General features: G+C 52.1%; 43 protein-coding genes (1 of these 43 running past the window's edge). 30 read left to right on the top strand and 13 right to left on the bottom strand.

Features of this window, described 5'->3' with window-relative positions; genetic code table 11:
* From NSQ73_RS28270 to NSQ73_RS28250, 5 genes are all read right to left on the bottom strand, one after another.
* A protein-coding gene (locus tag NSQ73_RS28270; protein WP_340989498.1) for an AraC family transcriptional regulator crosses the window boundary here: on the bottom strand, positions 1–449 show its 5' portion. The gene continues 436 nt to the left of window position 1, outside the view; 449 of the gene's 885 nt are visible here — the first part of the coding sequence; it begins with the start codon at positions 447–449; its stop codon lies beyond the left edge, outside the window.
* 156 nt (positions 450–605) lie between these two features.
* The gene (locus NSQ73_RS28265; RefSeq protein WP_340989496.1) at positions 606–929 is read right to left on the bottom strand and encodes a hypothetical protein; all 324 of its coding nucleotides are present in this window, start codon (positions 927–929) and stop codon (positions 606–608) included.
* Positions 930–987: 58 nt separating this feature from the next.
* Entirely contained in the window at positions 988–3,132 is a 2,145-nt protein-coding gene (locus NSQ73_RS28260; protein WP_340989494.1) for a putative bifunctional diguanylate cyclase/phosphodiesterase, read from the bottom strand.
* 258 nt (positions 3,133–3,390) lie between these two features.
* Complete coding sequence (locus NSQ73_RS28255) at positions 3,391–4,014, bottom strand: acetate uptake transporter (protein WP_039305570.1); 624 nt, start codon at positions 4,012–4,014, stop codon at positions 3,391–3,393.
* A gap of 120 nt (positions 4,015–4,134) precedes the next feature.
* Positions 4,135–6,501, bottom strand: a complete 2,367-nt coding sequence (locus tag NSQ73_RS28250; RefSeq protein ID WP_340989492.1) for a bifunctional diguanylate cyclase/phosphodiesterase — start codon at positions 6,499–6,501, stop codon at positions 4,135–4,137.
* Positions 6,502–6,673: 172 nt separating this feature from the next.
* Here NSQ73_RS28250 and NSQ73_RS28245 point away from each other — a divergent pair, with 172 nt between their 5' ends.
* From NSQ73_RS28245 to NSQ73_RS28230, 4 genes are all read left to right on the top strand, one after another.
* Positions 6,674–7,594, top strand: a complete 921-nt coding sequence (locus NSQ73_RS28245) for a prenyltransferase (protein ID WP_340989490.1) — start codon at positions 6,674–6,676, stop codon at positions 7,592–7,594.
* Positions 7,595–7,632: 38 nt separating this feature from the next.
* Entirely contained in the window at positions 7,633–8,406 is a 774-nt protein-coding gene (locus NSQ73_RS28240; protein WP_042140312.1) for a DUF6081 family protein, read from the top strand.
* A gap of 33 nt (positions 8,407–8,439) precedes the next feature.
* On the top strand, positions 8,440–9,399 hold the full coding sequence (locus NSQ73_RS28235; protein WP_039305675.1) for a 1,4-dihydroxy-2-naphthoate polyprenyltransferase: 960 nt from the start codon (positions 8,440–8,442) through the stop codon (positions 9,397–9,399).
* A gap of 74 nt (positions 9,400–9,473) precedes the next feature.
* On the top strand, positions 9,474–10,472 hold the full coding sequence (locus tag NSQ73_RS28230) for a Gfo/Idh/MocA family protein (protein WP_340989489.1): 999 nt from the start codon (positions 9,474–9,476) through the stop codon (positions 10,470–10,472).
* A gap of 472 nt (positions 10,473–10,944) precedes the next feature.
* On the opposite strand, the gene NSQ73_RS28225 is transcribed toward NSQ73_RS28230, so the two are convergent.
* The gene (locus tag NSQ73_RS28225) at positions 10,945–12,312 is read right to left on the bottom strand and encodes a dicarboxylate/amino acid:cation symporter (protein ID WP_340989488.1); all 1,368 of its coding nucleotides are present in this window, start codon (positions 12,310–12,312) and stop codon (positions 10,945–10,947) included.
* Positions 12,313–12,751: 439 nt separating this feature from the next.
* On the opposite strand from NSQ73_RS28225, the gene NSQ73_RS28220 reads away from it, so the two are divergent.
* The 5 genes from NSQ73_RS28220 to NSQ73_RS28200 all read left to right on the top strand — a co-directional run bounded on the left by NSQ73_RS28220 (position 12,752) and on the right by NSQ73_RS28200 (position 22,280).
* On the top strand, positions 12,752–13,600 hold the full coding sequence (locus NSQ73_RS28220) for a hypothetical protein (RefSeq protein WP_340948727.1): 849 nt from the start codon (positions 12,752–12,754) through the stop codon (positions 13,598–13,600).
* Between the two features lie 77 nt (positions 13,601–13,677).
* Complete coding sequence (locus tag NSQ73_RS28215; protein WP_340989486.1) at positions 13,678–17,406, top strand: S-layer homology domain-containing protein; 3,729 nt, start codon at positions 13,678–13,680, stop codon at positions 17,404–17,406.
* 225 nt (positions 17,407–17,631) lie between these two features.
* Positions 17,632–18,387: an ABC transporter ATP-binding protein gene (locus tag NSQ73_RS28210; RefSeq protein ID WP_231575454.1), complete on the top strand. Its 756-nt coding sequence runs from the start codon at positions 17,632–17,634 to the stop codon at positions 18,385–18,387.
* Entirely contained in the window at positions 18,380–20,044 is a 1,665-nt protein-coding gene (locus tag NSQ73_RS28205; RefSeq protein WP_340989485.1) for a hypothetical protein, read from the top strand. Before NSQ73_RS28210 ends, NSQ73_RS28205 begins: the two co-directional genes overlap by 8 nt.
* 226 nt (positions 20,045–20,270) lie before the next feature.
* Positions 20,271–22,280, top strand: coding sequence for a putative bifunctional diguanylate cyclase/phosphodiesterase (locus NSQ73_RS28200; protein ID WP_340989484.1), 2,010 nt, complete (start codon positions 20,271–20,273; stop codon positions 22,278–22,280).
* Positions 22,281–22,423: 143 nt separating this feature from the next.
* Here the strand turns inward: NSQ73_RS28200 and NSQ73_RS28195 are convergent, their stop codons facing one another.
* Complete coding sequence (locus tag NSQ73_RS28195) at positions 22,424–24,124, bottom strand: methyl-accepting chemotaxis protein (protein WP_340989482.1); 1,701 nt, start codon at positions 24,122–24,124, stop codon at positions 22,424–22,426.
* 207 nt (positions 24,125–24,331) lie between these two features.
* Between NSQ73_RS28195 and NSQ73_RS28190 the strand changes: the two genes are divergently transcribed.
* Positions 24,332–24,763, top strand: coding sequence for a MarR family winged helix-turn-helix transcriptional regulator (locus NSQ73_RS28190; protein WP_042140305.1), 432 nt, complete (start codon positions 24,332–24,334; stop codon positions 24,761–24,763).
* Between the two features lie 101 nt (positions 24,764–24,864).
* Here the strand turns inward: NSQ73_RS28190 and NSQ73_RS28185 are convergent, their stop codons facing one another.
* Positions 24,865–26,757 carry an LTA synthase family protein gene (locus NSQ73_RS28185; protein WP_340989480.1) on the bottom strand — a complete coding sequence of 631 codons (1,893 nt, stop codon included), beginning with the start codon at positions 26,755–26,757 and terminating at the stop codon, positions 24,865–24,867.
* Positions 26,758–27,009: 252 nt separating this feature from the next.
* Between NSQ73_RS28185 and NSQ73_RS28180 the strand changes: the two genes are divergently transcribed.
* Together NSQ73_RS28180 and NSQ73_RS28175 are read left to right on the top strand one after the other, a co-directional pair.
* Positions 27,010–29,322: an ATP-dependent DNA helicase gene (locus NSQ73_RS28180; protein ID WP_340990702.1), complete on the top strand. Its 2,313-nt coding sequence runs from the start codon at positions 27,010–27,012 to the stop codon at positions 29,320–29,322.
* Between the two features lie 51 nt (positions 29,323–29,373).
* Positions 29,374–30,342, top strand: coding sequence for a Gfo/Idh/MocA family protein (locus NSQ73_RS28175; protein WP_042140302.1), 969 nt, complete (start codon positions 29,374–29,376; stop codon positions 30,340–30,342).
* A gap of 84 nt (positions 30,343–30,426) precedes the next feature.
* Here the strand turns inward: NSQ73_RS28175 and NSQ73_RS28170 are convergent, their stop codons facing one another.
* Positions 30,427–31,110, bottom strand: coding sequence for a CidB/LrgB family autolysis modulator (locus NSQ73_RS28170; RefSeq protein ID WP_083705701.1), 684 nt, complete (start codon positions 31,108–31,110; stop codon positions 30,427–30,429).
* The gene (locus NSQ73_RS28165) at positions 31,107–31,478 is read right to left on the bottom strand and encodes a CidA/LrgA family protein (RefSeq protein ID WP_039305543.1); all 372 of its coding nucleotides are present in this window, start codon (positions 31,476–31,478) and stop codon (positions 31,107–31,109) included. The genes NSQ73_RS28170 and NSQ73_RS28165 overlap by 4 nt, the downstream gene beginning before the upstream one ends.
* Before the next feature lie 111 nt (positions 31,479–31,589).
* On the opposite strand from NSQ73_RS28165, the gene cidR reads away from it, so the two are divergent.
* The 8 genes from cidR (at position 31,590) to NSQ73_RS28125 (ending at position 42,820) form a co-directional block, all read left to right on the top strand.
* Positions 31,590–32,477, top strand: coding sequence for a cidABC operon transcriptional activator CidR (cidR, locus tag NSQ73_RS28160; protein WP_340989478.1), 888 nt, complete (start codon positions 31,590–31,592; stop codon positions 32,475–32,477).
* An 89-nt stretch (positions 32,478–32,566) separates the two neighbouring features.
* Positions 32,567–32,851: a Spo0E family sporulation regulatory protein-aspartic acid phosphatase gene (locus tag NSQ73_RS28155; RefSeq protein ID WP_171720722.1), complete on the top strand. Its 285-nt coding sequence runs from the start codon at positions 32,567–32,569 to the stop codon at positions 32,849–32,851.
* A 141-nt stretch (positions 32,852–32,992) separates the two neighbouring features.
* Complete coding sequence (locus NSQ73_RS28150) at positions 32,993–34,399, top strand: DNA-binding protein (RefSeq protein WP_340989476.1); 1,407 nt, start codon at positions 32,993–32,995, stop codon at positions 34,397–34,399.
* A 346-nt stretch (positions 34,400–34,745) separates the two neighbouring features.
* On the top strand, positions 34,746–35,132 hold the full coding sequence (locus tag NSQ73_RS28145; RefSeq protein ID WP_052422143.1) for a MarR family winged helix-turn-helix transcriptional regulator: 387 nt from the start codon (positions 34,746–34,748) through the stop codon (positions 35,130–35,132).
* On the top strand, positions 35,125–36,885 hold the full coding sequence (locus NSQ73_RS28140; protein ID WP_076247618.1) for an ABC transporter ATP-binding protein: 1,761 nt from the start codon (positions 35,125–35,127) through the stop codon (positions 36,883–36,885). Before NSQ73_RS28145 ends, NSQ73_RS28140 begins: the two co-directional genes overlap by 8 nt.
* Positions 36,882–38,786 carry an ABC transporter ATP-binding protein gene (locus NSQ73_RS28135; protein ID WP_076247616.1) on the top strand — a complete coding sequence of 635 codons (1,905 nt, stop codon included), beginning with the start codon at positions 36,882–36,884 and terminating at the stop codon, positions 38,784–38,786. The genes NSQ73_RS28140 and NSQ73_RS28135 overlap by 4 nt, the downstream gene beginning before the upstream one ends.
* A gap of 457 nt (positions 38,787–39,243) precedes the next feature.
* The gene (locus tag NSQ73_RS28130) at positions 39,244–40,056 is read left to right on the top strand and encodes a hypothetical protein (protein ID WP_340989474.1); all 813 of its coding nucleotides are present in this window, start codon (positions 39,244–39,246) and stop codon (positions 40,054–40,056) included.
* Between the two features lie 538 nt (positions 40,057–40,594).
* Positions 40,595–42,820, top strand: coding sequence for an MMPL family transporter (locus tag NSQ73_RS28125; RefSeq protein ID WP_340989472.1), 2,226 nt, complete (start codon positions 40,595–40,597; stop codon positions 42,818–42,820).
* A gap of 97 nt (positions 42,821–42,917) precedes the next feature.
* Here NSQ73_RS28125 and NSQ73_RS28120 read toward each other — a convergent pair whose 3' ends face one another.
* From NSQ73_RS28120 to NSQ73_RS28110, 3 genes are all read right to left on the bottom strand, one after another.
* Positions 42,918–43,229, bottom strand: coding sequence for an antibiotic biosynthesis monooxygenase (locus tag NSQ73_RS28120; protein ID WP_042240425.1), 312 nt, complete (start codon positions 43,227–43,229; stop codon positions 42,918–42,920).
* Positions 43,230–43,270: 41 nt separating this feature from the next.
* On the bottom strand, positions 43,271–43,990 hold the full coding sequence (locus tag NSQ73_RS28115; RefSeq protein ID WP_039305517.1) for a 3-ketoacyl-ACP reductase: 720 nt from the start codon (positions 43,988–43,990) through the stop codon (positions 43,271–43,273).
* Between the two features lie 163 nt (positions 43,991–44,153).
* Positions 44,154–45,707: an FAD-dependent oxidoreductase gene (locus tag NSQ73_RS28110; RefSeq protein WP_340989471.1), complete on the bottom strand. Its 1,554-nt coding sequence runs from the start codon at positions 45,705–45,707 to the stop codon at positions 44,154–44,156.
* A gap of 156 nt (positions 45,708–45,863) precedes the next feature.
* Here NSQ73_RS28110 and NSQ73_RS28105 point away from each other — a divergent pair, with 156 nt between their 5' ends.
* The 10 genes from NSQ73_RS28105 to NSQ73_RS28060 all read left to right on the top strand — a co-directional run.
* The gene (locus tag NSQ73_RS28105) at positions 45,864–47,231 is read left to right on the top strand and encodes a spore germination protein (RefSeq protein ID WP_340989470.1); all 1,368 of its coding nucleotides are present in this window, start codon (positions 45,864–45,866) and stop codon (positions 47,229–47,231) included.
* Positions 47,231–48,328 carry a GerAB/ArcD/ProY family transporter gene (locus NSQ73_RS28100; RefSeq protein WP_340989468.1) on the top strand — a complete coding sequence of 366 codons (1,098 nt, stop codon included), beginning with the start codon at positions 47,231–47,233 and terminating at the stop codon, positions 48,326–48,328. Before NSQ73_RS28105 ends, NSQ73_RS28100 begins: the two co-directional genes overlap by 1 nt.
* On the top strand, positions 48,325–49,431 hold the full coding sequence (locus tag NSQ73_RS28095) for a Ger(x)C family spore germination protein (protein WP_340989466.1): 1,107 nt from the start codon (positions 48,325–48,327) through the stop codon (positions 49,429–49,431). Before NSQ73_RS28100 ends, NSQ73_RS28095 begins: the two co-directional genes overlap by 4 nt.
* Positions 49,432–49,504: 73 nt before the next feature.
* A complete protein-coding gene (locus NSQ73_RS28090) occupies positions 49,505–49,900 on the top strand; it encodes a Fur family transcriptional regulator (RefSeq protein WP_039305505.1) in 396 nt (131 codons plus the stop codon).
* Positions 49,901–50,103: 203 nt separating this feature from the next.
* Entirely contained in the window at positions 50,104–52,158 is a 2,055-nt protein-coding gene (locus NSQ73_RS28085) for a methyl-accepting chemotaxis protein (RefSeq protein WP_340989464.1), read from the top strand.
* Between the two features lie 91 nt (positions 52,159–52,249).
* Complete coding sequence (locus tag NSQ73_RS28080; RefSeq protein WP_340989462.1) at positions 52,250–53,062, top strand: uroporphyrinogen-III synthase; 813 nt, start codon at positions 52,250–52,252, stop codon at positions 53,060–53,062.
* Positions 53,063–53,263: 201 nt separating this feature from the next.
* On the top strand, positions 53,264–53,896 hold the full coding sequence (locus NSQ73_RS28075; RefSeq protein WP_039305493.1) for a ThuA domain-containing protein: 633 nt from the start codon (positions 53,264–53,266) through the stop codon (positions 53,894–53,896).
* 158 nt (positions 53,897–54,054) lie between these two features.
* Positions 54,055–54,411, top strand: a complete 357-nt coding sequence (locus tag NSQ73_RS28070; protein WP_039305489.1) for a phasin family protein — start codon at positions 54,055–54,057, stop codon at positions 54,409–54,411.
* Entirely contained in the window at positions 54,412–56,082 is a 1,671-nt protein-coding gene (locus NSQ73_RS28065) for an ABC1 kinase family protein (RefSeq protein WP_042140289.1), read from the top strand.
* A gap of 425 nt (positions 56,083–56,507) precedes the next feature.
* The coding region (locus NSQ73_RS28060; protein WP_340989461.1) for a DEAD/DEAH box helicase at positions 56,508–57,671 on the top strand (1,164 nt) is incomplete at its 3' end.

The raw sequence follows: 57,671 nt of genomic DNA, 5'->3' as shown, positions 1-57,671 counted from the left end.
TCGGTAATCCGCCCAGCATGGGCTTCACGGACGATATCGCGCAGCATGCGGACCGGCGGGCTGCCGGAATCCAGGGCCGGGGTTGCCCCGATTCTGGACTTGATATCATTCCAGAGCGGCAGCAGCGGCTCCGGCCGGAAGAGCAGGAAATAGAACTCCCACGGCTCCGTGCCGCCGGGATGATAATACCGGTGGCTGCCGGGAATCTCAGCCATGAAGGCCTGTCCGGGGCCGATGCTGAAGCTCTCCCCGTCAAGCTCATAGATCCCGCTTCCCGAAACGGTGTACTGGAAGAGCAGCAGCGGACCATCACTGCGCTCCAGGCCGTTCCAGTGATAATCCGGGCTCAGCTCAACCGAATGCCCGGCTGCAAAGAGATTCAGCAGCGGCAGCCGGTCCGGCTCACTGAAGCGGAAGCCGTAGATGCCCAATGCTTTTGTACTGCTCACAGCAACTCCTCCTAAAAAATGCCCCCATGCGGGAGCTTCAAATTCAAATATAAGAATCTATATGTTACACGCTATAAATTATCCTTCTATTTCTCGCTGAAACGGATACCGTCCTTCAAAAGGACGGTATCCGTTTCCACTTGAAAGATTAATGTGTTATTCTCTGGAACTGTCCTGCGGCTCTGCTGCGGACTCAGCCAGACGGGCGTTATCATAACGGCGTGCGGACAGCCAGATGCTTCCGGTAAAGAGCACGATCAGTCCAAGAATAATTCCGAAACGCCAGTCTCCTGCTTTGAAGTTCAACTGGAGGACCGTAAGTACCAATGCGACCTGGGTCCAGACGAGTGTGCGTTTGCGGAAAGCTGTAATATCTCCGGCCATCTTCGGCATTCCGCGGATAATGCGGTAGGCAAGTAGGGCCAGGATCAGCGCAAATATAACGGTTCCGGCAATTTCGCCGGTAGTTAATCCATTCATGTTCTCATAATCCTTTCGGGTTAACTTCAGTCTTACCTTTATTATAACGATCCCCCGTTTATGAAGCCAGCTTGCGGATTTCGTCGGCAGGCAGCGGAGGGAAGAACAGGAATCCCTGGATATGCGGGCAATCATGCTTCACCAGGAAGGCGAGCTGCTCCGGCGTCTCTACCCCTTCGGCAATCAGGTCATAGCCGAGCTGCGAGGCGACGAAGACGATGGATTTGATGATGGTCTCGTCAATGGAGCTGACTCCGATGCCGGTGATGAAGGTCCGGTCAATTTTGATTTTGTTCACGGGAAAATGCTTCAGGTAATTCAGTGAGGAATATTTCGTGCCGAAATCGTCAATGGAAACGATGATTCCGTGATCGCGCATCTGCTGCAGCAGCGGATAGTGTTCTTCCAGCAGTGCGGTACTCTCTGTAATCTCGAATTCCAGCATATCGGTATCCAGTCCGTACTGGTCAAGGACAGAGAGCAGATTCTCGATCAGATTGCGGTTGTAGAACCAGCTGTTGGAGATATTAATCGATGTCCGCAGCAGCGGCATTCCCAGGTTCCGCCACTCGCAGAGCTGGCGGCATACCTCGCGCAGCACCCAGTCGGTGAGCTGGATCATCAGTCCGGCTTCTTCCACGGCGGCGATGAAGGTGCCGGGTCCGATCAGACCCTTCTCGGGATGGTTCCAGCGGATCAGCGCCTCCATACCAATCATTTTACCTGTGACGGCATTGATCTGCGGCTGATAATACAGCACGAATTCTTCCCGCTCCAGTGCAGAATGCAAATACTTAGCGATCATCGTCTTCTGCTCCAGCTTCTCGCGCAGCTCCCAGTCGAAGATGAAGAAGTTGGCGTCTTCCTGTGTCTTGGCCTGGTACATGGACATATCCGCGAATTTGAGCAGATCATCTTTATTCTTCGAATGCTCCGGGTACAGGGAAATGCCGATGCTGGTGGACAAGCTGAGATGTGCTCCGGAGATCAGCAGCGTCTGCGAGATTAATAAGCTGATCTGTTCGGCAATCACGGGGATTTGCTCACGCGGCAGGTCAGGGAAGATCATGACGAATTCATCTCCGCCGGTACGCGCGAACAGCTTGAAGGGCAGCTCACCGGATTTCAGCCGGCCGGCCAGTGTCTTAATCACCTGATCCCCTGTAGAGTGCCCAAGTGTATCATTGATTTCCTTAAACCGGTTCAAGTCGAAAAAGAATAAGGTATAAGTCTGAGTCGGGTCAGAGCATTGCAGCAGCCGCTCGAATTCATCCATGAAATAACGCCGGTTCGGAATGTCCGTCAGACTGTCGTAATGCGCGAGCTTCTCGTATAAACGCTTGGAGATGCTCAGATCACGGGTCCGGAGACTGACTACACGCTCCAGCTCACGGTTAAACCGGCTCTGATGCCAGAAAACGTAGAGAATGAAAGCAATTACAAGCAGGAAGGCAATATCGATCCATAGCACGCTGCGGAACACTTGCCATTTCTTATAGGAGGGCAGGGATATCCCCATCAGCCAATGCTGATTATAGGCCTGAACAGGAACGGTAAGCTGCAGGTCATCGGCATGCGATTCATTGCCAAAGAGGAACGTGTGGTCCTCGGCTGTAACATATATATTGCTGTCCTCGAGAGCAAGCTGGTTCACAATGTTATCAATCTTCACTGTAACCGAGACGATGCCCTCGAAAGAGTTGTCTTTGTAAATTGCTTGCCGGATTACCATTCCATAGCCGCCTTGGGCTAATGTACGGGGCCCGTCTACCGTAATGCCGCGGGAGCGTATCGTTTCTTGGATCATGCCGGGGGAGGCCAGGGAGGCATCCAGCAGCAGGCTTTTGCCCAGAATCGCTGTATTGCCTTCAAGAGGGTAGAGGTAGCGGATAAGACCGTCAGGAGCGATCATAATGTTCGTGACATTGCTTGAGTTGGTGTTGTGTGCCGTTACCAGATAGTTATTAATGAGTGCGGGATCAGCATCGAAGCCGACCGTTTGAATAAAGGAACTTACGCCTTTGACAATTGCCACTCTCTCCTCAATATTTGAGGTCAGCATGACTGCCTGTGAGGACAGATCGGCCTTCTCAGCCCTGTATTCCCGGTTCACGGACAAGGAATAATAGTAGAACAGCGAGAGCTGCAGGACGACTAAGAAGCCGACAATAATCGTTAAAGGCTTTTTATTAATGAAAGCCATGGATTGCCTCCGATACCCGAAAGATTAAAGCAGTAGATTTGCTATTCATAAAAAGCGGTTCCTGCACCGCAGAAAAATGTCGAGATATGTCGTAGGTGTTTCTATAGCATGTCATTTTTATCGTCTTTGCGCAAGGAAAAACCTAACAAACAGCCGTGTAAATTCAAAACGGATAAACACCTTCTGCCCCGAAGGCAGCAAGTATTTATCCGTTGCTCTTAAGATTGGAGCCCAAGTAGCTTGAGCCTGAACCTGTAATTATTTCTTGAAGATGCCCAGTGGTGCGCCGATAGGCAGGAAAGTACGTCCGAAATGAGCATTGAGCACAGATGCGCCGCAGCCGTAGAGGGATACAATTCCGATAGCCATTTCCGCAACGGCAGCCAGCTTGTGGAAGAATTCCGCAGCGACTCCGAAGGAATCCATAGCGAGGCCGAGGAACAGGAAGTCGATGAGAATGAAGATGACCAGCAGGACGCGGTTTGCTTCAACGGCGCCGAGCGTCATGAACAGGGTGAACACAAGATATCCTACAAAAACAAATCCGAGCTGCTTGGGATCAACGCCTTCTGCCAGCACCGTACCGAATACCCCGAGCTTGATCAGCCAGCTTGCGCCCATGCCGAACCAGAAGAATGCATAGGCACCAAAAGCGGTCATGCCAAAGGTGTTGTTGTGCTTGGCATCCTGAATGGATGCGAACAGCTGGGCGAAGGCTCCGAGGAAGATAGCCCATGGAATAGCGTAGCTTAGACCTGTTGTAATTTCGAGCTTTTGTGAAGAAGCGACCAAGGTGACGATAGCCAATCCGAACAAGCCGATGGCGCTGGGGTCGGCGGTGACAATTTTGACGGATTGAGTTGTTTGCGGTTGCGCTGACATAACAATTAAAGCCTCCAATTTTCATAATTGTTCGCATAGGATAACAGCACCCGGAGCGGGTGCTGTTATCAGCTTGCCTATCATATCATATACCCGGTAGCTTGCCTATAAAATTACTGCTTATTTTGACTCCGGAAAGTAATTTTTCTGCGCTAAAAAAGAATAAAGTGCCGCGACCTGCAGAGGCCTGCTGATATAGAATCCCTGCAGCTCGTCACTGCCCAGCGCGCGCAGCATGTCGAACTGCTCCTGATGCTCTATGCCTTCGGAGACGACCTGCAGCCCGAGGTTATGGCTAAGCTCAATAATCGCCTTGACGAGCACATCACCCGGCGGGGCCGGAGACATCTCGGAAACGAAGGAACGGTCAATCTTAATGACATCGACAGGGAAGCGGCGCAGATAGCTTAAGGAAGAGAAGCCTGTGCCGAAATCATCAAGCGAGATCCGGAAGCCGTGGGCTCTAAGCTGCTGCAGTGACCGGAAGATGCTGTCCCCGGAGACCAGAACGCTCTCTGTGATCTCCAGCTCCAGACTCGAAGCAGGCAGTTCATATTCATGAAGCAGATCGAGCAGCAATTCAAGGAGGCCGGGCTGCATCAGTTGCAGGGCAGAGATATTGACCGCGGCGGTAACTTCCAGCCCCCGGCTGCGGAATTCACGCATATCAGAGCAGACCTGCCGCAGTACCCAGCCGCCAATGCCGACAATCGAGCCGCTGCTCTCCGCCAGCGGGATGAACTCGGCCGGTGAGATACTTCCGTAGCTCGGACTGGTCCAGCGCAGCAGCGCCTCCACCTTCGATACCTGTAAAGTGCCTGCACCAAGGATGGGCTGATAATGCACCTCGAACTCGTTCGCCACTGCGGCAGAGAGCAACTGCTGGGCCAGGACCTTCTTGCGCCGGATCCCTGCCTCAAGATCCTCTGAATACAGAAAGATGTTATTGCGGCCTGTCTCCTTGACATGGAACATGGCCAGATCTGCCTGTTTGACCAGATAATCGGCATCTTCACCGTTCTGCGGATAAATGCTGATGCCGATACTGGCCGTATTATATAGAAGATGCCCCTTAATATGGTGGGGCATAGAGAGAGCCTCCTGAATCCGTGACAGCTGCGTATGAATGCTCCCGGCATCGGGGACATCGGAGAGCAGAATGGTGAATTCATCCCCGCCAAGCCGGGAGACCACATCGTGTTTGCCGACAACCTGTGAGATCCGGAAGGCCGTCTCCTTCAGGATGGCATCCCCGAAATCATGGCCCAGAGTGTCGTTCACCGTCTTGAAATGATCCAGATCAATAAATACCAGGGCAATCTGCCGGTTGAGTCCTTTGGCCGCGGCGATGGCTTCATTCAGCTTGGCAAAAAAGAGTGAGCGGTTAGGCAGCTGGGTCAACGGGTCCAGCAGGGATTGCTGCCGCAGCTCGTTCTGAACCTGTTCCAGTGAATCGATCATCCGGTTGAATTCAACCTCCACTTCGCCGAATTCATCCCGTCCGGTGCTGGGAATCCGGATAGACAGATCCTTGCTGCTGCCGATAGCACGGATATTTCTTACCAGCGATGACATCCGGTCCAGAATAAACCGGTTGACGAAGAGCATGCTTGCGGCAAGCAGCAGCAGCATGGAGATGAAATAGAGCATGCGGAAGGTGCCTATGGACTTCAGTCCGCTATTGTAGAGCTGCCGGGGCTCCTTCAGGGAGATGATCAGGCCCGGATCACCGAACAGATCATTCACCGCCGTATGAATCGACATCATGCCGTCTGAGACCGGATGGGTCCAGGTCGGCTGGCCTCCGCTCTCCGCAAGCAGCGCAGAGGTGGCGCGGGACACGTGAATAGTGGAGAGGGTGTCCTTCCAGATATGCGAAATCTCTTCCGGGTGTAGCATTCTTCCGGCAACGGCCGTGCCAATCACCGGCTTGTCACTGCTGCTGCCGGCAATGGGCGTGAGTGTGATCAGCATAGGACCCTTATCCAGAATAACAACGCCGCTCCTGCTCTCTTCGGTTCCGGTGAAAGCAGGCAGACGGCTATGGATCAGCTTGAAAAGAGTGAGCTGTTCCTGTGTCAGGGGGGTAACACTTCCTAATGCCAGATCGTAGGAGCCGCCATATATTGGACTGCCGTTCAAATCCAGCAGGGCGATCATATCGAAGCGGTTGATTTCATAGGTGGTCTGGTCAAAGCTGCTGGGGGTGGGGGCAGTACCGCCGGATAAGGCCGGGCCGGTATTTCTTACAGATTCCATGAATCTGTAGGTTTCATCCCACACGGAGTAATTGAGAAGTCCGGTCTTCATGTCCTGCAGTTCTTCATTATAGGAAGCCACAGCTTTGGTCAAGTTGCGCTGCAGCTGCGCCTCGTCCAGCTTCTCGAAACGGTTAAGCAGAATCATGTGAAGAAGCAGGTAGGTAGCGCCTATCCCGAGCACGGCAACCAAGCCAATGAAGATAAATATTTTTTTGCGGAGTTTCATGATGCTCCCCTTTAATATTTAAGACTTAATAGGAAATAAGTACCATCTATAATAGTGTACCACGATTAGGGAATATTTTGCAGCGTAAATCTCCCCAAAGTGTCGAAATTTGATGTATAATAATTTAATGATAATTATTATCAAATAATAATTGAAGGAGATAATCCTTGGCATGATGGAAAAATGGACGATTTTTAAGAAAGCCTCACGGTTTGGAGTTATTCCCGTTATGCTCATACCGGTTGTCCTGGGAACGGTCGGGGCATATGTATGGCAGGGAGTATTCCATCCGTTTTTGTTTGTTATAACCTTTGTCGGAGCAGCTGCGGCGCACTTATTCTCCAATATGGTGAATGATTTATGGGACTTCCGCAACGGAACCGACACGGAGGCGCATAATACACCTGAGGCCATCTCTACGAATTCCGGTTTCCTGTCCGGAGGCATCATGCGGGAGTCGCTGTTTGCGCTCCTGACCTGGGGTCTGCTGGCCGTTGCAGTTATCTGCGGCTTGCTGCTTAGCTTGTACAGCGGCTGGGAGATTCTGTGGTTTGTCGCCGGCGGTGCGCTGATCGCTTATTTCTATGTCGCCCCGCCGCTGCGCTTCGGCTACCGCGGCAAGGGCTACAGTGAGCTTGCGATCTTCCTTGCGTTTGGATTGATGCCTGTTCTGGGCGCCTATTTCGTTCAGACTGGTGAATTCAGCCTGAAGCCTGTCCTGCTGTCTCTGCCGATCGGGCTTCTGACAACGCTGCTGCTGTTCAACCATCACTTCCTGCACTGGAGAGCTGACCAGCAGGCCGGCAAGCGTACGCTTGTTGTAGTATGGGGCGAACGCAGGGCATTGATTTTCTCTCATGTACTGCTCTATACCTCATATGCATCCCTTATTGTTTGTGTACTGCTTGATGTACTGCCGGTGTATGCGCTGCTCGCCTTGCTGACGGCCATTGCACCGGTGCATGTCTACCGTAACCTGCAGCCGCAGAATGCATCCGCCGCTTATCTGCCGCTCATGGGCGCCTCACAGCGGGCCTCTGTGCGCTGCGGGATGATCATGGCGGTAGCACTGCTCATTCAGGGACTGGTCTGAAACCGGAATTTACTACATTACAGAAAGCGGGAGAACCCATGGACAAGAACAAACCAATTAGTGAAGAAGTGCAACCGGCTGAGGTCAAACAAACCGTAATCGGAGATTTTCATACCATTCTGACTGAGGGTAAGGTCTGGAGAACCGGCGGCTTCACGCTGCCTGACGGCTCGTTCTGGGCTTACCGTGAACCGGAAGCTGTAGTGATTGTACGTAATGGATATCTGTATGTGCGGGCTCAGCTGAGCCGCCAGAACGACCATGTGCAGATTCTTGATAATGCCAAGCATATGTATTATTCGGCCCAGCCGGTAGAAGTGCCTGAAGAGGGGGAGATCAGCTTCGAGCTGCAGATCCGTGCCCGTACGCAGGGGACAGCGCCGGGCGATCTGTATGACGGCTATGTTTCGCTGAATTTACTTGATTTCACAACAGGTGCTGCGCTCGATTTCTTTGCCGGTAACGATAAATATGCCAGTGTGTATGGAATTCTGCCGTTTCCGGGTGTAACAGTACCCGAGACCGGGGGAACCAAATACTTCTGCATCTTCACAGAGGATACCGGCTTCAAGGCGCGTGAATTCAATACTTACAAAATTACCTACCACCGGGGCAAAAACGAGGCTGTATTCTTTGTGAACGGTCAAGAGGTGCGCCGCGAGCAGAATGTGCCGGTTAAATTCAACAGCTTCACTATTGCACTGGGCATTATGACCGAGAAGGATCTGACACCGGAGGGCAGCGTATCCGCACACGGGCAGACGGTAATCGCCGAATGGTCACCGGTGACGGTTACAACCTCTGCAAAGTAACAGTGCGCATCTAACAGATAAGGATGAATGGCCGTGAATATAAAAACCTTCTTCAAGTTTGTCGAGCTGCCGACGAAGGTAGCCAGTATGCTGCCGCTGCTGCTGGGGACACTCTATGCCTTATACCGGTTCGAGGACTTCTATATCCTGCGCTTCGCGCTGATGTTTGTATCGCTCCTCAGCTTCGATATGGCAACAACGGCGATCAATAACTATTATGATTTCAAAAAAGCGGCAAAAACCCACGGCTACGGGTATGAAACCCATAATCCCATCGTCCATTACAAGCTGAAGGAAAGTACGGTGGTGGCGACGATCGTCATTCTTCTTGTACTTGCGGCGGGCGGCGGGATCGCTCTGGTCTCCCAGACGGGACTGATTGTATTTCTGCTCGGCGGATTGTCCTTCCTGATCGGCATCCTGTATTCCTTCGGGCCGATTCCGATCTCGCGGATGCCGCTGGGGGAACTGTTCTCCGGCCTGTTCATGGGTTTCGTCATTATCTTCATCTCGGCCTACATTCACTCGGATCAGGCGGTGGTGACCCTCCTGCTTCAGGGCAACTGGATCAGTCTGCACATTAATTTCCTTGAGGTGCTGTATCTGTTCTGGTTCTCGGTGCCGGCCATCCTCGGAATTGCCGGCATCATGCTGGCTAACAACATCTGCGACATTGAGGATGATATGGATAACCGCAGGTATACGCTGCCTGTGTATATCGGACGCAAAAATGCGCTGCTGCTGTTCAAGCTGCTCTACTATGTTTCTTTTGTGGATCTGATCGTGCTGGTCCTGCTTGGCATTCATCCGGTATTGGTGCTTCTCCTCCTGCTGACACTGATTCCGCTGCGCCGCAATATCGCGCGCTTCCAGCAGGAGCAGCATAAAGGTACGACCTTCATTCTGTCCGTCAAGAATTTCATGCTTATGAGCGCGGCAAGAATCATAGTGCTGGGTATAGCTGTTATATGGGTCTCCATATGGCCTGCTTAGAGATATACCCGATTCTATGATATTGTGTTTATAGGGTATACGCGGAAGAACTTATATAAGGAAGGTGTATAACTATGACACAGAAGCTTCGTTGGGGAATTATGGGCTGCGCGCAGATCGCCACAGGATCGGTAATGCCGGCCATCCAGGAGTCAGAGACCGGAGTGATTACGGCGATTGCCAGCCGGGGGCTTGAGAAGAGCAGCGCTGCTGCTGCCGAGTTCGGTATTGGGAAGGCTTATGGCAGCTATGAAGAACTGCTGGCCGATCCGGATGTCGATGCGGTCTATATTCCGCTTCCGAATCATCTGCACTATGAATGGGTGATCCGCGCGGCAGAGGCAGGCAAGCATGTCCTGTGCGAGAAGCCGATTGCCCTGGACAGCCGCGAGGCAGCCGGGATGGTGGAGGCTTGCCGGAAGGCGGGAGTTCACTTGGCGGAGGCTTATATGTACCGCCATCATCCGCGGATCACAGAGCTGCAGGAGATTATAGCGGGTGGTGAGATTGGCGAATTGCGTTCCATCCGCGGCACGTTTACCTATAACGATGCAACGGATACTTCCAATATTCGCTTCAAGTCTGCCTGGGGAGGCGGCTCGCTCTATGATGTCGGGTGCTACCCGCTCACAGCGGCGCGGCTGCTGTTCGGTGCAGAGCCGGAGGCCGTAACTGTGCAGGCGCTCTTCTCACCGGAGCATGATAATGTAGACATGATGGCCTCCGGCCTGGTTGAGTTCCCCGGCGGGCGGAGCCTGATCTTCGATTGCGGCATGTGGGCGTATAACCGCCAGCTGCTGGAGGTGCTTGGCACAGAGGGCCGGATCGAAATCCCGATGCCGTTCAACGCCAGGTTCGACGATGCACAGTTCTTCGTGTATGGCAGCAGCGGAGAGCCCCGGCAGGTGGAAGCCTTCGGAGCCAATCCTTACGTGCAGCAGGCGGATCATTTCGCCACTGCGGTATTCAGCGGCAAGCCCTGGATCGCCGAAGAGGACCCGGTGCTTAATATGAAGCTGATTGAGAGCTGCCTGGAATCTGCCCGGAAACGGGAAAGAATCAGCCTAGTGTAGCCGTCACAGGAGATAATAAGCTCCTATTATGAATAAATATTCTTTCAAAGAGAAACGGATACCGTCCCATGGGCGGTATCCGTTTCTGTATGTCTTTATGCTCTAGTGCAATATCAGCACTAAGGAAGTGAATTCATTCAACTAGGCAGCCATGTATGTATTCAGTTCCAAGTGGAGACTCAGTGATAGTTGTAGAATGTGCAATTAAAAACAGCGAAAAGGCAGGCGTGCATCTAATAACTGTAGTCTGTACAACTAAATCTACCCGAATGGTGAGAATAAAGGTTCACACGGCAGTTTAATTGTACGAAGTACAACTAAACCGATAATCGGTTGTAAATCAGACGATTTAGTTGTACAAAGTACAATTAAGCATACCGCATCATACCGCATAAATCGTAATCGGGTCACTGCACACCAAGTATTTTTTCACTAGTTTAAATCTGACGCTATCCTATATCTGCTTGAGTACTTATATTGTGTTAAGAAGAATTTCATCCTCGTCATCGCCCCGGTTGAAGGCTTCGCGGTCGAATTCACCTTCAGAGTTGGCGACCAGCAGGGCAGTAACGGCAGTTCCGGTAGCATTGACAGCGGTACGGCCCATATCAATAAGCGCTTCTACCCCTGCAACAATGGCTATCCCCTCCAGCGGCAGGCCGAGTGCCGTTAATACGACGGTTGTTGAGATTACAGCCGGTCCGGGTACTCCTGCTACCCCGATGGAGGAGATGATACTGACCAGCACCAGTGTGACATAATCGGTTCCGGTAAGCTGAATTCCATAGACCTGAGCCGTAAACACAGCCACAATAGCAGGCCATACGCCCCCGCATCCATTGAAGTTGACAGAGGCGCCGAGCGGAGCAACGAAGCTGGCAATCCGCGGTGAGACATGCAGACGTTTCGTAATAACTTCAAGATTCACCGGAAGTGTAGCATAGCTGCTTCTGGTGGTGAATGCAACGGTTAGCGTCGGGTAGACCTTGCGGAAGAAGCGGATAGGATTTACTTTGACCACGAGCAGCACGAGTCCGCCAAAGACCAGCACAAAGTGCAGAATCAATGCGACATAAGAGGTTACAATGACACTGCCCAGCTCCTGAAGGGTCTCCCATCCATATCGTGCCGTAATTCCGGCAATCAGCGCGAACACGCCGTAAGGCGTTAACCGGATTACAAATTTGACTACCTGGTGCAGCACCAGGGTCAGGGATTCGATAAGATCGCGTACAGGCTTAACGGCCTCCGGCTTTTTGGAGCCGATTTTGATAATGGCCACCGCCAGGAAGATGGCGAAAATAAGCAGCGGCACAACCTTACCGGTAGCTGCTTCATTTACAGGATTAGAAGGCACAAGATCAAGGATAACCTGTGAGAATGTAGGGATTTCACGGGCGGTGAAGCCCTCCGGCACAGCCTGCTGGATGCCCTTTCCGGGATTGAACAGCAGGGCTACGGATAATCCGATGACCGAAGCAATCCCGGTTGTTCCGAGGAACCAGGCGAAGGTCTTGATTCCGATCTTGCGCAGGTATTCAAGGTTGGTTAACGAGGATATGCTATTGAGCACCAGAATGAATACGAGCGGCACAACGAGCATGCGGATCAGACTGACATAAATACTGCCGAAGGTAGTAATGGCATTGGTTTCGAATTCGAAATATTGAAAAAAGATTCCGGCCAGCAGCCCGATTCCGAGCCCGACCAGGACCCGGGTGCCGAAGCCGACCCGTTTGCGTGCCAGGAAATACAGGATGCCAAACACAAAAATAGAAACCACGAAGCCATACCAGTTTGTCTCAATGGCTGATAATAGATTGTTGTCGATGTTGTTCATTCCCGTTATAGACCCCCTAAGCCTAGTTTTTTGATGTGAATAATGAGATCAAATGTATAGACAAATTTTATGATTGTCAATGTATAAATATGTTAATTTTATTTAATCCGATAAAACAAATAGGATAAATAAAATTTTAATTGACAAGGGATGTCAGTATGAATAATATGGAACTTATCCGCAAGTCATTCAGGAATCGACTGGACTGCCAGAGATTCAACAAAAGCGCATAACCATGCGTTTTGTTGAGTCTCTTTTTTGATTCTAAAGGGGGGGATAGGATACTGCTGCTGTAAGAGAGCAATTCGTAAGGAGAATCGACTGGACCGCCAGAGATTCAATGAGCACGCGAGCAGTGTGTCTTGTTGAGTCTTTTTGTGATGAGTAATTGAGTTCCCCAAAAACTGCCTAGGGCGAAGTGAAAGGAAGGGTTACCTCTATGAAAAAGCTTACTATATCCGTAATTACTGCAGCCGTAGTGTTCTCAGTACTGACATATGCGGCAGTATCCGCCAAGCAGGATAACAAGGCTGAAGCAGCCGCAAAACCCCTAGTTGTGGAAGCGGCAGCTGCTGCAGGCACAATCACAAATGTTGTGGAAACCCCGGCGCCAGCTGATACTGCTGCAGCCCCTGCAGCAGAGACTGTTAAGCCTGAAGCGGCAGCTGCTGCAACAACAGCCACGGCTGAGACGGCAGCCGCGCCGGTTGTTGCAGCCACGGCAGCAGCCTCTGCCGCACCGGCTTCAGTGAATTCCGCACCCGAGGCTGGCAAGACGGCTTCGGCAGCATCCGCCGGGACGGCAGAGGTTGCCGAAGCCGAAGTCAAGGCCAAGGCGACTGCTGTTCCTGCGGCTAAAGAGACACAGCCGCAGGCTACAGCCAAGACGGCAGCCGCTGCTGTAGCTGCCCAAGCCCAAACGGCTGCGGCTCCCAAAGCCACAGCCGCTCCGCAGGCAACTGCCGCTCCGCAGACGGCATCCGCGCCGAAGACTGAGACTGTGCAACCATCTGCCGCACCAGTTAAAACGGCCGCCCCGGCTCCGGCCGCTCCAGCGCCGGCACAGGCCACCGAACAGCCCGCTCCGAAGAAGGTGACGTTCTCTACAACCGAGGTGGTCAAAGCGAGTGCAAGCGCCCCGGCCTCAGCCCCGGCTGCCAGCACATCCTCATCGCAAGCCTCCGGCAATTCCGCATCTCAAGCTGCTGATACCTCAGCCCCGGCGCCTGCTGTGAGCAATCCTGCTCCTGCCCCTGCCCCGGCTGCTGTAGAGGAAGTTTGCCCTTAAGATTTTCGCGTCTTACTAACTGACGGGCAGGCTGGTATTGCAAAGTACAGAAAAAAGATAAAGTTGAGGTGCAACTAATGAAAACACAGCAAAAACTTAATAAAATCCTCGCACCGCTGCTGGCGTCTGCTCTCCTTGTCTTGCCGGGTATCCCCGGCAAGGCGGCTGCAGAGCCAATCCTGCCAGCGGGCGGCGCTGGAGCAGTCAGCACATATAATTATTTTTATGAGAATTATCCAAAGCTGAATGACCGTAACCATGTATATAAGACGGCTACATATGAAGATATCGCCAATCTGTTTGAGAGTGAGGGTACCTATGCCGTACTGGTTGGCGGTACTTGGAGCGGGAACACACAGGCGGACATCGGATTTATCAATGAGGTTGCCAAGGAAACAGGCATTAATGTGCCGGTGATCTATAATTTTGATACCAGGCTGGACGGGGCCACTCTTGATATTGCAGACAGCAATAATCCGTATGCCTATAAATATGTGGATCTGGTCAATAAGTATTTGAAGAATCTTTCGCTGTATGACAAGGCAGACCCGCAGCACAATGTCAGTTATGTGAATGCGGCCGGCGAGACGGTTACTGCCAACAAGATTGATTCCCCATTCCTGTTCTTGTACAACAAGGATCATAAGGATGCGCAGGGCAACAGCGCGCCTGTTGTTTCTTACCTGAAGGACGGAAAGTCCTGGGAGCAATTCCTGACAGACGGCCAGCTTGACTCAGCCAAGGTTAATGATTATAAGGCCTCTGTGCGTCAGGTGTTTGAAGCAGCCTCCGCCTATAGTGTGATTAATGAGTCCGAGTATATTAAAACAGCGTTCAACCGCAACTATGCCGGAGAGAACAACGGGAATATTATTTTTACTCCGGAGGATAAGGACCTTGTGCTGGAGCATGTAACCTATCATCAGCTGCAGCAGATTTTGGCCAGTGACGGGAACTATGCACTGCTGTTCGGGGGCTCATGGTGCCCGAATACCCAGGCCATCATCAAATATATTAATGAACAGGCGATAGCCCATAACATAAGCAAGATCTATTTCTTTGATACGAAGCTTGATGCGGGTCTGACGGTAGCGGAGTCCGGCAATAACACCGGAACAAGCGGGCGGGCCAACCCTCATAATAACAATGAGCTGCAGATCAGAACGAGCAATCATCCGTATGCCAATCTGTATGTTGATCTGGTTAATACCTACCTTACCAATATCAAGACAGAGAACAATCAGGCAGCTAAGCCCTCTGTGATCAGCTATGTGAATGATCTGAACGAAACGGTCACCGGCGACAGACTTCAGGTGCCGTATCTCTTTACTTACAACAAAGATAACAAGGATGCTGCCGGAGAAAGCGCCCCTATTCTTGGGCATGTGGAGCTGATGTACTCCTGGACGAATATCCAGCCGGAGTATGTAAGCAGCGGATATTCCGACGGTGCCAGATATACTAATGCAATCCAGGCTTTAAACACGCTGTATTCCAGATTAGAGGCTGTGCCTGCAGGGCTGTATGGAAGTGCAGACGGCACCATCAGAGGAGCCAATGACCAGCTGGAATTCAAGTACAAGACTGTACAGGATTCGGTCTATGAATATCAGCCGGCCGCAGGTGATACCATTTCTGGCCTGGTTCCGGGGACTTACCTGGTACGGTATAAAGCGACTACGGGTTCGCAGGGACCTATCATTAAACCTGCAGGAACCACTGTTATACCTTATGCTGCGGGAGAAGCAATAGAGGTTGTTGTACCGCTGCCCGGAGAGCAGGCAGCCCCGGCAGGGTTGAAGGGACTCCCGCCGACCTCCGCAGCGAATACGGATGGGCAGATCAGCGGTGCAAGAGGGGCGCTGAGTACTGAGGAGCTGCAATTGCTGGAGTACAAGCTGACAACGGTGACGGAATATACGTATGCCAAGGATGTACCTCCTGTCTATCTTACACCTGGTAGCTATCAGGTAAGATATATTGCCCAGGAAGAGATTCCGGCAAGCCCTGAGGCGAATATTACGATTCCTGCCTTCACGGAGAGACAGGCGGCACCTGCCGGACTTACGGGAGTGAAGCCGACAACCTGGGAGAACAAGGACGGGAAGATCACAGGCACTACCGGTCAATTACAGATCAAGCTGTCCACGGTTACTGCGTATGTCTATGCGGGAGAGGGAGAAACCACGGACTTAATCCCGGGAGTGTACGATCTGAGATATCCGGCAAAAGAAGGCTACACCGCCAGTCCGGTAGCAAAAGTGGTGGTTCCGGGCAATATTCAGGAACAGGCAGCCCCAACCGGCCTTAAAGGTGTTGCCCCAACCTCATCCGAGAATAAGAACGGAGCTATTACGGGCACCACCACGGCGCTTGAATATAAGTTGTCCACAGCCTCTGCGTACACACCGGCCCCGGACAAGGAAATTACGGGCTTGTCCGCCGGAACCTATAATGTCAGAGCAGCGGCTAAGCTCGGCTACAAGGCAAGCCCGGATACCAGTGTTGTCGTACCGGCATATGCACCGGCAACCGGTTCGAATAGTGGAGGAGGGGGCAATGGCGGTGGAGCTCCGGTTGTGCCGGTAGCCAGTGCCAGTCCGGCCCCATCCCTAACTGCTACGACATCCGGGGATACCGTAACTGTAGTGGCGGCCGCCACTGCTACAACGGATACAGCTACAGGCGTAACAACGGCTTCTATTTCTGCCGAAGCCGTTGCAGACCTTGTGAACAGTGCCAAGGCTGCAGAAGCCGCAGGCAAGAAGGCTGTCCTGGAAATCAGCGTTGCCGCAGATGCCAATACCAAGACAGCGGAGCTCAGCATTCCACGAAGTGCATTTAATGAAGCAGCCTCTGCCACGAATGCCGGTCTTAAGATTAATATTCTGAACGTCGGGCAGATTACGTTCGATTCTACTGCTGTAGCCGGCATCAGTGCTGCTGCGGATAGCGGGGCAATCCTCATTAGAATTGCCAAGGTGTCTTTAACTGAGGAAGGCAAATCAGTACTTGGAGACAGACCGGTATATGATCTGACTGTACGGGCAGGAGATAGCGAGGTGTCTGTCTTCGGCGGCGGGAAGGTGCACATCAGTCTTCCTTATACACCGCTGGCGGGTGAACAGGCACATTCTATTATCGTATATAACATCAACAAGGAAGGCGGCCTGGATGTTGTTCAGGGCAAGTATAAGGCAGCTACCGCAGCAGTCGAATTTGTGACCACTCATTTCTCGCAATATATCATTGCCTACAATAAGGTTGCATTTGCTGACATTGCTGATACTGCCTGGTACAACAATGCTGTAAGCTTCCTGGCAGCCAGAGGCATCACTTCCGGCACGGACAATAGCAGCTACAGTCCGAACGCCTTAGTAACCAGAGGACAATTCATTGTCCTGCTGCTCAAAGCCTACGGAATAGCACCGGACAGCAGCGGAGCAAACTTTACAGATGCAGGAACAGCCTATTATTCCGGCTATCTGGCTGCTGCCAAGAGTCTGGGAATTGCTACGGGCTCCGGGGATAACCAGTTCAAGCCGGATAACCAGATTACACGGCAGGAGCTGTTCACCCTGCTGTACCGTGCGCTGAATGTTCTGGGTCAGCTGCCGGACTCCACGACAGATCTGGCGCTCTCCACCTACAGCGATGCGCCGCAGGTTGCCGGCTACGCACAAGAAGCTCTGCAGGCTCTTGTGCAGCGCGGTGTAGTAGAAGGTGACAACGGTAGAATTCATCCTTTGGAATTCTCCACACGGGCCGAGGCGGCACAGGTGATCTACAACCTGCTTGCCCGGTAAATGATAGGATAACATTTTCTCTAAGGGCGGCCAGCGGGCCGCTCTTTTTGACGTTTACCCCTACACTGCACTTGTTGCGATAACTCATAGGTAACTGGTGTTAAAATTTGCTAAAATAGGGATAACAGCTAAAACGTAATATGAAGATGATGGATGTGCATGCCGAAGGGAGAGAGGGTAGTGGGTAATACAGAAGAACCGGTCATTTCAATTGAAGGACTATGGATGAATTACAGTGACAGAATGGTGCTGCGGGGAATTGACCTGGAGGTATACCGGGGACAGATTATCGGATACATCGGACCCAATGGCGCCGGCAAAAGTACCACGGTCAAGATCATGCTGGGGCTCGTGGAGGGCTATAGCGGGTCGGTGCGTATTTTTGGCAGAGATATCTCAGACGGGGACACGGCCTACAAAAGAAGAATCGGCTATGTGCCGGAGGTGGCAGAGCTGTATGACAGCCTGTCAGCCCGGGAATATCTTACGTTTATCGGAGAGCTGTATGGCATGAAGAAGGCGGATGCTGAGCTCAAGGCAGAGAAGCTGATGGGACTGCTGAACCTGAATAAGGCCTACGATATGCGGATTGCCTCCTACTCCAAAGGGATGAAGCAGAAGGTGCTGCTGATTGCCAGCATGCTGCATGACCCGGATATTCTGTTCCTGGACGAGCCGCTCAGCGGTCTGGATGCCAACAGTGTAATGGTGGTGAAGGAGATTTTTGCAACACTTGCGGCCAGGGGCAAAACAATCTTTTATTCCTCGCATATTATGGACGTGGTGGAGAAGATCAGCAGCCGGATTATTCTGCTGGACGGGGGCGATATCGTTGCGGACGGAACCTTCGCACAGCTGCGGGAGCAGAGCCGGGAGGGCTCGCTTGAGGAGATTTTCAATCAGCTGACCGGATTTGACAAGTACAGGGATATCGCCAGTGAGTTCGTTGCTGTGATTGGAGAGGGTGCGCCGCATGCGTGATTTCTTTGTACTGAAGCTGCTGGACCGGGTGCAATGGATATTTAAGGCGCTCGGAGCCGATTATGCCGTACTGCGCCGCATTCTTCAGGTTAAGCTCACGATGGACGGCCGGCGGACACCAACGATATTCTCGGGAACGCAGGAACCCAGGCTGAATATGGAAGGCTCTCCGTTCCGGGTGCAGTGGCTGTATCTGCTGCTCGGGCTGATGCTGATCGCGCTGGTTGCACCTGCAGACAATTATATTCTGACCATGAGCCTGATGTTCAGCATAGTGATGTTCATGATCACAACGACGCTGATATCGGATTTCTCGACAGTTATGCTGGATTTGCGGGACAAAAACATCCTCTTCTCCAAGCCGGTGGACCGCCGGACGCTAAACATGGCCAAAAGCATACATATTCTGATCTATCTGCTCACGTTGACCCTGACCTTCACCGGCCCCTCGCTTCTGTTCTCGTTATTCCGGCACGGAGCGCTGTTCTTCTTCCTGTATGCTGCGGAGATCATCCTGATGGACGGCTTCATTCTGGTGTTTACTGCGCTGGTCTATCTGCTGATTTTAAGGTTTTTTGACGGTGAAAAGCTTAAGGACATCATCAATTATGTACAGATTATTCTGTCCGTTGGCGTAACTGTCGGTGCTCAGCTCGTATCGCGCCTGTTCAATATCACAGAGTTCGGCCTGAATTTCACTCCTGCCTGGTGGCACTTCGCGCTGCCTCCCGTCTGGTTCGGGGCTCCGTTTGAGCTGCTGGTTGGGGGAGCGGAAGGCAGGCATCTAACTATCCTGGCCGTACTCGCTCTCGCAGCTCCTGTCGTGTTGTTTGCAGCCTATATCCGGCTGATGCCGCTGTTTGAACGCAGTCTCCAGAAGCTGGCTGAACAAGGAGCTTCAGGGCAGGGCACCGGGCGGATAGCCCGCAGGCTGTCAGAGATAACATGCCGCAACAAGGTAGAGGCGATGTTCTTCCGTTTCACCTGGTCGATGATGAAGCATGAGCGCGAATTCAAGCTTAGGGTATATCCAACTGTAGGCTTGTCCCTCGTGCTGCCCTTTATCTTTATCTTCAATCAGGTGTGGAGCGGGGACCTGGCAGCCATCAGAGGCTCCAGATCGTTTCTGTTTATCTATTACAGTGCTCTCCTGATGATGACGGCGGTACAAATGCTCCGCTACTCCACCAGCTACAAAGGCGCATGGATATATAAAGTAATCCCCTTGCCGGGAACAGCTATGGTATACCGCGGGATGCTGAAGGCAGTGGTGCTTAAGCTGCTGGTGCCTTTGTTTACTCTGGAGGCAGCCGTGTTCATAGGCTTGTTCGGGTCCAGGATTATTGCTGATATGGCCGCTGTATTGCTTGCGTTGCTACTGTATTCGGTGCTGTGCTTTCTTCTGTTCCCCAGGGCGCTGCCGTTCTCGGAGAAGTATGAGGCAGCGCGGCGGAAGGAATTCACCGGCAGTGCTTTTGTGCAGTTGTTTGTTCTGGCGGGACTGGCCGGGATACATTATGTGTTCACCTTAATTCCCGCGGGAATATACATCTATCTGGTAATTCTGGCAGCTGCAAATGCCTGGATATGGCACCGGGCCTTCCTGCCGGAGGATTCAGGCAGCAGCCCGCTTCCAACCCTCCGTGCGGGGGGCTGACGCCAAATATGGACATTTTTTGCCGACATTAAAAAAAGGGTCTAAGTTCCAGTATTTACTTAGACAGTCTGCCAAATACAAGGTAAAATACAGCTAAAGTTATATTTCAGGGATCGCCTATAATCTCTATGCACTCTTCCATTCATCTACTATTCGTATATTGATTTTTAACTTGAGATTAACACTGCAAATGACGATGATAATAAAACCGGTGAAGAGGTCAACTATGGATCAAATGGGAATCCACTATAATATTTGGATTGTTTTACTATCTTTTGCGCTTGCTGCAACTGCGGCATACTCTGCGCTTAATCTGATTTCGCAGGTTTCCCATTCCACTGGCCGGGTCAGGCGTCTTTGGCTGCTCTCTGGTGCCTGCGTACTGGGAAGCGGAATTTGGGCCATGCATTTTGTAGGCATTATGGCCAGCCATCTCCCTTTCAAGGTCAGCTACCATCCGGGTACAGCCGTTCTGTCCCTGCTCGTCAGTATGTTGTCCTGTTATGCGGCACTCCAGATAGCGACGGCTTCCCGCCAGAGAATGTGGCGGTTTCTTATTGGGGGTGTAATACTGGGCGGCGGCATCTCACTTATGCATTATATCGGAATGTCCTCCATAGAGATGGAGGCAAAGGTTCATTACGAAATTAAGGACCAGGCCTTGTCCGTTCTGATTGCTCTGCTGGCCTCCTACATCGGAGTATTTATGTTTCGCAAATTCAAGGATTATAGAGGCTATAGCCGCTGGAGGCTGTATTCAGCGCTGTTCATCGCCCTTGCGGTTACCGGAATGCATTATACCAGTCTGACAACAAGCCATCTGCAGTATGACAACTGGCTGGGCACGAAACCTGTACTCATGGAGGCAGATGTCATTCTGCTGACCGGCATTTCGCTGGTTACCCTGTTTATGCTGGCACTCTCCGGCGGAGCTGTTTTTCTGGACAGGCATGTGCTGGAGCGTATGGCTTACCATGATCCGCTTACTGAACTGCCGAACCGCCATGGACTGGAGCGTTATTTCAAGGATGATTTCTTCGGAGGGATCTCGGGAGCCGTGTTCTTCGTCGACCTGGACCGCTTCAAATCCATTAATGATACGCTCGGACATGATATCGGCGACCTGCTGCTGCGGGAAGTATCCGAACGGCTGACCCGCTGTGTGGGCGGGAAGGGCAAGGTCTTCCGGCTGGGCGGCGATGAATTCCTGATTGCCCTGCCCGATTGTACGATTGGAGCAGCGGAGGAAGAAGCGCAGCATATTCTGCAGGAGCTTAAGAAGTCTTATAGCATCGAAGGCAATGAGCTGTATGTAACGGCCAGTGTAGGGATCAGCATGACTCCCGCCCATGGAACGGACCGTTCGGCGCTAATGAAGGCTGCAGATACAGCGCTGTATACCTCCAAGGACTCGGGCAAGAACAAGTTCAGTGTGTTCGATCTGGAAATGAACCGTCATCAGGTACGGCGGATGTCGCTGGAGAAGGATCTGCGCAAGGCGCTGGCCCGCTCGGAGTTCATGGTTGTCTACCAGCCCAAGTGGGATTCATTCATGAATGTTACCGTAGGTCTTGAAGCGCTGCTGCGCTGGAGACATCCGGAGCACGGAATTATCTCTCCGGCTGAATTCATTCCGATTGCCGAGGAGACAGGTCTGATTGTGCCGATTACCTACTGGATGCTGCATGATGTATGCGGACAGAACATGCTCTGGCATAAGGCGAAGGTGGCAAATGTAGCGGTTTCGATCAACATGTCGGCCCGGATGTTTGAGAACGGCAGTCTGTACGATGTGGTGGAAGAAGCGCTGTCGCGTGCTGGCCTGGAGCCGCATTTCCTTGAGCTTGAGATTACAGAGTCCATTGCGATGAACAACATGGAAGAAACGGTTGCCCAGCTCTCCAAGCTGCGGAATCTCGGAGTAAGAGTCTCGCTGGATGATTTCGGGACAGGCTTCTCTTCGCTGGGGAATCTGGATGAGATCCCGGTCAATACACTGAAGATTGATCAGGTATTCATCCGTAAGAGCAAGATGCACTCCAAGAAAGCTATTATCAGTAATATCATTGCCATAGCCAGCAATCTCAACATGGAGGTTGTTGCCGAAGGCGTGGAGACTACAGAGCAGATTGAACTGCTGCAATCCCTGGGCTGCAGAGTGATGCAGGGCTTCTACTACGGCCGGCCGATGCCGGTCAATGAACTGGGCCAATGGTTCATAGAGAATACGGCATAATGCATGCAGATTCATTCGAAATAAAAGGCTGTCCCGGCCGTGGATCATTCCACGTTCGGGACAGCCTTTTTTTGAAAGAGAAGAATTTATATGCCCGGGGTCACCGGATAGTACCTGAGTAATCCTTGAAGCCAGGCCCCGCTTTATGAGGCTATTTTAAAGTTCTCGACCAATACCTGCAGCTTCTCGGCGAGGGAAGAGAGGAATGCCGCGGAAGATTCTACTTCCTCCATGGCGGCAAGCTGTTCCTGGGAGGAGGCCGATAAGGTCTCTGCACCTTCAGCAGTCTGATTAGAGACATCTACAATCTTCTGAATTGCAGTTACAAGGCCATCGGAGATCAGCGCAAGCTCACGGACGGTTGCCGAGATCTGCTGGCTCTGCGAAGACATATCGGAGACGGAGGCCTCGATCTCTGAGAAGGAATGTCCGGCAGCGATGATCATCTCTTTGCCTTGATGCATCTCTTCTGTGGAACGTTTCATGGTCTCTCCGGCTTTGTCCATCTGACTCACAATCAGACTAACCAGTTCACCGATCTGGCCGGCAGACCTCGCCGAACGTTCAGCCAGCTTGCGGACAGAGCCTGCCACAACGGCGAATCCCCGGCCCTCTTCCCCGGCACGCGCCGCTTCAATGGCTGCATTCAGGGATAACAGATTCGTTTCTTCGGCAATACTGGCAATCGTACCGACAATATTCTCGATCTCCTTGGAATGGCTGCTAAGCGTTTGAATAATGCCGGAAAGGTCGGAGATGCTTCCGCTCACAATCCCCATCTGGGATGTGGTCAAATCCATAGACTCCCGGCCTGTCCGGGCTTTCTGGGCGTTAACGGCGGCATTGTTCATCGCGCTATCCGCATTGTCGGCGATTTCGGTAATGAAATGCGACATTTCCTGTACGGCTTTGTAGCTGCCTTCGAGGTTCTGTAATTGCGTATGTGCACCGTCTGCCAATTCGAGGGTAACATTGACGCTGTGTTCCCCGGCGCGGTTGGTCTCCTGCGCACTGGCGGAGAGCTCCTGGGAGGAGGAGGCGACCAGCATCGAGGTATCATTAACCTGTGTAATCAGATTGCGCAGATTCAGGGTCATGTCATTGAAATCGCTCGACAGCTTCCCGATCTCATCTCTGCTCTTGAAGAGTAGAGGTTCCCGGCTAAGATCACCTTTGGCTACAGTGTTTACGGAAGCGGACAGTTTGGTGAGCGGGTTCACCATACGGCGAATCATCAGATATGCGGCAAGTATGGCCACAATCAGAATCGAGCTCCCGATAATGAAGGGCTGAGTAATAATTTCCATTGTCCGTGTCTGAATCAGCGGGCCGTCAAAGTTAATAGCCATCAAAGCAATGATTGGTTTGGTAGGGTCATGGTCCTGATAAATGGGGCCGTAGCCGGTTTTAAGCGAGGTTCCTTCATATGTATATACTTTGGAGTATGCGGAATGCTTCATGGTGGTAATCATTTCTTTATCTTCATCGGAGAAATAGAAGGGGTCTCCTGCTTTATAACCTCGTTCTTTGAACCGGGCGTCAGCAGCTAGCACTTTGCCGTCGAGCGAGAGGATGAACGCTTCTTTAAAAATAGGTTTATGTTCATTAATCCAGCCTATGCGGTCTTCAATGGCGCTTAACTTGCTCGTATCGCCTGCAGCCAGAGCAGCTATATCGGCGGGATCAATAAGGCCGGTAGTTATATTGGCACAGCCTACCAGTTCAATTCCTGCGGCTTCATCGATTTGCTTGTAAGCAGCATTATAACCGAAGAAGCCAATGGATGATCCGACCAGAAGCAGTACAATCAGCATCATCCAAGTTAATTTTGTTGCCAATTTCATAAAAATGATCACCAGCCCTGACTCTAAGTATATTAAGTGAGTTCTTATCACTGCTACGATTATAGCGCATCGCTGCTGCCAAGGCATTAGCCAGAATAAAGTATTTTTGTGTCGGAGAATGATGATTTGTGTAAACGAAAAACATTGAATCTATAGCCAAGATAATGGTACGCTTGGAATAAGACAAACGGACTGGGAGCTGAAGGGATGACGCAAGATATCAATCCGTTGATCGAACGTGTGGGCATATCCATGTGGAAGGTGCAGCGCAAAATAATGTCGCAGATGTCTCTGCATAAGGAAATAGGATTAACGGTTCCGCAGTTCGGACTGTTGCATATGATTGCTCAGGAGAAACAGGCACGGGTTATTCATCTGGCCGATAAAATGGAGGTGAAATCCAGTGCGGTCACGGTAATGCTGGACCGTCTGGAGCTGCTGGAGCTGATTGCGCGCGTTCCCGATGAGAACGACCGCCGGGCGGTAATCGTGACGATAACGGGTAAGGGGCAAGGAGTTCTGGAAGAAGCGCAACACCGGTCGATGCTGCTGCTGGAGGAGCACTTATCCATACTTGAGCCAGAAGAGCTCGAGAATTTCGCACACTATTATTTGCTGCTTGAGAAGCAGGAACGATAATCCTTGAACAGTGATAGCTGCCATGAAGTATATAAAATAAGCCAGCCCCCAAAGTTTCGGGAGGCTGGCTTATTTCTGTATGTTCTACGATAGGCTCAGAACTATTCTTTATCCGGTTCTTTGTCCGGCAGCTGTGTAACATAGCTGTCCGACAACTGGCGCAGCCGTAAGGCACGGGTATATTCATCCTCGGTGCCGGCCGGAGTATGACCGCCGCTCGCAAGCGGATATTGTGTATTATCCTCAAAGCTGTTGCCGGGAATCAGCAGGCCGGAGCTGGCGATAAACGAACCGGTAGGCAGGTAATACCGCTGAGGCAGCAGATTGTAAGACTGGCTGAGCAAATCCTGGCCGAAATGAATGTTGTTATCCATCGATACGCCCAGCAGGCTGGCAGCAGTAGGCATAATATCCACTTCTCCGCCCACCTGCTCAAGTGTTTGCGGCGCCAATCCCTTGCCGTGAACGAGCAGCGGAATATTCAGCATATTCGCATAGGCATAATCATAACCGTAGATTTCCTTCATTAATTCCTTGTCGTCGTGATCAAGCGAGTAGATAGGCAGTCCCATATGGTCTCCGTAGACCATAATCAGGCTGTTATCCCATATTCCGTCCGCCTTCAGTTCATCCACGAATTGTCCGAAGGCATAGTCGGCATAGTTCTGCGACCGGATATAATCTCCGACGAAAGTACCTTCATAACGTTCAGGCAGCTTCATTTTATACTTTTCTGCAGGGATGGTGAACGGATGGTGGGCAGACATTGAGATCACCTGTGCGTAGAACGGCTGTCCCTCATCGCTCATTTCTTTCAGCTTCTCTGAAGTTTTGCGGTAGAGCACTTCATCGGAAGCGCCGAAGAAGAAGGTATCTTCGTCCCCGAAGAATTTGTGATCGTAATAATGATCCCAGCCCAGTGAGCTGTACAGCTCGCCGCGGTTCCAGAATTCCACATCATTGGTATGGAAGGTGGCTGACTGGTACCCGCTGGCCTGCAGCAGACGCGGCAGACTTGGCACTTCCTTATCCACATAAGACATTGTAGCTGCGCCTTGCGGTGGAATGTAGAAGGACGAATTAACTACGAATTCTGCGTCTGAAGTGTTGCCCTGACCGACCATCTGATAGAAGTTGTTGAAATACAGGCTGTCCTCCATCAGGCGGTTCAGGTTAGGTGTGATTTCCTGGCCGTCCACCTTCAGACCGAGCAGGAAGTTCTGGAAGGATTCCAGCTGAATAATAATCAGATTCTTGCCCTTGGCAGCCCCGGCATACGGGGATACCGCAGAAGGATCGATTCCCTTAAGCTGATTAATGGTATCCTGCGTAATCTCGCTGGCATTTACAAGCTCTGGTTTATCTTGAGCAAAGATAGTATATGCTTCATAATTAAGGATACCCATTTCCTGGGCCTTCTTAATTTCATTCATGCTTGCTTTGTTGGGAAGAATATTGAACAGGCAGAGTCCGAGTGAAACTGCGAACAGGACGACATGCAGCATTCTTCCATTGTGGCGGTTAATTTTATCCTTCTTGTAGTTGCGTCCGTTCTTGTTAATGAAGAAGTAGAAGCCAAGGACGATAATGTCGGTGAAGATCAGCAGATAATAAGGGTCCATGAGTGAGAATACGCTGTTGCGCACCGCAGTGACCTGGTTCACCTGCTCTGCCGCATGGTAAGTGACAATAACCCCGTAATATTTGAAGTACATAATAGCGGCAAAAAAGATGGCGGTAACCAGCAGATTAACCGTCATGTAATATCCGAGTTTCCGTTTGGAGGCAAAACGCTCAATCAGGAAGAAAAGTGCCCAGACAAAAGGGATTTCAGTCAGTACCGATTTCCAGAACTGCAGGTCTTCAAAAATGACACCCCAGGCTAAAAGGCTTTTAAGGACGAAAATAATTGAGAAGAACACAAATGGCTTGAGCAACCATCGTTTGATCGTTACGGATGACACAGCTTCGCCTTCTTTCTTAAGAATAAACATGTTTCCCGGCTGGAAGGAAACAGCGGCACGAGGACAAAAGAATACCATTATCAATAAAGCCTATTATGCAGCGCCAGGCAAGGAATGTCAAAAATCAGAAACCGCCGCATACCCTTTGGGGAAAGCGTAAAATCAATCCTGAATGAATCCAAGGGCCGGTAACGCCCTCAGGCAGGTTTATATCCGTGATAAAGGACGAAAATGACGTCTGAGCCAAAAGAACAATCCGGGAATTAATGGAGGTGATGCATGATGAGCTATGCAGAAATCGCTTTATCCGTGAGGGCACTGGTCGAGTATGCCTTCAGCAGCGGCAGTCTGGAGCCGGGATTCCGCAGCGGTGCGGCTATGGTGGAGGGTACGCGCAGCCATCAGCTGATTCAGAAGCAATATAAGGAAGCGGACCGCAAAGAGGTGTATTTAAAAACGGAGATTCCGCATGGGGATCTGCTGTTCATCATAGACGGGCGCTGCGACGGCCTGCTTGCAGCCGGGGACGGCAGCCTGACTGTGGAGGAGATCAAATCCATTGCCGGAACGCCGGATTCTGCCTTGGAAGGACGTGAGGTACACTGGGCGCAGGCTTTCATGTATGCCTATATCCTCACGCAGGATCTGGATCTCCCGGCAATACAGGTTAAGTTAACCTATGTGCAGCGGGGAAGTGAGGAGCAGTATAGCCTTTACCGGGAAATGACCCGCGAAGAGCTGACAGCCTTTGCTGAAGAGACGGTAGCCAAGTATGCGCCGTATGCTGAAATGATGGTCCGCTACAGGGCGAAGAGGGGAGAGAGCATCCAAAGCTTGTCGTTTCCGTTCTCGGGTTACCGGCCCGGCCAGCGTCATTTCGCTGCTGCAGTCTACACTTCGATTGCAGAGGGGGCCAATCTCTTCGCGCAGGCACCCACAGGCATCGGCAAAACGATGTCCACCCTGTTCCCGGCGGTCAAGGCACTTGGTGAGGACAAGGTGTCCGGCATCTTCTATCTGACCGCCAAGACGGTTACACGGATTGCGGCACAGGAGGCGGTGATGATGCTGAACAGCCGGGGGCTGCATCTGCATGTGATTACGCTTACGGCCAAGGAGAAGGCATGTTTCCGTGAGGAAGGAAGCTGCGGTGCGGATTCCTGTCCTTTTGCAGAAGGCTACTATGACCGGATCAATGCCGCCATGCTCGATATGCTGGAGCACGAAACGCTGATGACGCGCGAGACCATTGCTGCTTATGCCCGAAAGCATGAGGTCTGCCCGTTCGAATTCTCCCTGGATGCCGCCTACGCCAGCGACATTGTCATCTGCGATTATAATTATATCTATGACCCCCGGATCAGCCTGAAGCGGATGTCCGAGGAGCGGAAGAAAAAAACGGTGCTGCTCGTGGATGAAGCGCATAATCTGGTGGACCGGGGGCGGGAGATGTACTCCGCCTCGCTTACCAAGGCGCCGTTCCTGGGACTTCAGCGGCAATACAAAACAGTGAATCCGCGGCTAAGCAGCACCGCGAAAGCCGTAAATGCCTTCTTCATTGCGCTGCGGAAGAGCTGCGGGGACAAGGGGGCGGGAGAATGGACGGAGTATCCCGGGGAGCTGCCGGAGCTGCTTGAGCTTTTCGCTTCCGAAGCCGAGCTGGAGCTGCTGCATGCTTCCCCGCTGATTACTCCGCAGGCGGAGGAGGGGGAAGCCGGCAGCCTGCTGGATACGTACTATGCGGTGCAGGGAATGCTGCGTACGTTCAAGACCTATGATGAGCGTTACATTACCTATGCGGAAGTGCGCAGCGGTGATGTGTACCTGAAGCTGTTCAATCTCGATCCGTCGCATTTGCTGCAGCAGATGGCTAAGAGCTTCCGCAGTCAGATCCTGTTCTCAGCCACACTCTCGCCCCTCTCCTATTACAGGGATATGATCGGCGCAGATGAGGAGGACTACAGCCTGAGCCTGTCCTCGCCTTTTCATAAAGAGCAGTGGCAGGTATCTGTGCTTCCGGTATCCACCCGCTACCATGACCGGGACGCCTCCTTACAGCCGCTTAGCGATGCACTGAAAGGGATGGTCTCAAGGAAAGGCAATTACCTGGTCTTCTTCCCCTCTTATCTCTATTTGAAGAATGTATATGAAGTGTTCACTGAGAAATACCCGGAAGTCGCTACCCTGCTGCAGGGCAGCGGGATGAGCGAGACCGAGCGGGAGAACTTCCTTGCGGCGTTCCGCCCGGACAATCCGGATACTCTGCTCGGCTTTGCCGTGCTGGGCGGCATTTTCTCCGAAGGGGTGGATTTGCCGGGCGATCGTCTGAATGGTGTGATGGTGGTCGGGGTCGGCCTGCCGCAGGTGGGGCTGGAGCGCAATCTGCTGCGGAGCTACTTTCAGGCACAGGGGAAGAACGGGTTCGATTACGCTTATGTCTACCCGGGCATGTGCAAGGTGCAGCAGGCAGGGGGCCGGCTGATCCGCAGCGAGAACGACAGCGGCATTATTGTGCTGGCGGATGACCGCTTTCTCCAGAATTCTTACCGGCAGCTGCTCCCCGAGGAGTGGCGGGACTACTTTGTCATGGCATAAGCGGGTATAATCGAATGAAAAGGCATTCATCAGACAACAGGAGGTAAGGACATGACGCTAAATATCGGAATAGTCGGAACAGGGTGGTTCTCCAAGGTGCATGCGGATTTGCTGGCAGGGATGGAGGATGTATCACTGAAGGCAGTCTGCGGCAGCAGCAAGTCAAAGGGTGAGGACATGGCCCGTCCTTACGGAGCCGAGGGCTATGGGGATATCATCGAGATGCTGGATGCGCACAAGCTGGATGCCGTCTATATCTGCGTGCCTCCACAGTCACACGGGGCGATTGAACGGTCGCTGATCCGAAGAGATATCCCTTTCTTTGTCGAGAAGCCGCTGGGCTCAAGCACGGCCATTCCGGCCAGCCTGCTGCAGGATATTAAGGAGCATCAGCTGCTGACTTCTGTCGGCTATCATTTCCGGTATCAGGAGAACATCCAGCGGCTGAAGCAATCGCTAAGTTCGGACAAGGTAGGGATGATCGTCGGAGAATGGATGGGCGGGATGCCGGGCGTGGCCTGGTGGCGCAACCAGGAGCAGTCCGGCGGACAATTCACGGAGCAGACTACGCATATCGTCGACCTGCTGCGTTATCTGGCCGGTGAGGTAACAGAAGTCTATGGGATGTTCGGCAACCGGATTATGCACGAGAAGCATGAAGGGGTGACTGTGTCCGATGTGGGTACAGTGTCCCTGAAGCTGGAGAGCGGCATCATTGCCAGCATCTCCAACACCTGTGTGCTGCCAGGGGAAGTGGGTAAAGCGGGCATCAGCTTCTATAATGATAACGGAATGCTCGACTGGAACCCGGAACGTCTGCTGGAAGTCCGCAGCGGGGACAGCAAGGAATTCAAGAACACTGGTAACCCCTACGCGGTGGAGAGCGAAGCATTCCTGCATGCTGTGCGGACCGGAGACCGTTCCCGCATTCTCAGCGATTATGAGGACGGATATAAGACCTTGAAGGTGACCTGCGCAGCTTATGACTCCGCACAGAGCGGAGTGCCGGTGAAGCTGTAGGCTTGTACGGTTACTATGTAGAAAAAAGACCGGCAGCATGGCTTTCGCCGTGTGCTGCCGGTCTATGGCCCAAGCCGGGACGGCCTAGTGGAGGAAAACCGCGATTAGTGCCGGCGCAAGCCCGATAGAGAACAGCGCCGTCAGAATCATCGCGATACTGGAGATGGTGCCGGTCAGCGAACTCAGCTCGAAGGCTTTGGACGTGCCTGTACCATGCGCTGCGGTTCCCAGCGATACCCCGCGCGCAATTTCATTGTCAATGCGGAAAAGGCGGAGCACAGACGGTCCCATCATCGTTCCCAGTACACCGGTCAGAATGACGAAGACCGCTGTAATGCTGGGAACGCCGCCGATGCTTTGCGAGATGCTCATGGCGATCGGTGTGGTCACCGAGCGAGGCACCAGACTGGTTGCCAGATCACCGCTAAGATGCAGCCATTTGGCCAGCAGCATGGATGAGATCACGGCAATAACCGTTCCTGACAGCACGCCTGCCGCAATTTCGGCGGCGTGCTTTTTGAGTACCCTGAAGTTTTTATGGAGTGGGATCGCAAAGGCGATAGTCGCCGGCTGAAGCAGGTCCGATAGCCATTTGCCTCCCGCATTGTAAGATTCATAGGAGCTGCCCGTCATCAGCAGGAAGGCGATGATCAGCAGCGGTGTAATAATCAGCGGAGAAGTGTACATTTTGCCGCTGGAGGCATAGATACGTTTGGCCAGAAGGTAGACAGCGATGGTGAGTCCAAGAAATAATAATCCGGTTATCATGAGCTTCTACGCTCCTTTATTCTATAAATAGCACCCGTGAGTACCCCGGAGCCGGCCATTACAGCAAACGTACCCACGAGTACAACCGCCAGCACCTGCAGACCGTCTGCCTCGAGCAGCTTCGAGTATTTCATAACACCTATAGCGGAAGGGATGAAGAACAGCAGCAGCTCGGCAAGCAGCCACGAGGCGCCAACCTCTACCCAGTTCAGCCGGATCACACCGGACTCCAGCAGCAGAAATAAGAGAATCATCCCGATAATGCTTCCGGGAAGCGGAATATGCAGAAATGAGGTTAATGTATTCACCAGCAGGGAGAAGACGGTAAGTCCGGCTACCTGCAGTAAGCCTAAGGCGATCTTTTTCATAGCGATTACTTCCTTTCGTCTTACTGAAAGTTTACAACCTTTTCTTTCATAGGTACAATGAATAGATTGAATATCTCACATTCCTTTCATCTATACATGGAGGTTATCGTTATGGACATCAGACAGCTGGAGTATTTCGTGCAGGCGGCCAGGCTGAACAGCTTCTCCAGGGCGGCGGAATCGCTGTATATTACCCAACCCACGATCAGCAAGATGATCCGCAATCTGGAGATTGAACTGGGGGCGGATCTATTTTACCGGGAGGGCAAAAGCATCCGTCTGACCGATGCCGGCGAGCTTCTGCTGGTTAAGGCGCAGAATATTGTAGAGTCCTTCACGAGCCTCTCCTCGGAGCTGGACAGTCTGCGCAATCTGAAGCAGGGGCATATCCGCATTGGGCTGCCTCCTATGGTAGGAGCCAGTTTCTTCCCTGCTGTCATCGGGGAATTTCACCGCCGTTACCCGGAGGTGACGATAAGGCTGCATGAAGACGGCGCCAAAAAGGTAGAGGATGATGTGGAGTCCGGCCTGCTTGATATCGGGGCGATTGTCCTGCCTGTCAACAGAGCCAAGTTTCACTGCTTCACCTTTGTGGAAGAGAAGCTGCAATTGCTGGTTCCCGCAGGGCACCGTCTGGACGGGGCGCAGAATGTGCCGCTGAAAGAGCTGGCAGAAGAGGAATTCGTGCTGTTCCGGGAGGACTTCGCCCTGCATGACCGGATTATTTCGGAATGTGTCAAAGCAGGCTTTCAGCCCAAAGTGGTTTATGAGAGCTCGCAGTGGGATCTGATCAGCCGGATGGTAGCTGCCGGAATGGGCATTGCTCTGCTGCCGGAGACCATATGCAAGGATATGGACCGTTCACGGATCGCGGTCATCCCCCTGACCGAGCCTGTGATACCCTGGCAGCTGGGAATGATCTGGCGCCGAGACCGTTATCTGTCCTTCGCGGCGCGGGAGTGGATTGCCTTTGCGATGAAAGTGCTCGGGGAGCTGTAAACGACATTTTTTTCTTTTTTTTCAAAATATGTTTTTTGGCATCATGAATTATGATAAGGGAGAAGTTGATAGAGAGAAGGTGAGTAACCGTGAACCTTTACCAGAATTCCCCCGATAACCAGAACAGGGATTATAGAGAAGATGAGCTGTTTCTTACTATAGAAAACTTAAGAAGTGAATTGCTTGAGGTGGCCCAGGAGCGGAGTCTGAGTGATCATGCGGTTCTGGAGCTCAGCCAGCGGCTGGACGGATATATTGTACTTGCCCAGAATCTGATGATGGAGAGCCTGCGCAGCCGCAAGAACGGGGCAGCAGGGTACACCAAGAACACCAAAAACCAGCGGATCAGAAATAAAGCAGCCTTGCAGCAGTAGTCTAAATTATACAATAACTCCAGTAAGCGTCTGGATGTTGAGGTCTCACTATGTGGGGCCATTTTGTTGTGCTTTCAATAGTCATCACCTATAATGGCAATAAATAGAAGGGTTACAAGTGAATCCTTGAGGAGGTGCCGGGTGGAGGCGAAACTGACAACGCTACGAACAGAAATTGAGAAAAATTTGTCCCGCTCGGGCCATAATCTTGCCTCGTTTGCCAAAATATCCGGACTCAACCGGGGAAGCCTCAGTGCGATCCTTCATGGCAATCCGCCCAAGCCGATTTCACTGGGACAACTGGATGCGATGACGCGGGCATTCGGATTCCCGGAGGGCTGGCTGTATCCGCTATATGTGGAAGAGTGCTTTAGTGAAGACAGAATTTCCCGCCGCCGTGTGGAGCCTTTTTTGGTCCGCTGTGCCGAAATTGGCAAGCGGCAGTGTATTGATGAAGTGTTGGGCAGAATTCTGGAATACCCCAGGCCGCTGGATATCATCTATACGGTTGCGGAGAGGCTGTTCTGCAGCGGCAAGACACAGGAGTCGGTCGTGTTCTACAGGCTTATTGTAGACAATGAGCCGGATAGCTACTCAGAACGGCTGGCCATCAGCCAGTACCGTATTTTCAAATCCCTGCAGTCTACTCCTGATATGGATATGGAACAGAAGCTGCGTGCTGTAATCCGCTTTGAGCCGTTCCGCGGTCTGCTTCCCGAGGACATGCAGCTCGACGGGCTGCTTAAGCTGGCGAAGGTATGCTTTGCTCTGCACCGCTGGAAGGATGTAGAGAAATTTGCCGATGAGCTGAGGGCATTAGCCCATGGGATCTACCGCGAGGAGCTGCGCAGAAGCAAGGGGAAACGGGTAGAGGCTTTCCAGGCGGAACGCCCGCTGGTAGTCTACTATGGCCATGGCTATCTATTGAAGGCTTCGGCGCTTACCAAGCGTGGGGAATATGAGCAGGCCAAGAAATACACCGCCGGTTATGCGGATCTGGGATGGTTTGAGCTGCTGGATGATGAAGGGCGCAGTGCCGTGGATAGCTTCCGGCTGTTTGCTGTAGCGAATAGCTTTACCCTTGAGATATTAATGGGCAATACTTCGGTGCTGCCGGCATATATAGCTTTTTTGGCAGAGCATCCCGGTGAAATTCTATCCGGCATGGTCATTATTCTGGAGTCGGCCAACCGTTTCAGATTCTCAGCAGACGCTGTGCTGTCACGCTTTTCCAGGGAGATGCTGCGTTTTGAACAATTCCAGGACCCGATTAATGTAGACCGTGTGTACCGTCTTTATTACCAGATAGCTATGTATCATATCTCCCGTAAACAGTATTCCAGAGGAATTGACTATATTATTCAATCTCTGCGGTTATCCGTCAGGCTGAATAGTGGGAAGGATTTCATTAATTGTGTGACCCTCTTCGAACTGAACAGGGAATTCTCCTCTGACACCCAGCAGAATGCCTACAGGGAGCTGTTAAGGGAGGTGAGGCAGCATGAGGAAATCACGGATCATGAGAGCCCGCGTTTTGGCGTTATTTAGCTTAATCATTACCTTATCTAAGGATTACTCCCCGGCCATCCGTGTCGAGGGAGCATTTGTGCGTGATTATGTGAAAAAAAGAACAATGTTCCTTCATACTGCGTTCTTCAATCTGTAATAATTGATAGCGTATTCAGGAATTGACAAAGGTTTGCCCGGAAAATATAATTAGGTAGCCTAATTAATATAGTATTTAATTATTTGTATACCTAACTAAAAAAGAGGTGGGAACATTGGGATAAATAGAGAAGATGAAAATTCAGTCGGACACAAGCTTTTCTCCGCACTCCGGAAGCTGCGCAAAGGCCACCTGCATCATTCCGTGGAGGGTCATAAGCCAAGTGAGATGACTTTATTGATATGTATTGCACGGGCGTCCCATTCATCTGATGTAGGACTCAAGGTTTCTGAAATCAGCCGCTTTCTGGGGCTGACTCCGCCTACGGTCACACAGCTGATCAACAGTCTGGAGGCTAAGCAGATGGTGGAACGGCAAGCTGACGCCTCCGACCGGAGAGTGGTACGCATCAAGTTGACGGAACAGGGGAAAATTATTACCCGCAAGGCCAAGAAGCACATGGACACCACGCTTAACAAAATGGTGGAGTATCTGGGTGAGGAAGAGTCTGACCAGCTGGCAGAGCTGCTGCTTAAAGTACATGCCTTCATGAAAGACAATCCTCCGCCTAATCTAGACCGGTTACAAATGAACGGAGATGAGAAACTTGATTAAATTACTAAAGCATTTGAGACCCTTCCGATTGGCAATAGCCGCAGTACTGATTCTCGTATTCCTGCAGTCCATGGGGGATTTGTATCTCCCGACCCTGATGAGTGACATTATTGATAAGGGGATTGTAGATGGCGATCAGCCTTATATCTGGAGAATCGGCGGCTTCATGCTGCTGGTAGCGGCCGGCGGTGCAGTCTGCTCCATTATTGCCAGCTATCTGTCAGCTAAGGTTGCAGCCGGCTTCGGTAAGAACACCCGGTCACGGATGTTCAACCATGTCGAGAACTTCACGCTGCATGAATTCGACAAGCTGGGTACGGCATCATTAATTACACGTACCACCAACGATATTACACAAGTCCAGACCGTATTAACTATGATGCTTCGCATGATGATTGGTGCTCCGATGATGATGATCGGCGGGATCATTATGGCGGTGTCCGAGGATGCCAAGCTCTCGCTGATCTTTGTAGTGGTCATTCCGCTGCTGGTTGGAGCGATCTTCTTCATTGGAATGAAGGGGCTTCCGCTGTTTAAAGCCATCCAGATCAAGCTGGATAAATTAAACCTTGTGCTGCGTGAGCATCTGACCGGTATCCGCGTAATCCGCTCGTTCAACCGGATTGAGCATGAGAATAAGCGGTTTAGTCTGGCCAATGCAGATCTGACGGATACTGCAATCAAAGTGAATAAGGTTATGGCCGGACTGATGCCGCTGATGATGATCGTGATGAACTTCTCCATGATCGCTATCCTCTATTATGGTGGAATCCGGATTGGCGACGGCGATCTCCAGGTAGGTTCACTAATGGCCTTCATTCAATATGCAATGCAGATTATGTTCTCCCTCATCATGGTTTCGATGATGTTTGTCCTGATTCCAAGAGCCTCTGCCTCTGCACTGCGTATCAATGAAGTCCTCGATATGCAGCCTGAAATTACGGATCCGACAACCGCAGACCTGAAGACTACGGCTACAGCTACCCATGCGGACGGCCGTGACGGAATGCGCGGTTTTGTGGAGTTCGACAATGTATCCTTCTCTTACCCGGGGGCTGAACAGCCTGCGCTGTCCGGAATTACCTTCAGTGCACGCCCCGGCGAGATTACAGCTATTATCGGCGGAACCGGGTCAGGTAAATCAACGCTGCTAAGCATGATTCCAAGATTCTATGATGCTATTGAAGGTGCGATCCGCGTCGATGGAGTGGATGTACGCCAGATGACGCAGGAGGATCTGCGGAGCAAGATCGGTTATATCCCGCAAAAAGCCGTGCTGTTCACCGGTACCATTAACGAGAATATCCGTTACGGGAAGGAAGACGCTACGGAGGATGAAATCCTTCATGCCGCCAAGGTGGCCCAGGCCTATGATTTCGTAACGGCCATGAAGGACGGCTTCAATTCGGAAATCTCCCAGGGCGGAGGTAATGTCTCCGGCGGCCAGAAGCAGCGTTTGTCCATTGCCCGTGCACTGGTACGGAAACCGGAAGTGTATCTGTTTGATGACAGCTTCTCGGCGCTTGACTTCAAGACCGATGCTAAGCTGCGTGCTGCCCTGAAGGGGGAGACTACAGAATCTACAGTCCTTATTGTCGCACAGCGTGTCAGTACAGTTATGGATGCAGACCGGATTATCGTACTGGATGACGGTGAAATTGTCGGAATGGGCACACACCGTGAGCTGCTGGATAACAATGAGGTGTACCGCGAGATCGTATCCTCGCAGTTGTCAGAGGAGGAAATAGCATGAGTGAGCAGAATAGAGACATGAAACCGCCCCGGCGTTCAGGTGGCGGCTTCGGACCAGGCGGAGGACCCGGCGGTCCGGGCATGAGGATGCCGGCTGAGAAAGCCAAGGACTTCAAGGGAACGCTGCGGCGCCTGACCCGGTATTTGCGCCCGCGCCAGGTTCAGCTGATTATTGTGTTTGTGATGGCGATTGCCAGTACCATATTCAGCATTTTCAGCCCTAAAGTAATGGGTAGAGCTACCACCAAATTGTTTGAAGGCGCCTATGGCAAGCTGATGGGTGTACCTGGAGCGGAGATTGATTTTGGCTATATTAATGATATTCTGATTCTCCTGGCCGGACTGTATCTGTTAAGCTCACTGTTCAGTTATATACAGCAGTATGTAATGGCCGGTGTGGCGCAGAAGGTCGTATATGATATGCGTGAGCAGATCAACAGCAAGCTTGAACGGCTGCCGCTGAAGTATTTCGATTCCCGGACGCACGGGGAAATATTAAGCCGGGCGACCAATGATGTAGACAATATCAGTACTACCCTGCAGCAGAGCTTGACCCAGCTTATTACGTCCATTGTGACGATTATTGGTGTCATCGTAATGATGCTGACCATCAGCCCGTGGCTGACGTTGATTACCATAGTAACGCTGCCGCTGAGCTTCGTGGTCATTATGCTGATCACCAAACGCTCACAGACCTATTTCATCGGCCAGCAGAAGTCGCTGGGACAGCTGAACGGCCATGTTGAGGAAATGTATACCGGACACCGTATTATCAAAGCGTTCGGACGCGAGAAGAACTCTTTGAAGGACTTCAACAAAATTAATGATGACCTGTACAATTCCGGCTGGAGATCCCAGTTCATCTCCGGGATTATTATGCCGCTGATGATGTTTATCGGGAACCTTGGTTATGTGCTCGTCTGTGTGGTCGGCGGGATCTTCGTAACCAAAAAAGCGATTGATGTCGGGGATATCCAGGCCTTCATCCAGTATTCGCGCCAATTCACTATGCCGATTACGCAGACAGCCAATATCGCCAACATCATCCAGTCCACCATCGCTTCGGCGGAACGTGTATTTGAACTGCTGGATGAAGAAGAGGAAGTTCCTGAGGTGGGGACTTCACTTGCGAAGCGTCCAGCGGATGCAGAAGAGGGCTCCGTGGAATTCCGCCACGTGAAGTTCGGCTATAAAGAGGATGCTATCCTCATTGAAGACATGAATATCGAGGTCAGCCCGGGACAGACTATTGCAATTGTAGGTCCGACCGGAGCCGGCAAAACGACCCTGATCAACCTGCTGATGCGCTTCTATGAGATCAGCGGCGGGGAGATTGTGATCGATGGTGTCAACATCACCAATATGAAGCGCAGCGAGCTGCGCAGCAAATTCGGTATGGTGCTCCAGGATACCTGGCTGTTCAACGGCACCATCCGTGACAATATCGCTTACGGCCGGGAAGGTGCTACGGAGGCTGATGTGGTCCGGGCAGCCAAGGCTGCACATGCCGACCACTTCATCCGTACGCTGCCGCTGGGCTATAACACGATCCTGAACGAGGAAGCCTCGAACATCTCCCAAGGGCAAAAGCAGCTGCTTACTATTGCCCGGGCAATCCTGGCCGATCCTTCAATCTTGATTCTGGATGAAGCCACCAGCAGCGTCGATACCCGCACGGAGGTGCAGATCCAGAAGGCTATGAATACGCTGATGAACGGCAGAACCAGCTTCGTTATCGCTCACCGCCTGTCCACCATCCGTGATGCGGATCTGATTCTGGTTATGAATCAGGGCAGCGTGATTGAGAAGGGCACCCATCTGGAGCTGCTCGAAGCAGGCGGCTTCTACGCCGACCTCTACAACAGCCAGTTCTCCGGGGATGATCTGCCGGACGTAGGGTGAATCACCTTCCAAAATAAGTAATAGGCTCATAAAGCCCTAATGTCACAGCAACTCTGCTGAGGATATAGGGGCTTTATTTTTTTGGTTAATCTCGCTAATCGCTTAAGGGCTTTGCAGGACTGTCCTGTTATGTGGGGACACTATGGACGTGGGTCTATTAAGCGTTACTAGTACCCCTTAATCTTTGGATTGTTTTTCTATATGAACCGTTATTGCTCTCTTGTTTCTAGGTGAAGATGGACTACCGTATTAAAAGTCAGCGTTGACATCGTTCTCAAAAATAAGAATCTTTTCTCGCTATCTCTTCGTGGTGAGAGGTGTTATAAATATTAAAATTTATTATTTTTTTAAAAAAATTTCAAATAATTGTAATAATAAAGCGGGAGATTAAAGTGAAAAAATGGTAATATATACAGCAGTAGGCCGGCTACTGAAAATTACCAATGGAGGTTTATTTATGAAAAAAGCTTCTGCCTTCTTTTTATCTTTTGCTTTGATGCTTCTTTTCTCGTTTCCTGTTTTCGCATCTGATAACGTTGTTGCAGAGCCAGAGTATATAGCCCCTTTAGAGAATACAAATACGCTTTCCGAATCTGAGCTTAATGATTATCTTGGGCAAATGGGGTTTACGACTGAAGAAACCAGTTTTATATCCTTAGCTTTAAAAAAGCAGATTGTCAGTGATGGCGGCATAAAAATTAAGGCTGAAAAATTGAATCCTGTAAAAACCATTATAGATGAAGAGGGGAAAGTAGTTTCTTCTAATCAATTTTCCACAAGGTCTGTCCAAGAAGGCAATTTTTCTTTATATGGATTTGCAACAAAAAACAGTTCACCTAATAGCTCCGAAAATAGCTATAATATATATGCACAGTATAATTGGGCAAAAGCACCTACTTTCTGTTTTACAGACACGCTTGGAATGGCTTGGCAGAGCCAGGCCACACCTTACGGAGCACCTTATAGCGTTCATAATTGGAGATCAGATCCACAATTATTCCAATATACAAATAAAACTCAAAAACAAGAAAATGATGGGGATGCAGTAGAGATCAATATTATTTCGACTGGAGATCAATCACAAGATGGATATTTAAAGCAGGAAATAAGGGTAGCAAAATCATACGCCGGACAAACGGGTTCTGTAGCACTCGGTTATGCTCATAAACTAATTCCCGGAGCAGCATTGGCTATTTTAAATTTTTTTAGTGTAGACTTTTCGGGAGCAGCAATAGAAGATTTTACTGATCGTTTTAATTTCACTTATTAAAAAATAATATGTACTGGAGCAGCAATGAATTGTGATTTGCCCCCGTACATAAGACATGGGGAGAGTAAATGGTCTACATTTACATGATAATTACAATTTCTGTTTTTTATTTATTGGTTGGTGTGTCTTCCCTATTTGGAGTACGCTTAGTTAGCGGTGATGATTCTTTATATCTTTTTTTGCTGGCCATCATAGGAATACTTTTATATATCGCTGATAAGCAGAAAAAAAAGTAGCAGATCAGTACTGGAGTTTTCTGGATTAATGGAACCGGAGAGCTCAAGAAATCTTAAACATTCATCAGCTTTAGCGTTTAACAGGGAAACTGTAGAAGCGTAGAGGTAGGGAATCCAATATACGAGGGTCCGCATATCGCTTATGGCGATTTGCGGGCCTGTTTGTTTTGCCGGGGAACAGAATAGAACCCCTTTCAGCTTTGTTAACATAAAAAAGGTTTGATTTAAATTTTTAGGGTATATATGATAAGGATAGTAAAAATGACCCGCGGCTCATTTTAGGCTTGCGGATGGGAGAGAGGATGAAAGGAATGTCAGGCTACGGTAAATGGGTAGCAGGAGGCAAAACAAAATGGATTACCCTTCTGGTGTGGATTGCAGTTGTAGGGGCTTTGACTATGATCTGGCCTTCGGTGAACTCGCAGGTTGTCAATAACGCGCCCAACCTGCCGGAGGATTCGCAATCTGTCCGCGCAGCAGCCCTTGCAGAGGCAGAATTCCCTGCCGGAAGCGGTGTACCGGCCTTGCTGGTATGGCATCGTGAAGGCGGATTATCAGAGGATGATCTCTTACATATAACTGCTGTATACTCCAAGCTTGAACAGCAGCCGCTCGCGCATCAGAACTTCGTTCCGCCGCTTGGTCAGCTGCCGCCGCAGGCGCTGCAGGCTTCACTGTCGGAGGACAGAAGCACACTCGTCACACCGGTGCTGTTTGACAAGAAGGCAGACAGTGACCAGCTCGGGGAATCGCTGACTGAGATGAAGAAGCTGGTGAGTACTGAAACAGGCACAGACCCTTCTGTAGTGAAGCAAGACAGCGGCGACTTAAGCTTGCGGGTTACCGGCCCTGTCGGGATATCGGTAGATGCCACAGGCCTGTTCAAGAATGCCGACGTTTCACTGCTGATTGCAACGGTAATTCTGGTGCTGGTCTTCCTGCTCCTGATCTACCGATCGCCGATTCTGGCATTGATACCGCTCATTGGCGTGGGCTTTGCTTATGGCGTGACCAGTCCGCTGCTCGGCAAGATGGCAGAGGAAGGCTGGATTACGGTGGATTCGCAGGCCGTATCTATTATGACGGTGCTGCTCTTCGGGGCGGGGACAGACTACTGTCTGTTTATGATTTCCCGGTTCCGCCAGATGCTGAAGGTTGAGGAGAATAAGGGGCGTGCACTGCTGAGTGCAATCACCCATTCCTCCGGAGCGATCGCCATGAGCGGATTCACAGTTGTCCTTGCGCTCTTCGCGCTGCTGCTGGCCAAATACGGGGCGTATCACCGCTTTGCGGTTCCGTTCAGTGTCTCCATTCTGATTATGGGGATTGCCAGTCTGACGCTGGTTCCGGCACTATTGGCTATCTTCGGGCGAACCTCGTTCTTCCCGTTTGTTCCGCGCACTCCGCAAATGGAGATTGAGCGGGCCAAGGCCAAGGGGAAGCCGGTACCGGAGCCGAAGCGTTCGTCCAAAAAAGGAATCGGGCATCTTGTCATTTCCCGGCCATGGGCGATCGTAGGAGTAACCGTGGTGGTATTGGGCATTCTGGCTTCGTTCTCCAGCGGAATTAAATTCACCTATGATATCCTATCCTCCTTCCCGAAAGATATGGAATCGCGTGAAGGGTTCGATCTGATCGGCAAGCAGTTCTCTCCCGGAGAGCTGGCACCGGCCAAGCTGATGGTGAATACAGAGGGCCTGAGCGGCGGAGAAGATCTGAAGGTCATCCTGAGCGGCCTGTCCTATGTGGACGTGGTGTCTGATCCGCAGCAGGGGGCCGTCAATAAGAACATCACTGCATATGATATTGAATTCAAGGCCAATCCGTATTCCATCGAGGCAATGAATCACATTCCAGCGCTCCAGGCTACGGTAGAGCAGGCACTGACGGAGTCGGGAATTGAGAACGCGCAGGATAAGGTATGGATTAGCGGACAGACCGCTACCCAGCATGATACCAAGGAGCTCGGGGAACGGGATACTGATCTGATTATACCGGTGGTTATCGGGATGATTACAGTGCTGCTGCTGATCTATCTCCGGTCTGTAGTGGCGACCATTTATCTGGTAGCTACAGTAATTCTCTCCTTCTTCTCGGCACTTGGTCTGGGCTGGATAATTATTCATTATCTGCTCGGTGCAGATGCAATTCAAGGCGCAATTCCGCTCTATTCCTTCGTCTTCCTGGTAGCGCTGGGCGAGGATTATAACATCTTCATGATCTCGAATATCTGGAAAAAGAGTAAAGTTATGCCGCTGAAGCAGGCCATCGCCGAAGGTGTAAACGAAACCGGATCGGTAATCACCTCCGCCGGACTCATTCTGGCAGGTACGTTCGCTGTACTGGCAAGTCTGCCGATTCAGGTGCTGGTGCAATTCGGCATCATCACCGCGATTGGCGTGCTGCTCGATACTTTCGTGGTCCGGCCGTTCCTGGTTCCGGCCATTACCGTGCTTCTGGGCCGCCGGGCCTTCTGGCCGGGCAAGCATCAGGACGTGAGCGAGTCTCCAGCAGCGGGCCGCGAATAACCGGGTTGTGAACTACAGACGCAATAACAGGGATGCCCCGTCAAGCCTTAAAGGCTGCGGGGCATCCCTGTTGTGTATATGCGTATAACGGCTACATTCAGTTACCGGGAGTTCGGCTGAGTAGCAGCTCATACTTGTCGAGTGAGGCGCCGACAATGGCTTCATTCCGGCCGGCCCCGCGGTGCGAATCGCGGAAGGCGGGGCTGGACGTCCAGCCGCTCAGCGCTTCCTCGCTCTCCCAGACAGTACAGATCTTCAGTTCCTCCACGCCTTCTTTGGGCGCGCCCTGCCAGACCTCCATGCGGATAAATCCGGGCATGCTCTGCACCCCATTGTCTGCCCCGAAACGCGAGGCCAGTGCTTCGCCATGTCCTTCTTTGATCTTAATCGTGTTGGTTACTACCAGCATGCCAAGTCCTCCTCATAGGGTATGGGTGTAATCTGCCATTGTTATTGCGGATTGGTCGTCCAGATGCCAGCAGTCTTCAGGAAGACGCGGTCTGGAAGCTTCAAGGCAGCGAGCGTCAGCTCAGCCACATCCTCGGGCTGCATCATCCGGTCTTCATCGCCGATCTTCAGGCCGGCACCGGTGGCCAGACCTGTATTGACGGTGCTGGGGGTCAGTGCCACGACACGGATATTATGCTTGCGGACCTCCATAGCCAGCGCTTCCGTCATACCCATCAGAGCGAATTTGGAAGCACAATAGGCTGAGCCTGTAGCGAAGCCGCGTTCTCCTGCCGTAGAAGAGATATTGATGATGTTGCCGCTGGAACGTTCAATCATAGCAGGCAGTGCCGCGCGGGTTACATAATAGGTGCCGAACAGATTGATCTGCATATGGCGCTCCCAGTCAGCAGGGTCCATCTCCAGGAAGGTGCCAAACTGGGCAATCCCGGCATTATTGATAAGCGCATCGAACGGCCCCAGGTCATTCTGCAGGGCGACAACCGCCCGCTCCGCTTCTTCACGCACCGCGATATCAGCTACAGCAATGCTGACCTTGATGTCATATACCTCAGTCAATGCCGATTTCAGTGCCTCCAGATCTGCTGAAGTTCTGGAGATAAGCCCCAGGTTGGCGCCTTCTTTAGCGAGTGCCATCGCGAGTGCTTTGCCGATCCCTTTACCTGCACCTGTAATTACAATACTGGTTCCTCTTAAATCCATAACCTGTCGTCACGCTCCTTAAGATAGAAAATTCTATATATTGGATGAACATAAGGCTATTATACCTGAGCGGACAGAGACAATCACGCCGGGACAGGCGGAGAGGGACAAGACAGTCCATTCTAATTGAATGTCTCTGTACACTGCTGTATATGAAGCAGGCTCACTGCTTGGCTGTGAGGTTCTTAAGCGGCACTGTTGCCGGTCCTTCGAGCACATCGCCCTCATAAGAAAAGCGGGAGCCGTGGCACGGGCAATCCCAGGAGCGTTCCCCGTCATTCCATTCGCATTCACAGCCCATATGTGTGCAGGTTCTGTCCACGAGATGCAGCCTGTTCTCAGGGTCGCGGTAGCCGCCAACCCGTTTGCCGTCATGGAAAACAACGGCCCCTTCGTCCGGCGCAAGCTCGTCTGTTTTTTTATGGATAATCTCCACTTTTCCGGCTACAAGCTCTTTGGCGACCGAGAAGTTCTGTACAATGAAATTTTTGATGCCCGGATTAGCCTTGAAGCGTGCCGGATCATACAGCTCCTTATAAGGGTTGCTGCTGCCTGCAATTCCGTCCGCAATCAGGCGTGCAGCCAGCGTCCCGCTGGTCATTCCCCACTTGCCGAAGCCTGTGGCAATATAGATTTCTTCATCTTCCGCCCGCTTGCCGATGTAGGGAACCCGGTCCAGGGTGATCAGATCCTGCGCCGACCAGCGGAAGGGAATGCTGCGGATGCCGAGCAGTTCTCCCGCAAACTTCTCCAGATTCTCATAGTGGCCGAAGGTGCAGATGCCCTGTCCGGTCTTATGGTTATTACCGCCGACGATAACCAGCTTCTGCCCGCCCCATTCCACCGCGCGCAGCGAGCGGGTAGGTTCACTGGCACTCAGGTACATGCCGCCCTCATAATCAGCTTCCGGCTCAATAGCCAGGCAATAGGACCGCTCCGCGTGCAGCCGTGAGAAATAGAGGGAGCCTCCATCATAGAATGGGAAATGGGAGGCGGACACAGCATGGCGGCATTTAATTTTGAACTTCTCCCCTTCGGTATAGAGGGTGAGATGCCCGTCCGTATCGACCTTTTCACCAATCATCGTATGCTCGTATACCGTGCCGCCCTTGTCCAGCACGACCTGCAGCAGCCCTTTCAGGTACTCCAGCGGATGAAAACGGGCTTGTCCGGGCAGCTTGATCGCACCGCCGGCTCTAAGTGGCAGCGAAACCTGATCCAGCCATTCTCCGGGCAGTCCAAGCTTGCTGTAGGCCTCGAATTCAGCAGCCAGCTGCTTGAGCGTCTTCTCATCTCCCATATCGGCATACAGATACGCAGGTTCCCGCGTCAACCCGCAGGACAGCCCCAGTTCTTCCGCCGTAGCTATCATCCACTCCAGCGCTTCACTGTTTGACTGGAAATAGAGCCGGGCCTGTTCTTCCCCAAAGTGCTTCAGCAGATCGCTGTAGATCATTCCGTGCTGGGCGGAGATTTTGGCGCTGGTGAAGCCGGTGGTACCGCCGAGGATCTCTCCGGCTTCGAGCAGAGTGACCTTATACCCGGCCTTGGACAGCAAATAAGCTGTCGTAATACCCGTAATGCCTGCTCCGACAATGGCTACGTCTGTGACATGATCTTCCGCAAGCTCCGGAAAAGAGGGCAGCTCCGTGCTGCCCCTCCATAGGGATTCCGGAAATTGCGGAAGACCTTGCGAGCGGTGATCCTGTGAATTCATGAGTTGATCCCTCCATTAGTCAGTATTCATTTCATTTATTACCACACTTCCGGCAAAAGAAACGCCGTAGCCCGGCAGAAGGTGCATGAAAAGAGGGCGACAGTGCCAAAATAAGGGGAAGTCCCCGGTGATTCGGGCCTGGAGGGAGAATGATCCATGTCAGGACAAGTGCATAAGCAGGGAGTGACCCTGGAATGGATCAGGGGACAGCTGAGCGGTTTCGGTGACCTGGAGGACAAGATCATGGCCGTTCCCTCTGGAGAGGTCAGCCTGCTGTATATCAAGAGTGTTACGGATGGACAGACCATCAGAAGGAATGTCGTTGCACCGTTCTACGAGATGGGCGATCCGGCAGCTTACTATAGCTACATTGCGGATTACCCCGGAAGTGAGGAAGTTACAGAGGGGACGCGTGCGCTGGACCTTCTGCTTAGCGGTTATGCCTGTATAGGCCAGGCCGGCCGGCTCTGCTTCTTCGATGCGCTCAAGGCTGAGGTTAGCGGTGTTAAAGAAACGATAACCGAGAGTATCAGCCAAGGCCCGTCAGATGCGCTGGGCGAGAGTCTGGCGGTTAATCTGAACCTGATCCGGCGGCGTTATCAGTCCTCGTCACTGAAGATGGAGTTCACTATCATCGGCAACGTGTCCAAGACTAAGGTGGCTATACTCTATGACGAGAGCAGAGTGAACCACGATGTTCTGGCCGAATTAAAAGAGAAGCTGGACTCTCTTAAGCTGGATGTTCTGCAGGCTGCCGGTGAGCTGGAGAAATATATCAGCAGCGACAAGCTGCGCATTTTCCCCAAAACAATTGTTACGGAGCGCCCGGACCGGGTGGTGTTCAATTTGGCTGAAGGCAAGGTTGCTGTAATGCTGGATACTACCGGATACGCGATTGTGCTCCCGTCTATTTTCAATGACTTCTTCACAGCTATGGATGATAAAATTCATCTTCCCTTTGTTGGACGTTTCTTAAAGCTGCTGCGCATTCTCGGTGTGGCCATGACGCTGTGGCTGCCTGCCCTGTACATTGCCTTCACCTCCTATAATCCGGAGATTGTGCGCGTGCAGATTGCCCTGCTGATCGGGGGAAGCCGTGCTACAGTGCCTTATCCTTCTTTTGTCGAGGTCATTCTGATGATGATTATGATGGAATTTCTGACCGAAGCGAGCTTGCGGCTGCCCCGGGCTATTGGTCCGACGGCCACTACGGTTGGCGGTCTGATACTGGGCCAAGCCGCTACTGCGGCGGGACTGATCGGCAACATTATGATTATTCTGGTTTCCGTTGTGGCGATATCCAATTTCCTGATTCCGCTGAATATGATGAGCTTCTCTATCCGTGTGCTGAAATATTTCTTCGTCATAGCTGCGGCAGTGCTCGGTCTCGTCGGTGTTGTCATCTGCCTGGTGGGCTTCATCATGTATTTATGCAGCCAGCGCAGCTTCGGCCAGCCGTATTTCAAGATGTTTTTCCTCGATACGCTGGGAACGGCCCTGAGGAAGAAAAGCGGTGGGGAGTGATGGCTAAGAGCCGCTATTTCTATTGTCTTTTTCTCATGAATTCCCTGATCAACATCATTAATTTCGCCCCCCGGGAGCTGATCGATGCCCGCTTTGACGGGGCGCAGTCCTCCATTCTGGTTGCGGTGGCTACGGGCACCCTGTTTATCTACCTGTTCACCAAAGTCATCAATAAATTCCCCGGACAGGGACTGCCGGAAATCTTCGGGTCGGCCTTGCCTAAGCTGCTGGCTGCTCCGCTGATTTTTGTGTATGCGGTTCTCTGGTATATGGCCGGGGCGCTGATTCTGTTGTCCTTTGTGGACATTACGCTGCGTTTTATCAGCCCGGATACAGGGCCGTATGCAATATTACTCGGCTTCCTGGCTGTTGTCTGCCTGTGTTCCCGGATAGACTCGCTGTCATTGCTCTACGGGCTGGAGGTTACGCTGGGGATTACCCTGCCTTTAATTCTGTATACAACAGTCAAGGCGATTATTAACCCGGATTTCAGCTGGGATGCCGTGCTGCAGGTAATGACTCACTCTCTGCATGCCCCGGATATGAACAGTATTGCGGCCGCAACGTTTACCTTCAGCGGTTATATCAATCTGGCGGTGTTCAACCGGGTATTTCATGGACTGAGGCTCAAGCATATATGGATTCTGAGTCTGGAAGGTTTTCTGGTGCTTGCCATATGCTTTTTTGTGCCGATCGGATATCACGGGACCGTTGGCATCGAACGGCATGTGTATACATGGTTTACAACGGCAGACAGCATCCGCATCGAGGCTTTCCTGATCGAACGCATGCTGTATATCTTCTATTTCGCCTACATTACGTTATCCCTGGTCAGCGCCATTATCCAGTGGCATGTCGGCAAAGAGCTGCTGCTCAGCCTGCTGCCCTCCACGGCTAAGAAGCCTAAGAAAAAACTGCGTCAGGAGATCGTCATCCTGGTCCTGTTTGCTGCCGGAGCCTTCGCCCTTATGCGTATGGATCAATACGACCTTAATATGCTTGGAGTATTCCTGCTGCATATCCGCTGGTACGGGGAGCTGCTGCTGATTCTCCTGCTGTTCTGGTGCTACTGGATTGTAAGGAGGCGGAGGGCATGAGAACCAAAAAGAGGGCAGTCTGCCTCCTGCTGTTACTGATGTGCATGACAGTGACAGGCTGCAATTTCAAAGATATCGACCGGAGAATATTTGTGGTCGCCATCGGGATCGATTCCGGCAAGGTGGAAGGAACATTCAAGGTTAGTCTGAAGCTGGCCATTCCTCAAGGGGATGTGACCAAGATCGATGAGAAGATGCAGATCCTCACCGAAGAATCGGAGAGTATCTCCGAGGCACTGCGCAGGATGAAGTCCAAAGTGGAGAAGGAACTGGACTATGTTCACTGCAAGACGATAATTCTGGGTGAGCAAATCGCCGCCAAAGATATCCGGCATGTGATAGACTGGGCGATGCGGCGCAGGGATATCCAGTCTATTCTTAATTTTGCCATCGGAAGACCAGGGGCGCTGGAAGTTCTGCAGGTGAAGCCGCCGTCCGAGCGAATCCCGTCTAACTCGCTGATTCTGGCGATGAGCGGACAGGGGACGGAGTCGCCTTTTATCTCCAGTGTGTTCTCCTATCAGCTGATGCGGAGTATTTATGAGAACGGTATCGATCCTATTCTGCCTATTATTGAAGCGCAGGGGGAAGAACAGTTCCTGATCAATAAGGTTGCCCTGCTGGATAAGAGTAAACTCAAGCTTGTTCTCACACCTGACGAGACCAGACTGTTCAATCTGCTGTCCCGGTCCAATCTGCGGACGAACTTTCCGGCTCACTTAGGCGGCGGGATGTATCAGTACTATACAGAGAGCAGTTCCTCCGGCTACCGGATTGTGACGCAGCAGGAGGATAACCCGTACATCCGGTACAACATTAAGATCCGGGCAATTCTGGAGGAAAATAGTACAGAGGATATGGTAACTCATCACATGCTGAAGGAGATCGGGGAGTCAGGTGCAGCGGAACTCAGCAAGGCAGTTACAGCATTGCTGATCAAAATCCGGGACAGCGGGATGGACCCTATGGGCTGGGGGCTGCATTACGGGGCCCGGCACTGGAATAATGACACAGAAATGGCGGTGTGGGAGAGTCTGTATCCCCGGCTGGAATTTCAGGTTAAGGCAGATGTGGATGTGAAATACTCGGGAATGATCAAATAGAGTCCCGCCCGGATTGACGCTTCCGGCACTAGGACTTATACTTGATCTAAAAACAAATTAGAGGATGATAAAGATGAGAACGCTGAACTTAACCTCTCAACGTCAGGCCGTGTATGATATCGTCCGTAATTCCCATGACCATCCTACTGCTGCGGAAGTAATGAACCGGCTCGTAGAGCAGGGGCATAACCTGGCCTATGGGACTGTCTATAATTCACTGCGGTATCTTTCGGATAAACAAATGATCCGTGAACTGAAGCTCGGAGAGGCGGCCAGCAGATATGATGCCCGTCTGGACGACCATCAGCATATTATCTGTGAAATCTGCGGCGCAGTGGATGAAGTGATGAGTCAGGTTCCGCAGGCGTGGATCGATACGGTAGCGGAGGATACGGGTTATTCCATCACCCATACACATGTTGTATTTGGAGGCGTATGTCCAGCCTGCCGGAATAAGAATTCGCACTAGAAAAAAGAATAAATATAACAAAAGACCGTTTTCATAAAAACGGTTTTTTGCTGTGTATATATGAAAATTATTAAGCAACATAGGAGAATTATAATGAATTCCCGGAGAAAAGAGGATTTCCAGGGGCGATATTTAATTATATATTGAGGCTGCAGATTTATCGTGCTTAAGACCCATAAAGAAAGAGAGAGTGAGCCCTTCATATGAATAAAAAGGCGCGTCTGACCATCCGCACGAAGCTAATTCTTACATATTTGCTTGTTTTGCTTGTACCCAGCATCATTATAGGCTGGCAGACCTATCAATCGGCCAGCAGTAAAGTCGGGGAGCAGCTCACCCAAAATGCCACGGAAAGTGTAGTGGCGGTGAACGAAATTATCGATGCAAACATTCAATCCAAAATTGATGATATTAACTACTTCGCTGCGCAGCTCACGGCGGATTCTATTAACAATGAAGCGGCGGGGGCGGGGGCGCCTGCACTGGAGGCCAGACTTAAGGAGTATGCCAAGCTGCATTCCGATGTGCTTGATATTTATGCCGGAACCAGTAAAGGCAAGGGTATCCGTGCGGCCGATATCCAGCTGCCGGACGGCTATGACCCGCGCAAGGAGAACGCTTATATCAATGCGCTTAAGCATGGCAGCGGGATTGTGATCTCACCGGTATTCCAGACCGTGAATAATGAGTCGGCTATTGCCATTTCAGCAGTGCTGGAAGGCGGGAACGGGGTAGTGGGTCTGGATCTGAACCTGTCTTCGCTGGCTGATCTGACAGATATCAAGGTAGGCGAAGAAGGTTATATTCTGATTATCGACAGCAGCAAGAAATTCCTGGTTCACCCGACCGAAGCTATTGGCGAGGAGTCCTCACTTGATTTCGTGAAGCAAATGTTCGAAAGTGAGAGCGGCAGCTTCGATTATGACTATAAGGATTCATCCAAGAAGATGACCTTCATGGTGAATGAGCTGACCGGCTGGAGAATCGGGGGAACCATCAGTAAGAATGAGATTACCCGTGCGACGAGTGATATCCGGGAGACGGTATTCATTGTAATCTCTGTTTCTGTATTGCTGGCGCTGGTGCTTATCTACTTCAATGTCTCGTCGATCCTGAAGCCGCTGATGCGGCTGCGCAGAGCGACAGAGCTAATCGCCGGGGGCGACCTGTCACAGGATATCGGGGACTTCCGCAGAGATGAGATTGGCCTGCTGGCTGAGAATTTCCGCCTGATGGTCGGCAATCTGCGGCAGATGATTATCGGTGTACAGGAGATGACCGACAATGTCTCCTCATCCGCCGAGGAACTGACAGCGGGGGCTGAGCAGACTACCAAAGCGATAGAGCATGTTACGATAGCGATCCAGGAGGTAGCGGCCGGAACAGAGCGTCAGGTTAACAGTGTCAATAAAGGAATGATAAGTACGGCTGCCACTACAAGCGAGGTAGAGCATATTTCAGGATTCATGGAGCAGGTATCGGCGATGATGGACAAGACCTCGCTCTCTGCTTCAGAGGGGAATGAATCTGTAATCAGCGTAGTCGATAAGATCAACGGGATTCATGAAACGGTAGAGGAGCTGGGCGGGGTCATTGATAAGCTTAACGAGCGGACCGGACAGATCCAGGGGATTGTCGGTGTAATTACCGGGATCTCGCGGCAGACCAACCTGCTGGCGCTGAATGCTTCCATTGAAGCAGCCAGGGCAGGCGAGCAGGGCCGCGGCTTCGCGGTTGTCGCCTCAGAGGTGCGCAAGCTGGCTGAAGAATCAGAGAAGTCGGCAAGAATGATCTCCGAACAGATTACTTCAATTAATGCAGAGATGATCCAGGCTACAGCTACCATGGAGTATGCGAAGAACCGGGTATCCGAAGGCATTATGGCGGTCGATACGACCGGACGCTCCTTCTCACGGATCCGCAGGGCGGTTAAAGGGGCGGCGGAGAAGATTGAAGCGATGAATGGGGCAGTGCATACGCTGACGGCAGAAGCGGATAGTATGGAGAAGGCCATCGGAGAGATCCGCGGGATCACCCAGGAGGCGGCAGGCAATACCGAAACCATCTCAGCTGCTGCCCAGCAGCAGCTGGCATCGGTGGAAGAGATCGCTTCTTCCTCGGCAGATCTGAGCCATCTTGCCGATGAACTGCAGCGGCTGGTCGGCAAATTCAAATTATATCCGGGAAATCAGGCTCCGGGTGCAGCGGATACCGTCCGGCAGAGTAGCGGTAGTTCCGGAGACCAGCGGAATTCCTGAAGCAGAAAGTGCGCTGCGGTCTTCCCTTTTACCTCCTTTTGCAAGTATACTGATAAGCAATAATATGGGGTGACGAAGGAGAGAAGCATTCATGGCAGAGCAATTGAAGGGCATTACCATTGCCCTGGCGGGTCCGCGCAAGGCGGAAGAAATGGCCAAGCTGATACAGAATATGGGTGGGACTGCGCTGCACCGTCCCGCCCAGGGGACGTCATTTCTCGATGATGCTGCACTGCGTGACGGGCTGACGGCCTGGACAGACCAGCCGCCGGACCTGGCAGTTCTGACGACCGGAATGGGAATCGACGCATTGTTCGAGATGGCCGCGAAGCTGGAGCTTGCGGACCGCTTCCTGGAAGTTCTCTCCGCTTCACCTATTGCTGCGCGCGGCTATAAGACAGTCAATGCCTTGAAGAAGCGGGGGCTGGAGCCCGTGGTGCGCGACGATGACGGCAGCACCAAAGGGCTGATCCGCGGTTTGCAGGATTGGGATTTGCAGGGCAAGCGGGTCAGACTGCAACTGCACGGAGAGTCTGCCCCGCATCTGGTCCAGTGGCTGGAGCAGGCGGGAGCAGAGGTCAGCTGGGTGCAGCCGTACCGGTACACGCAGCCGGAGCCGGGAGCGCTGGCCCTGCTGCTGGCGGATATTACAGAAGGCCGGGTGAACGCGGTAGCCTTCACAAGTGCTCCGCAATTCCGTTTCCTGGCGCAGTATGCGCGGGAGCAGGGCAGGCTGGAAGAACTCGTTCAGGCTTTGGAGGATAAGGTGCTGGCTGTATCTGTCGGCCGGCTTACCTCTGAAGCCCTCAAGGAAGAGGGCGTGAAGCGGATCATTATGCCGGAGCATGAACGGATGGGCAGCATGTTCGTAGAGCTGGGCCGTTATATCGCGGCTTCCCGGTAACCGGTAGCACCAGGCCGGGCTGCACAGGCACCCAGAGCAGGAATTCCCGTCCGGTACAGGACGGGAATTCTTTTTGGACAACCCGGATTAGCGTATTCTTACTATAAAAGCAGCCCGTTTTATGGACATCGGGAGCTGTTTTCCTTAGAATAATAGGCAACGTTCAACTACAAAGATAAAGAAATAAGGAGGAGGAGACCCATGGATAAGAGAAAATGCCTGTTACTTGGCGATTATACCCACCCACGGTTTCACCCGCTGCAAGGCGTAGACAAGCAGGTCAGCGAGATTCTGAATGATCTTCTGACCGTACAGTGCTCGGAGAATAAAAAGCTGCTGTTAAGCGAACATTTGGCAGGATATGATCTCTGCATTGCATATAACGAATTATGGAACGAAACCGTATCTCCCCAGCAGACGGCGGGTTTGCTGAGTTATGTAAGCGGCGGCGGCGGCCTGATTGTCCTGCATACCGGTGTTTCGCTGGCGAAGCGGTATGAGCTGGCACATCTGATCGGCGGCAGATTCACCGGACATCCTCCCTATGCACCGCTGAATTTCAAGGTGCGGGAACATGATATCACCGAAGGCATTGAGGATTTCCAGCTCGATGAAGAGCCGTACCGTTTCGAGTTCGACCCCTTCACCGATAAGAAGATTCTGCTTGAATATGAAGCGGACGGGGAAATGCTGCCTGCGGCCTGGTGCCACAGCTACGGTCAGGGACGGGTTGTCTACCTTATGCCCGGCCATCATGAGCCTTCGTTCCGTCATCCGGCAGTCCGCCAGCTGATTCTGCGCGCAGCCACCTGGGCGGCACGGATTCCGAGATAACCCCGGACTTTTGTGAAAGACAGTATATATTTTGGGGTCCCCGCAAAGTACCTGAGTAATCATCGAAGATTTGGCCCCACTTTGTGGGGTTATTTTGTGAATTGGCCCGCTAAGGGGTATACTCTAACCATAACTGGAATCTTTGGGAGGGAAGTACCATGAGTGATTTGTTCAAGAAAGCAATCTCTTTAGGAGTGGGCCTCACCATTGTCAGCAAGGAAAAGGTTGAAAAGGTCGTAGATGAACTCGTCAAGCGGGGCGAGCTTGCGCCATCGGAATCCAAGGCACTGGTTGACCGGCTGGTGGAGCGCGGTGAAGAAGAACGCGGTACCTTCAAAGCAGCTGTACATGAGCAGGTTCAGAAGGTGCTGAAGGAGCTCAAGGTGCCTGTTCAAGGAGACATTGCCGGACTGGAATCGCGCATTGCTGTGCTTGAACGCCGCGTGGCCGAGCTGGAGGGCAATACGGCTCCCCGCACCCAGGAGGATGTCGTGCCGGAAACGCATACGGAATAAATGGCAGTCCGCATAAGACATGCCGGCCGTTACCGGGCAATAGCCATGGCGCTGATGCGTCATGGCTTCGGCTATATGGTGGAGGAACTGGGCCTCTATCATCTCCTGTCCCTTCCGCGCCGGATTATTACGCAGGAGGTTCACGAAAGCGTAACACTCGGGGAGCGGATCCGCCGGGTGCTGGAGGATCTGGGGCCAACGTTTGTCAAATTGGGCCAGCTCGCCAGTACACGTTCCGATCTGCTGCCGGATTCAATTATACAGGAGCTTATTAAGCTGCAGGACAATGTGCCGCCGTTCTCGGCCGAGACGGCCCGCAATATTATCGAGCAGGAACTCGATCAGCATATGGATGCGGTCTTTGAGTACTTCGAGAACAATCCGCTTGCTGCGGCTTCCATCGGTCAGGTGCACCGGGCGGTGCTGCACGGCGGCCAGAGTGTAGCGGTCAAGATTCAGCGTCCCGGCGTCATGCGGACCATGAGCCGGGATCTTGAAATTCTGCTGGATCTAAGCGTCCTGGCTGAGCGGAAGATGGACTGGGCCAAGCAATACGGATTAACCCGGATGGTCGAGGAGTTCTCCCGCGCCCTGATGGCCGAGCTTGATTATGCCCAGGAAGGGCGCAATGCCGAACGTATAGCCGGGCATCTGACTGCCCAGGATAATGTATATATACCGGCCATCTATTGGGATTTCAGCTCGACACGGGTGCTGACGATGGAATACGTGGACGGAATTACGCTGAACCGCAGGGATGAGCTGCTGAACAAGGGCGTCAAGCTCAAGACTATTGCCCAGCAGCTTGTAGAGATGATGCTGAACCAGATTTTCATCCATGGCTTCTTTCATGCCGATCCGCATCCGGGCAATGTCATGGTGCTGGAGGACGGCAAGCTGGCTCTGATTGATTTCGGGATGGTCGGTCGGCTGAGCGAGGAAATGAAGGACGGGCTGTCCGCACTCGTGATCGCACTGATGCGCAAGAACACCGATTCGATGGTACGGGCCATTCTGCGGCTGGGTGTGATTCCGGAGGATGCCGACCGGATGGCGCTGCATGATGATATGGACCGGCTGCGGGAGCAGTATTATGATATCCCGTTCAAGCAGGTCAGCATCGGCAAGGCGCTGAATGATCTGTTCGGCATTGCCCGCAAGCACCGGCTGGTTATTCCGCCGGATCTCGCGATGCTGGGCAAGACGATGCTGACGCTGGAGGGCATGGTCGCCAGCCTCGACCCGGCCTTCAGCATAGTGCAGATGGCCGAGCCGTTCGGCAGGCAGCTGGTGAAGCAGCGCTTCAGCGGAAGCCGGCTGCAGCGCAAGCTGCTCGGCGGAGTAGCCGATCTTGCCGAGAGTCTGGTGGAGCTTCCTGCCCAGGCCCGGCAGCTCTCCGCGCTGCTCAGCAAGGGGAAGCTCAAGGTGGAGATTGGGGTACCTGAGCTCCAGAATCTGGAGCACAAGTTCAGCCGGGTCGGCAACCGGCTCTCCTTCAGTATCGTACTGCTGGCCTTCAGCATTATTATGGCCGGTCTGATTGTTGCTTCCTCTCTGCGCGGTGAGCCTTCGCTGCTCTGGGATTTCCCCATCGTGGAGATCGGCTCCGTCATCGCTATGCTGATGATTATATGGCTGCTGTTCTCGATATTCAAATCAGGAAGATTCTAGCGGGATAAGTCCCGGGAAATAATTATTCTTCCGCAGATGCACACAAGCGGCGCGAAATCAAGTACAATATATAAAGATAACTTGCCCAAAATTAAAGTGTAATGGAACGCAAATGGAGTGCCGTCTGAATGTCCGGTGGATCGCTGCTGCCCCAGAAACCGAACTTCGACTGCAGCCTTGCGGGCCAGTGGAACGGAAGGGCTCCGGCAACGGGGTTCTTCCGCTTTTGTTTGATACGGATACCTGAGAGCGATATCTGGACTGGCTGTCCTGGCACAGCACACTATGCAGGACGGTGCAGCCGTTGCCGCCTGATAACGGGCTTATGCCGCAGGCCAAGCCTTGTGAATGCGTACATTACTCCGATAAATGGATGAATATAAGTTATGAAGTGAAAACTTAGGGAAAATAGTGAGGTGGAGCAATTGCCGGGTTTTAAAGAATTAGGAGTTTCAGAAGTACTAAACGATCTGCTCAAGGGGCAGGGAATCGTGAAGCCGACGCCGGTGCAGGAAGAGGCGATTCCGCCGCTGGTAGAGGGTCTCGATGTTATCGCCCGTGCCAAGACGGGAACAGGGAAGACACTGGCTTTCCTGCTGCCGATTATGGACAAGATCCGGGTAGAGGCGGCTTATCCGCAGGCGCTTATTCTTGCGCCTACGCGTGAACTTGCGCTGCAGATTACCGAAGAAGCGCGCAAGCTGGCGCGCCATACGGGAGTGAAGATTCTGGCAGTCTATGGCGGACAGGATGTGGAGAAACAGCTCCGCAAGCTGGAAGGCGGCAGACATCTCATTATCGGAACGCCGGGACGGCTGCTGGATCACCTGCGCCGGGAGACGCTGGACTTAGGCGGCGTGAAGATGCTGGTGCTGGATGAAGCGGACCAGATGCTGCACATGGGCTTCCTGGAGGATGTAGAGACGATCATTACGGCTGTGCCTTACCGCCGCCAGACAATGCTGTTCTCTGCAACAATGCCGGACCCGATCAAACGACTGGCTGCGAATTATATGAAAGAACCGCTTGATATCATTATCAAGAGCGGCTCTCCAATTCCGCTGGACAATATCCGCCAGCAGGTAGTGGAATGCTCTGACCGCAATAAGGAAGAGGCGCTGATCTCCCTGATCGAGCGGGACCGCCCGTACCTGGCGATCATCTTCTGCCGGACCAAACGCCGGGCCATCAAGCTGAACGAAGCACTGCAGGCGGCCGGGTATGACTGCGACGAATTGCACGGCGACTTGTCGCAGGGCAAACGCGAAGCGGTTATGAAGCGGTTCCGCGATGCTAAGCTGCAGCTGCTGGTTGCTACGGATGTGGCAGCCCGCGGGCTTGATGTGGAAGGCATTACCCACATCTTCAACTACGATCTTCCGCTGGATGCGGACAGCTATATTCACCGGATCGGCCGCACGGGCCGCGCCGGAGGCAAAGGCCTTGCGATCACGTTCTCTTCGCCGCGTGAACGCGCCGGGCTCGAACTGATCGAGCAGGGCATCTCCCAGCGGCTGGACCGCCGCCGGTACGAGAAGGATGAATTCGGCGTTGGCGAATTCACCTCTGTGCAAGGCGGCGGCTCGCCG

This window comes from Paenibacillus sp. FSL R10-2736 (assembly GCF_038000245.1).
GTDB lineage: Bacteria > Bacillota > Bacilli > Paenibacillales > Paenibacillaceae > Paenibacillus_AQ > Paenibacillus_AQ phytohabitans.
Note: the sequence above shows the minus strand (reverse complement) of the source record. Positions and strands in the feature narration are given on the sequence as shown.

Bases quoted from the DNA above. Each gene is read 5' to 3' on its own strand.
- NSQ73_RS28205 (WP_340989485.1), top strand. From the start codon at position 18,380: ATGCGTGATTTCTTTGTACTGAAGCTGCTGGACCGGGTGCAATGGATA.
- NSQ73_RS28225 (WP_340989488.1), bottom strand. From the start codon at position 12,312: ATGAACAACATCGACAACAATCTATTATCAGCCATTGAGACAAACTGG.
- NSQ73_RS28240 (WP_042140312.1), top strand. From the start codon at position 7,633: ATGGACAAGAACAAACCAATTAGTGAAGAAGTGCAACCGGCTGAGGTC.
- NSQ73_RS28195 (WP_340989482.1), bottom strand. From the start codon at position 24,124: ATGAAATTGGCAACAAAATTAACTTGGATGATGCTGATTGTACTGCTT.
- NSQ73_RS28105 (WP_340989470.1), top strand. From the start codon at position 45,864: ATGTCAGGACAAGTGCATAAGCAGGGAGTGACCCTGGAATGGATCAGG.
- NSQ73_RS28245 (WP_340989490.1), top strand. From the start codon at position 6,674: ATGATGGAAAAATGGACGATTTTTAAGAAAGCCTCACGGTTTGGAGTT.
- NSQ73_RS28145 (WP_052422143.1), top strand. From the start codon at position 34,746: ATGACTTTATTGATATGTATTGCACGGGCGTCCCATTCATCTGATGTA.
- NSQ73_RS28115 (WP_039305517.1), bottom strand. From the start codon at position 43,990: ATGGATTTAAGAGGAACCAGTATTGTAATTACAGGTGCAGGTAAAGGG.
- NSQ73_RS28260 (WP_340989494.1), bottom strand. From the start codon at position 3,132: ATGGCTTTCATTAATAAAAAGCCTTTAACGATTATTGTCGGCTTCTTA.
- NSQ73_RS28210 (WP_231575454.1), top strand. From the start codon at position 17,632: ATGAATTACAGTGACAGAATGGTGCTGCGGGGAATTGACCTGGAGGTA.
- NSQ73_RS28120 (WP_042240425.1), bottom strand. From the start codon at position 43,229: ATGCTGGTAGTAACCAACACGATTAAGATCAAAGAAGGACATGGCGAA.
- NSQ73_RS28250 (WP_340989492.1), bottom strand. From the start codon at position 6,501: ATGAAACTCCGCAAAAAAATATTTATCTTCATTGGCTTGGTTGCCGTG.
- NSQ73_RS28230 (WP_340989489.1), top strand. From the start codon at position 9,474: ATGACACAGAAGCTTCGTTGGGGAATTATGGGCTGCGCGCAGATCGCC.
- NSQ73_RS28065 (WP_042140289.1), top strand. From the start codon at position 54,412: ATGGCAGTCCGCATAAGACATGCCGGCCGTTACCGGGCAATAGCCATG.
- NSQ73_RS28220 (WP_340948727.1), top strand. From the start codon at position 12,752: ATGAAAAAGCTTACTATATCCGTAATTACTGCAGCCGTAGTGTTCTCA.
- NSQ73_RS28095 (WP_340989466.1), top strand. From the start codon at position 48,325: ATGAGAACCAAAAAGAGGGCAGTCTGCCTCCTGCTGTTACTGATGTGC.
- NSQ73_RS28180 (WP_340990702.1), top strand. From the start codon at position 27,010: ATGAGCTATGCAGAAATCGCTTTATCCGTGAGGGCACTGGTCGAGTAT.
- NSQ73_RS28165 (WP_039305543.1), bottom strand. From the start codon at position 31,478: ATGAAAAAGATCGCCTTAGGCTTACTGCAGGTAGCCGGACTTACCGTC.
- NSQ73_RS28170 (WP_083705701.1), bottom strand. From the start codon at position 31,110: ATGATAACCGGATTATTATTTCTTGGACTCACCATCGCTGTCTACCTT.
- NSQ73_RS28090 (WP_039305505.1), top strand. From the start codon at position 49,505: ATGAGAACGCTGAACTTAACCTCTCAACGTCAGGCCGTGTATGATATC.
- NSQ73_RS28070 (WP_039305489.1), top strand. From the start codon at position 54,055: ATGAGTGATTTGTTCAAGAAAGCAATCTCTTTAGGAGTGGGCCTCACC.
- NSQ73_RS28085 (WP_340989464.1), top strand. From the start codon at position 50,104: ATGAATAAAAAGGCGCGTCTGACCATCCGCACGAAGCTAATTCTTACA.
- NSQ73_RS28185 (WP_340989480.1), bottom strand. From the start codon at position 26,757: ATGTTTATTCTTAAGAAAGAAGGCGAAGCTGTGTCATCCGTAACGATC.
- NSQ73_RS28215 (WP_340989486.1), top strand. From the start codon at position 13,678: ATGAAAACACAGCAAAAACTTAATAAAATCCTCGCACCGCTGCTGGCG.
- NSQ73_RS28125 (WP_340989472.1), top strand. From the start codon at position 40,595: ATGAAAGGAATGTCAGGCTACGGTAAATGGGTAGCAGGAGGCAAAACA.
- NSQ73_RS28265 (WP_340989496.1), bottom strand. From the start codon at position 929: ATGAATGGATTAACTACCGGCGAAATTGCCGGAACCGTTATATTTGCG.
- NSQ73_RS28255 (WP_039305570.1), bottom strand. From the start codon at position 4,014: ATGTCAGCGCAACCGCAAACAACTCAATCCGTCAAAATTGTCACCGCC.
- cidR (WP_340989478.1), top strand. From the start codon at position 31,590: ATGGACATCAGACAGCTGGAGTATTTCGTGCAGGCGGCCAGGCTGAAC.
- NSQ73_RS28110 (WP_340989471.1), bottom strand. From the start codon at position 45,707: ATGAATTCACAGGATCACCGCTCGCAAGGTCTTCCGCAATTTCCGGAA.
- NSQ73_RS28080 (WP_340989462.1), top strand. From the start codon at position 52,250: ATGGCAGAGCAATTGAAGGGCATTACCATTGCCCTGGCGGGTCCGCGC.
- NSQ73_RS28100 (WP_340989468.1), top strand. From the start codon at position 47,231: ATGGCTAAGAGCCGCTATTTCTATTGTCTTTTTCTCATGAATTCCCTG.
- NSQ73_RS28135 (WP_076247616.1), top strand. From the start codon at position 36,882: ATGAGTGAGCAGAATAGAGACATGAAACCGCCCCGGCGTTCAGGTGGC.
- NSQ73_RS28190 (WP_042140305.1), top strand. From the start codon at position 24,332: ATGACGCAAGATATCAATCCGTTGATCGAACGTGTGGGCATATCCATG.
- NSQ73_RS28130 (WP_340989474.1), top strand. From the start codon at position 39,244: ATGAAAAAAGCTTCTGCCTTCTTTTTATCTTTTGCTTTGATGCTTCTT.
- NSQ73_RS28175 (WP_042140302.1), top strand. From the start codon at position 29,374: ATGACGCTAAATATCGGAATAGTCGGAACAGGGTGGTTCTCCAAGGTG.
- NSQ73_RS28075 (WP_039305493.1), top strand. From the start codon at position 53,264: ATGGATAAGAGAAAATGCCTGTTACTTGGCGATTATACCCACCCACGG.
- NSQ73_RS28200 (WP_340989484.1), top strand. From the start codon at position 20,271: ATGGATCAAATGGGAATCCACTATAATATTTGGATTGTTTTACTATCT.